General features: G+C 63.2%; 55 protein-coding genes and 1 pseudogene (1 of these 56 running past the window's edge). 28 read left to right on the top strand and 28 right to left on the bottom strand.

Features of this window, described 5'->3' with window-relative positions; all coding sequences use genetic code 11:
* The 8 genes from ppa to exaC form a co-directional block, all read right to left on the bottom strand.
* On the bottom strand, positions 1-191 hold the start of the coding sequence (ppa, locus tag L6D80_RS15375; RefSeq protein ID WP_016484715.1) for an inorganic diphosphatase. The gene continues 337 nt to the left of window position 1, outside the view; 191 of the gene's 528 nt are visible here — the first part of the coding sequence; the start codon lies at positions 189-191; its stop codon lies beyond the left edge, outside the window.
* 93 nt (positions 192-284) lie between these two features.
* Entirely contained in the window at positions 285-1,100 is an 816-nt protein-coding gene (locus L6D80_RS15370; RefSeq protein WP_176516108.1) for a M90 family metallopeptidase, read from the bottom strand.
* 9 nt (positions 1,101-1,109) lie between these two features.
* Complete coding sequence (locus L6D80_RS15365; protein WP_054900836.1) at positions 1,110-1,757, bottom strand: DedA family protein; 648 nt, start codon at positions 1,755-1,757, stop codon at positions 1,110-1,112.
* Positions 1,758-1,949: 192 nt separating this feature from the next.
* Positions 1,950-2,408: a GNAT family N-acetyltransferase gene (locus L6D80_RS15360; protein WP_054900837.1), complete on the bottom strand. Its 459-nt coding sequence runs from the start codon at positions 2,406-2,408 to the stop codon at positions 1,950-1,952.
* 106 nt (positions 2,409-2,514) lie between these two features.
* Positions 2,515-3,333 carry an ethanolamine ammonia-lyase subunit EutC gene (gene eutC / locus L6D80_RS15355; protein ID WP_176516110.1) on the bottom strand — a complete coding sequence of 273 codons (819 nt, stop codon included), beginning with the start codon at positions 3,331-3,333 and terminating at the stop codon, positions 2,515-2,517.
* 8 nt (positions 3,334-3,341) lie between these two features.
* Positions 3,342-4,736, bottom strand: a complete 1,395-nt coding sequence (locus tag L6D80_RS15350; RefSeq protein ID WP_176516112.1) for an ethanolamine ammonia-lyase subunit EutB — start codon at positions 4,734-4,736, stop codon at positions 3,342-3,344.
* A gap of 49 nt (positions 4,737-4,785) precedes the next feature.
* Positions 4,786-6,234 carry an ethanolamine permease gene (gene eat, locus L6D80_RS15345; protein ID WP_054900840.1) on the bottom strand — a complete coding sequence of 483 codons (1,449 nt, stop codon included), beginning with the start codon at positions 6,232-6,234 and terminating at the stop codon, positions 4,786-4,788.
* A 166-nt stretch (positions 6,235-6,400) separates the two neighbouring features.
* Positions 6,401-7,921 carry an acetaldehyde dehydrogenase ExaC gene (exaC, locus tag L6D80_RS15340; RefSeq protein WP_012312535.1) on the bottom strand — a complete coding sequence of 507 codons (1,521 nt, stop codon included), beginning with the start codon at positions 7,919-7,921 and terminating at the stop codon, positions 6,401-6,403.
* Between the two features lie 256 nt (positions 7,922-8,177).
* Here exaC and L6D80_RS15335 point away from each other — a divergent pair, with 256 nt between their 5' ends.
* The 4 genes from L6D80_RS15335 (at position 8,178) to L6D80_RS15320 (ending at position 12,489) form a co-directional block, all read left to right on the top strand.
* Positions 8,178-10,163 carry a sigma-54-dependent Fis family transcriptional regulator gene (locus tag L6D80_RS15335; protein WP_176516114.1) on the top strand — a complete coding sequence of 662 codons (1,986 nt, stop codon included), beginning with the start codon at positions 8,178-8,180 and terminating at the stop codon, positions 10,161-10,163.
* 66 nt (positions 10,164-10,229) lie between these two features.
* Positions 10,230-11,579 (top strand): UDP-N-acetylmuramate:L-alanyl-gamma-D-glutamyl-meso-diaminopimelate ligase, encoded by a 1,350-nt coding sequence (gene mpl / locus L6D80_RS15330; RefSeq protein WP_054900842.1) that lies wholly within the window; start codon positions 10,230-10,232, stop codon positions 11,577-11,579.
* On the top strand, positions 11,576-12,205 hold the full coding sequence (ubiX, locus tag L6D80_RS15325) for a flavin prenyltransferase UbiX (protein WP_054900843.1): 630 nt from the start codon (positions 11,576-11,578) through the stop codon (positions 12,203-12,205). The genes mpl and ubiX overlap by 4 nt, the downstream gene beginning before the upstream one ends.
* A complete protein-coding gene (locus tag L6D80_RS15320) occupies positions 12,202-12,489 on the top strand; it encodes a YceK/YidQ family lipoprotein (RefSeq protein ID WP_176516116.1) in 288 nt (95 codons plus the stop codon). The genes ubiX and L6D80_RS15320 overlap by 4 nt, the downstream gene beginning before the upstream one ends.
* Before the next feature lie 41 nt (positions 12,490-12,530).
* On the opposite strand, the gene L6D80_RS15315 is transcribed toward L6D80_RS15320, so the two are convergent.
* The 3 genes from L6D80_RS15315 to L6D80_RS15305 form a co-directional block, all read right to left on the bottom strand.
* Complete coding sequence (locus L6D80_RS15315; RefSeq protein WP_054900845.1) at positions 12,531-13,175, bottom strand: oxidoreductase; 645 nt, start codon at positions 13,173-13,175, stop codon at positions 12,531-12,533.
* A 27-nt stretch (positions 13,176-13,202) separates the two neighbouring features.
* Positions 13,203-14,936 carry a C13 family peptidase gene (locus L6D80_RS15310; RefSeq protein WP_054900846.1) on the bottom strand — a complete coding sequence of 578 codons (1,734 nt, stop codon included), beginning with the start codon at positions 14,934-14,936 and terminating at the stop codon, positions 13,203-13,205.
* A gap of 94 nt (positions 14,937-15,030) precedes the next feature.
* Complete coding sequence (locus L6D80_RS15305; protein WP_054900847.1) at positions 15,031-15,486, bottom strand: MaoC family dehydratase; 456 nt, start codon at positions 15,484-15,486, stop codon at positions 15,031-15,033.
* A gap of 143 nt (positions 15,487-15,629) precedes the next feature.
* On the opposite strand from L6D80_RS15305, the gene L6D80_RS15300 reads away from it, so the two are divergent.
* From L6D80_RS15300 to L6D80_RS15290, 3 genes are read left to right on the top strand one after another with little or no spacing between them, the layout of a single operon-like run.
* Complete coding sequence (locus L6D80_RS15300) at positions 15,630-15,992, top strand: CidA/LrgA family protein (protein ID WP_054900848.1); 363 nt, start codon at positions 15,630-15,632, stop codon at positions 15,990-15,992.
* Positions 15,989-16,705, top strand: a complete 717-nt coding sequence (locus tag L6D80_RS15295) for an LrgB family protein (RefSeq protein WP_054900849.1) — start codon at positions 15,989-15,991, stop codon at positions 16,703-16,705. Before L6D80_RS15300 ends, L6D80_RS15295 begins: the two co-directional genes overlap by 4 nt.
* A gap of 9 nt (positions 16,706-16,714) precedes the next feature.
* Positions 16,715-17,305: an LON peptidase substrate-binding domain-containing protein gene (locus L6D80_RS15290; protein WP_054900850.1), complete on the top strand. Its 591-nt coding sequence runs from the start codon at positions 16,715-16,717 to the stop codon at positions 17,303-17,305.
* Between the two features lie 64 nt (positions 17,306-17,369).
* Here L6D80_RS15290 and L6D80_RS15285 read toward each other — a convergent pair whose 3' ends face one another.
* Entirely contained in the window at positions 17,370-18,686 is a 1,317-nt protein-coding gene (locus L6D80_RS15285; RefSeq protein WP_054900851.1) for a bifunctional DedA family/phosphatase PAP2 family protein, read from the bottom strand.
* Positions 18,687-18,689: 3 nt separating this feature from the next.
* A complete protein-coding gene (locus L6D80_RS15280; protein ID WP_176516118.1) occupies positions 18,690-19,397 on the bottom strand; it encodes a DNA-3-methyladenine glycosylase in 708 nt (235 codons plus the stop codon).
* Between the two features lie 204 nt (positions 19,398-19,601).
* Between L6D80_RS15280 and L6D80_RS15275 the strand changes: the two genes are divergently transcribed.
* The 13 genes from L6D80_RS15275 to L6D80_RS15215 all read left to right on the top strand — a co-directional run bounded on the left by L6D80_RS15275 (position 19,602) and on the right by L6D80_RS15215 (position 32,030).
* Entirely contained in the window at positions 19,602-20,873 is a 1,272-nt protein-coding gene (locus L6D80_RS15275) for a glutamate-5-semialdehyde dehydrogenase (protein WP_176516121.1), read from the top strand.
* Position 20,874: 1 nt separating this feature from the next.
* On the top strand, positions 20,875-21,534 hold the full coding sequence (gene nadD, locus L6D80_RS15270; RefSeq protein ID WP_054900854.1) for a nicotinate-nucleotide adenylyltransferase: 660 nt from the start codon (positions 20,875-20,877) through the stop codon (positions 21,532-21,534).
* A gap of 45 nt (positions 21,535-21,579) precedes the next feature.
* Entirely contained in the window at positions 21,580-22,002 is a 423-nt protein-coding gene (gene rsfS / locus L6D80_RS15265) for a ribosome silencing factor (RefSeq protein WP_176516129.1), read from the top strand.
* A 9-nt stretch (positions 22,003-22,011) separates the two neighbouring features.
* A complete protein-coding gene (gene rlmH / locus L6D80_RS15260; protein ID WP_008090421.1) occupies positions 22,012-22,479 on the top strand; it encodes a 23S rRNA (pseudouridine(1915)-N(3))-methyltransferase RlmH in 468 nt (155 codons plus the stop codon).
* Positions 22,480-22,495: 16 nt separating this feature from the next.
* The gene (gene mrdA / locus L6D80_RS15255) at positions 22,496-24,385 is read left to right on the top strand and encodes a penicillin-binding protein 2 (RefSeq protein WP_054900855.1); all 1,890 of its coding nucleotides are present in this window, start codon (positions 22,496-22,498) and stop codon (positions 24,383-24,385) included.
* Positions 24,386-24,423: 38 nt separating this feature from the next.
* Positions 24,424-25,527, top strand: a complete 1,104-nt coding sequence (rodA, locus tag L6D80_RS15250; protein ID WP_054900963.1) for a rod shape-determining protein RodA — start codon at positions 24,424-24,426, stop codon at positions 25,525-25,527.
* 17 nt (positions 25,528-25,544) lie between these two features.
* On the top strand, positions 25,545-26,555 hold the full coding sequence (gene mltB, locus L6D80_RS15245; protein ID WP_054900856.1) for a lytic murein transglycosylase B: 1,011 nt from the start codon (positions 25,545-25,547) through the stop codon (positions 26,553-26,555).
* On the top strand, positions 26,556-27,557 hold the full coding sequence (locus L6D80_RS15240; RefSeq protein WP_054900857.1) for a septal ring lytic transglycosylase RlpA family protein: 1,002 nt from the start codon (positions 26,556-26,558) through the stop codon (positions 27,555-27,557).
* A 272-nt stretch (positions 27,558-27,829) separates the two neighbouring features.
* Positions 27,830-28,990: a D-alanyl-D-alanine carboxypeptidase family protein gene (locus L6D80_RS15235; protein ID WP_054900858.1), complete on the top strand. Its 1,161-nt coding sequence runs from the start codon at positions 27,830-27,832 to the stop codon at positions 28,988-28,990.
* A gap of 73 nt (positions 28,991-29,063) precedes the next feature.
* Positions 29,064-29,339, top strand: a complete 276-nt coding sequence (locus tag L6D80_RS15230; RefSeq protein WP_054900859.1) for a DUF493 domain-containing protein — start codon at positions 29,064-29,066, stop codon at positions 29,337-29,339.
* Complete coding sequence (gene lipB, locus L6D80_RS15225) at positions 29,339-29,986, top strand: lipoyl(octanoyl) transferase LipB (protein WP_054900860.1); 648 nt, start codon at positions 29,339-29,341, stop codon at positions 29,984-29,986. The genes L6D80_RS15230 and lipB overlap by 1 nt, the downstream gene beginning before the upstream one ends.
* Before the next feature lie 2 nt (positions 29,987-29,988).
* Positions 29,989-31,005: a lipoyl synthase gene (gene lipA, locus L6D80_RS15220; protein ID WP_054900861.1), complete on the top strand. Its 1,017-nt coding sequence runs from the start codon at positions 29,989-29,991 to the stop codon at positions 31,003-31,005.
* Between the two features lie 86 nt (positions 31,006-31,091).
* Positions 31,092-32,030, top strand: a complete 939-nt coding sequence (locus L6D80_RS15215) for a S66 peptidase family protein (protein WP_176516131.1) — start codon at positions 31,092-31,094, stop codon at positions 32,028-32,030.
* 85 nt (positions 32,031-32,115) lie between these two features.
* Here the strand turns inward: L6D80_RS15215 and L6D80_RS15210 are convergent, their stop codons facing one another.
* From L6D80_RS15210 to leuS, 5 genes are all read right to left on the bottom strand, one after another.
* Positions 32,116-33,432 carry a lytic murein transglycosylase gene (locus L6D80_RS15210; RefSeq protein WP_176516133.1) on the bottom strand — a complete coding sequence of 439 codons (1,317 nt, stop codon included), beginning with the start codon at positions 33,430-33,432 and terminating at the stop codon, positions 32,116-32,118.
* A gap of 60 nt (positions 33,433-33,492) precedes the next feature.
* Positions 33,493-33,657 (bottom strand): alternative ribosome rescue factor ArfA, encoded by a 165-nt coding sequence (gene arfA, locus L6D80_RS15205; RefSeq protein ID WP_003257578.1) that lies wholly within the window; start codon positions 33,655-33,657, stop codon positions 33,493-33,495.
* Between the two features lie 103 nt (positions 33,658-33,760).
* On the bottom strand, positions 33,761-34,798 hold the full coding sequence (gene holA, locus L6D80_RS15200) for a DNA polymerase III subunit delta (RefSeq protein ID WP_054900864.1): 1,038 nt from the start codon (positions 34,796-34,798) through the stop codon (positions 33,761-33,763).
* 37 nt (positions 34,799-34,835) lie between these two features.
* On the bottom strand, positions 34,836-35,441 hold the full coding sequence (locus L6D80_RS15195; protein ID WP_054900865.1) for an LPS-assembly lipoprotein LptE: 606 nt from the start codon (positions 35,439-35,441) through the stop codon (positions 34,836-34,838).
* 61 nt (positions 35,442-35,502) lie between these two features.
* Positions 35,503-38,109, bottom strand: coding sequence for a leucine--tRNA ligase (leuS, locus tag L6D80_RS15190; RefSeq protein WP_176516135.1), 2,607 nt, complete (start codon positions 38,107-38,109; stop codon positions 35,503-35,505).
* A gap of 226 nt (positions 38,110-38,335) precedes the next feature.
* Here leuS and L6D80_RS15185 point away from each other — a divergent pair, with 226 nt between their 5' ends.
* Together L6D80_RS15185 and L6D80_RS15180 are read left to right on the top strand one after the other, a co-directional pair.
* Positions 38,336-38,650 (top strand): hypothetical protein, encoded by a 315-nt coding sequence (locus tag L6D80_RS15185; protein WP_176516136.1) that lies wholly within the window; start codon positions 38,336-38,338, stop codon positions 38,648-38,650.
* Between the two features lie 133 nt (positions 38,651-38,783).
* Positions 38,784-39,545, top strand: a complete 762-nt coding sequence (locus L6D80_RS15180) for a YdcF family protein (protein WP_054900868.1) — start codon at positions 38,784-38,786, stop codon at positions 39,543-39,545.
* A 109-nt stretch (positions 39,546-39,654) separates the two neighbouring features.
* On the opposite strand, the gene lnt is transcribed toward L6D80_RS15180, so the two are convergent.
* From lnt to L6D80_RS15160, 4 genes are read right to left on the bottom strand one after another with little or no spacing between them, the layout of a single operon-like run.
* A complete protein-coding gene (lnt, locus tag L6D80_RS15175) occupies positions 39,655-41,172 on the bottom strand; it encodes an apolipoprotein N-acyltransferase (RefSeq protein WP_054900869.1) in 1,518 nt (505 codons plus the stop codon).
* A gap of 8 nt (positions 41,173-41,180) precedes the next feature.
* A complete protein-coding gene (locus L6D80_RS15170; RefSeq protein WP_054900870.1) occupies positions 41,181-42,020 on the bottom strand; it encodes an HlyC/CorC family transporter in 840 nt (279 codons plus the stop codon).
* 26 nt (positions 42,021-42,046) lie between these two features.
* On the bottom strand, positions 42,047-42,520 hold the full coding sequence (gene ybeY, locus L6D80_RS15165) for an rRNA maturation RNase YbeY (RefSeq protein ID WP_054900871.1): 474 nt from the start codon (positions 42,518-42,520) through the stop codon (positions 42,047-42,049).
* Positions 42,513-43,511, bottom strand: a complete 999-nt coding sequence (locus tag L6D80_RS15160) for a PhoH family protein (protein WP_054900872.1) — start codon at positions 43,509-43,511, stop codon at positions 42,513-42,515. Before L6D80_RS15160 ends, ybeY begins: the two co-directional genes overlap by 8 nt.
* A gap of 163 nt (positions 43,512-43,674) precedes the next feature.
* Between L6D80_RS15160 and L6D80_RS15155 the strand changes: the two genes are divergently transcribed.
* A complete protein-coding gene (locus L6D80_RS15155) occupies positions 43,675-44,001 on the top strand; it encodes a DUF1820 family protein (protein WP_016393488.1) in 327 nt (108 codons plus the stop codon).
* Positions 44,002-44,006: 5 nt separating this feature from the next.
* Here the strand turns inward: L6D80_RS15155 and L6D80_RS15150 are convergent, their stop codons facing one another.
* The 4 genes from L6D80_RS15150 to L6D80_RS15135 form a co-directional block, all read right to left on the bottom strand.
* Positions 44,007-44,552, bottom strand: coding sequence for a tetratricopeptide repeat protein (locus L6D80_RS15150; RefSeq protein WP_054900873.1), 546 nt, complete (start codon positions 44,550-44,552; stop codon positions 44,007-44,009).
* A gap of 247 nt (positions 44,553-44,799) precedes the next feature.
* A complete protein-coding gene (gene hemL, locus L6D80_RS15145) occupies positions 44,800-46,083 on the bottom strand; it encodes a glutamate-1-semialdehyde 2,1-aminomutase (protein WP_176516139.1) in 1,284 nt (427 codons plus the stop codon).
* Positions 46,084-46,100: 17 nt separating this feature from the next.
* Complete coding sequence (gene thiE, locus L6D80_RS15140) at positions 46,101-46,724, bottom strand: thiamine phosphate synthase (RefSeq protein ID WP_176516140.1); 624 nt, start codon at positions 46,722-46,724, stop codon at positions 46,101-46,103.
* A 14-nt stretch (positions 46,725-46,738) separates the two neighbouring features.
* Positions 46,739-47,536, bottom strand: a complete 798-nt coding sequence (locus L6D80_RS15135) for a hydroxymethylpyrimidine/phosphomethylpyrimidine kinase (RefSeq protein ID WP_054900964.1) — start codon at positions 47,534-47,536, stop codon at positions 46,739-46,741.
* A 265-nt stretch (positions 47,537-47,801) separates the two neighbouring features.
* Here L6D80_RS15135 and L6D80_RS15130 point away from each other — a divergent pair, with 265 nt between their 5' ends.
* The 4 genes from L6D80_RS15130 (at position 47,802) to L6D80_RS15115 (ending at position 53,720) form a co-directional block, all read left to right on the top strand.
* The gene (locus L6D80_RS15130; RefSeq protein ID WP_176516142.1) at positions 47,802-49,793 is read left to right on the top strand and encodes a sensor histidine kinase; all 1,992 of its coding nucleotides are present in this window, start codon (positions 47,802-47,804) and stop codon (positions 49,791-49,793) included.
* Between the two features lie 106 nt (positions 49,794-49,899).
* Positions 49,900-51,552, top strand: coding sequence for an acyl-CoA dehydrogenase family protein (locus tag L6D80_RS15125; protein ID WP_054900877.1), 1,653 nt, complete (start codon positions 49,900-49,902; stop codon positions 51,550-51,552).
* Positions 51,553-51,620: 68 nt separating this feature from the next.
* Positions 51,621-53,084 (top strand): AMP nucleosidase, encoded by a 1,464-nt coding sequence (gene amn / locus L6D80_RS15120; protein ID WP_054900878.1) that lies wholly within the window; start codon positions 51,621-51,623, stop codon positions 53,082-53,084.
* A 6-nt stretch (positions 53,085-53,090) separates the two neighbouring features.
* Entirely contained in the window at positions 53,091-53,720 is a 630-nt protein-coding gene (locus tag L6D80_RS15115) for a pseudouridine synthase (RefSeq protein WP_223849191.1), read from the top strand.
* A 161-nt stretch (positions 53,721-53,881) separates the two neighbouring features.
* On the opposite strand, the gene L6D80_RS15110 is transcribed toward L6D80_RS15115, so the two are convergent.
* Entirely contained in the window at positions 53,882-54,085 is a 204-nt protein-coding gene (locus L6D80_RS15110; RefSeq protein ID WP_008092861.1) for a DUF2788 domain-containing protein, read from the bottom strand.
* Positions 54,086-54,139: 54 nt separating this feature from the next.
* A complete protein-coding gene (locus L6D80_RS15105; RefSeq protein WP_003249795.1) occupies positions 54,140-54,616 on the bottom strand; it encodes an Lrp/AsnC family transcriptional regulator in 477 nt (158 codons plus the stop codon).
* 376 nt (positions 54,617-54,992) lie between these two features.
* On the opposite strand from L6D80_RS15105, the pseudogene L6D80_RS15100 reads away from it, so the two are divergent.
* A pseudogene (locus tag L6D80_RS15100) lies at positions 54,993-55,673 on the top strand (transposase family protein); the annotation flags it as partial.

Genomic DNA, 55,673 nt, shown 5'->3' with positions numbered 1-55,673 from the left:
GCCAGGGTGTTCGGGATGAAGCCATAGTTGGCCGGGTAGAACATAGGGGTAGCCATGAAACGGTCGACGAACAGGGTGTCGCTGTCCTTGTCGATCTCGTATTTGATCGGCGCGTGGTTGGCCGGGATCTCGATGGCGACGTAGATGTCGTTCGGCAGGTCTTTGCCTGCCGGAATCTTGCTGTAGCTCATTGGGCAGTGCCCCCGTGTTTGATCAAAAAAGTGGCGGCGATTATAGGCACATTCCGCCAGGGCATGCCACGCCCGACCAGATGCGCGGGCGCATCAGGCGTGGCTTTCGCGGTAGTCCGGGTGCTCGGCCTGCAGCTTGGCAAGGCGGGCCAGCGGGTCTTGCCGGTAGAACAGCGACAACTGCCGGTACACCTGTGGATAAGCCTGGTGCAGCAGGTCCGGGGCGCTGAAGAAGTACTCGCTGGTGACGGCAAAGAATTCCGCCGGGTTTTCGGCCGCGTAAGGGTCGATGGCGGTTTCGCTGTCAGGGTTGGCGTCAAGCTGACGGTTGAGGTCGTCATAGGCCTGCTGCATGGCGCTGGCCCACTCCTCCACGTGCATGCCACTGTGCAGCGGAGGCAGGCCATTGGCATCGCCATTGAGCATGTCGAGCTTATGCGCCAGTTCGTGGATCACCAGGTTGTAGGCTTCCCAACCGCCGCTGTGCAGCACCCCGGCCCAGGCCATGATCACCGGCCCTTGCTGCCAGGCTTCGCCACTGTGCTCGCCGTCCCATACATGTTCCACGCCACTGGCGTCGCGGTGGCGCTGGGGGCTTTTGAAGTCGTCGGGGTAGAGGATGATCTCGTGAAAGCCCTGGTACCAGTTCAGCTCGCCCAGGTGCAGCAGTGGCAGCTGGGCCTGGGCGGCGAGGAACAGGCGTTGCTCGTCGTCCAGCTCCACGCCGGGCAGCGTGGTCAGGTGCTTGTCGAGCAGGAACAGGATGCAGGCTTCGCGCAGCCAGCGGTCTTCATCGTCGCTGATGCCATCGAGCATTGGCAGGCGTTGGCGAACCGCCTGCCATTGCTGTGCATCGACCGGATAGCGCGCCAGGGTGCGCTTGCGCCGCCAGGCGCTCAAGGACCACATGCCCTTGGGTCAGTGCGCCTTGGCCGCGCGGCTCAGGCGGCCCCGCAGCAGGCCGAGGATCATCGGTACCAGCGACAGGAAGATGATGCCGAGCACCATCAGGGAGAGGTGCTGCTTGATGAAGGGCACATTGCCGAAGAAGTAGCCGAGGGTGACCAGCCCGCCTACCCAGAGCAGCGTACCGGCGACGCTGAACGCCAGGAAGCGTGGGTAATGCATGTGGGCGATGCCGGCAACGAACGGCGCGAAGGTGCGCAGGATCGGCAGGAAGCGCGCCAGGGTCACGGTCTTGCCGCCATGGCGTTCATAGAACTCGTGGGTGCGCTGCAGGTAGTCGCGGCGGAAGATTTTCGAATTGGGGTTGTTGAACAGCCGTTCGCCCGCCGTTCGCCCGATCACGTAGTTGGTACTGTCGCCCAGGATCGCCGCGACCATCAGCAGGCCTGCCAGCAGCACCGGGTCCATGCCGCCACCGGCAGCCACGGCGCCGGCGATGAACAGCAGGGAATCACCAGGCAGGAACGGCATTACCACCAGGCCGGTTTCACAGAAGATCACGGTAAACAGGATGGCGTAGATCCAGGGGCCGTAGTTGGCGACCAGCAGATCGAGGTAAGCATCGAGATGCAGGATAAGGTCCAGCGGGTTGAAATCCATGTACAGCACCTGTGTTCTTGACCCGCAGCTACGGGCTCGGGGACCTGCGGGAGGGTAAATTTTCACACATGTCAGGAGCAGGCATTATACGACTAAGTCGGAATCATGCCCGGGGAGTTTGTAGCGGGGGGTTACCGGAAGCTGCCGGTGCTGGCCCCTTCGCGGCGTTTTGTGCGAAGAGGCCGGCCCAAGTCAGTCCTGGCTGATCGGCAGGATGTAGCTCTCGAATTCGGTGTCCTTGCGAAAGCCGATGGATTCATAGGTCTTCTGCGCCACCTCATTGTTGGCACTGGTTGAAACCCGCATCCTTACGGCATTGGTGTCCCGGGCCATTTTCTTGGCTTCGCGCATCAGGTGGTCGGCCACCAGCATGCGCCGCGAGTCTTCGGCCACGTAGATGTCATTGAGGATCCATACCCGCTTGAGCGACAGCGACGAAAAACTTGGATACAACTGGCAGAAGCCCAGCAACTTGTTGTCGTCATCATCCGGCAGCGCCAGGTAGATGACGGACTCGTCGCGTTTCAAGCGCTTTTCCAGAAAGCTGCGCGAGCTGTCCGGGTAGGGCAACTGCCCGTAGAACTCCCGGTATCTGACGAACAGCGGGGTGAGCAGGTCGAGGTGTTGCAGGCTTGCCTTGATGATGCGCATGTGCGGTCCTCAGAGTCCATTTGGGGAAACAGCGGAATGCCAGCAGCGTTCAGGGCATGCTGCCCAAAGCCGGCCTGAAGCGCAATCCGCCTTCCGTGACATGTGCTTAACCTTCACCGAGCAGGAAGTTTCCTTTCTGATTTGGCGTGTGCTCACTGTCGATGGCGTGGACTTCTGCTTCGTCCTTCAGGTTCACGCCCGACAGCTGCCGGCGGCAGGCCTCGCGCATCAGGTAGAGCAGGCGATGGGCCGCCATGCCGTAGCTGAGGCCTTCCAAGCGGACGTTGGAAATGCAGTTGCGGTAGGCGTCCGTCAGGCCGACCCGTGGCCCGTAGGTGAAATACAGGCCCAGGCTGTCAGGGGAGCTCAACCCCGGGCGTTCGCCAATCAACATCACGGTCATGCGCGCGCCAAGCAGTTGGCCCACTTCGTCGGCCACGGCCACTCGGCCCTGCTCCACCAACACCACCGGTGCGCTGCTCCAGCCATCGGCGGCGGCTTGCTCATCGAAACGGGCCAGGAACGGCAGGGTATGGCGATGTACGGCCAGGGCCGAAAGGCCATCGGCAACGACGATGGCCAGGTCGACTCCGCCCGGGTTGGCCTGGGCGTGTTGGCGCAACTGCTCGGCCGAGTCTTCGTTCAGGCGCCTGCCCAAGTCAGGGCGTTGCAGATATTGATGACGGTCGCTGGCGGCGCTGTGCAGCACCAGGCTGTCGCGCCCGCGGCCCTTCAATTGCTCGGCCAGGGCAGTGTGGTCGAAGGCCAGGTGTACGGCGTCGCGGGCCTGGGCATGGGCGAACTGAAAATCCAGCTGCGCGCCGGTCGGCAGGCTGATCCCGCTGCGGCCCAGGGCGATGCGGGCCGGGGTCAGGCTGCGCAGGGCCAGCCAGGGGTTCTCGGGGGTGGGCGTGCGATGGTCCATGGTCACCTCTAAGCCAGTTGCGCCAAGGCTTGGCGGAACGCGTGCGGCAGGTTGTCGCCGAAGCGCACTCGGCCATCGGCCTGGGTGAAGATGCCTGTGCGCTCCAGCCATGCCTCGAACTCCGGCCCGGGCTTGAGGCCCAGGGTCTGGCGCGCGTACAGCGCATCATGGAACGAGGTGGTCTGGTAGTTGAGCATGATGTCGTCGGAGCCGGGGATGCCCATGATGAAGTTGATCCCGGCCACACCCAGCAGGGTCAGCAGGGTGTCCATGTCATCCTGGTCAGCCTCGGCGTGGTTGGTGTAGCAGATATCGCAACCCATCGGCACGCCCAGCAGCTTGCCGCAGAAGTGGTCTTCCAGGCCTGCGCGGATGATCTGCTTGCCGTTGTACAGGTACTCGGGGCCGATGAACCCGACCACCGTGTTGACCAAGAACGGCTTGAAATGGCGTGCCATGGCATAGGCGCGGGTTTCGCAGGTCTGCTGGTCGACGCCGTGGTGGGCATTGGCCGACAGGGCGCTGCCCTGGCCGGTCTCGAAGTACATGAGGTTCTGCCCCAGGGTGCCGCGCTTGAGCGACAAGCCCGCCTCATAGCCTTCCTGCAGCACGTTCAGGTTGATACCGAAGCCGGCGTTGGCGGCCTCGGTTCCGGCGATCGACTGGAACACCAGGTCCAGCGGCACGCCACGGTTGATGGCCTCGATCGACGTGGTGACGTGGGTCAGCACGCAGGCCTGGGTAGGGATGTCATAGCGTTGGATAATGGCGTCGAGCATCTCCAGCAGGGCGCAGATCGAGGCGATGCTGTCGGTGGCCGGGTTGATGCCGATCATGGCATCGCCGTTACCGTACAGCAGGCCGTCGAGGATGCTGGCGGCAATCCCGGCCGGTTCATCCGTGGGGTGGTTGGGCTGCAGGCGTGTCGACAGGCGCCCACGCAGCCCCATGGTGCCGCGAAAACGGGTCACTACACGGATTTTCTGCGCGACCAGCACCAGGTCCTGCACGCGCATGATCTTCGACACGGCGGCGGCCATTTCCGGGGTGAGCCCCGGCGCCAGGGCGCGCAGGCTGGCCTCGGTGGCTTCATCGCTGAGCAGCCAGTCGCGCAGGCCGCCGACGGTGAGGTGGCTGACCGGGGCAAAGGCCTGGGCGTCGTGGGTGTCGATGATCAGGCGGGTGACCTCGTCCTGCTCGTAAGGGATCAGCGCTTCACTGAGAAAATGGCTGAGCGGAATGTTGGCCAGGGCCATTTGCGCGGCGACCCGTTCCCCGTCGTTGGCGGCAGCAACCCCTGCCAGGTAATCCCCTGAACGCGCGGGGCTGGCCTTGGCCAGCACGTCCTTGAGGCTGTCGAAGCGGTAGACCAGGTGGCCAACCGTGTGTACGAAACTTGCCATACAGAATCTCCAGAGCGCCGCAGGCCTGGCCCGCGGCGGGTGTCGGCAATCAGTGCAAGGCCTCTTCGGCCTGCTGGATCGCAGCGAATTCCTCTTCCGGTGTGCCTGCCACCAGATGGTGGCGGCTGTAGAACGCAAAGTAGGCAATCAATACGGCATAGATCACGGCGGCGCCAATGACCACCCGTGGGTCGACCAGGAAGCCTGCGACCACGGCGATGCAGGCGAGCACCAGAGCAACGCCCGAGGTGAAGATACCGCCTGGCGTGCGGTATGGGCGTTCCATTTTAGGCCGACGGATGCGCAGGGTGATGTGAGCAGCCATCATCAGCACGTAGGACAGGGTGGCGCCGAACACGGCTACTAGGATCAGCAGGTCACCTTGGCCGGTCAACGACAGCGCAAAGCCGATGATGCCGGGGATGACCAGCGCCAGCACGGGGGCTTTGCTCTTGTTGGTTTCGGACAACTTGCGCGGCAGGTAGCCGGCACGCGAAAGGGCGAAGATTTGCCGCGAGTAGGCATAGATGATCGAGAAAAAGCTGGCGATAAGCCCGGCCAGGCCCACCAGGTTGACGAAGCTGCCCATCCAGGTGGAGCCGCCGTAGGCCTTGGCCAGCGCTTCGACCAGCGGGTTGCCCGAGGCCTTGAGTGCTTCAGAGCCTGCGCCGCCGGGGCCGACCACCAGAATCAGCAAGGCGAAGGCGAGCAGCACCAGCATTGCGCCGATCAGGCCGCGCGGCAGGTCGCGCTTGGGGTTCTTGGTTTCCTCGGCCGCCAGGGGCACGCCTTCGACCGCCAGGAAGAACCAGATCGCATAGGGGATTGCCGCCCACACGCCGACGTAGCCGAATGGCAGGAAACTGCTGGCGCCGACCGCGTCGGTCTTGGCAATGTCGAACAGGTTGGCTGCATCAAAATGGGGCACCATGCTCACCAGGAACACAGCCAGGGCAATGGCAGCGATGGCGGTGATGATGAACATCAGTTTCAACGCCTCACCGACCCCGAAGATGTGGATACCGATGAACACGATGTAGAACGCCAGGTAGATCATCCAGCCGCCGATGCCGAACAATGACTGGCAGTAGGCACCGATGAACACCGCGATGGCCGCGGGTGCGATGGCGTATTCAATGAGGATCGCCGTGCCGGTGAGAAAGCCGCCCCAGGGGCCGAAAGCGCTGCGGGCAAAGCCATAGCCGCCGCCGGCGGTCGGGATCATCGACGACAGTTCGGCCAGCGAGAAGCACATGCACAGGTACATGGTGGCCATCAGTAGCGTGGCGAGGAACATGCCGCCCCAACCGCCCTGGGCCAGGCCGAAGTTCCAGCCGGCGTAGTCGCCGGAAATCACGTAGGCCACGCCCAGACCCACCAGCAGCACCCAGCCTGCGGCGCCTTTTTTCAATTCACGTTGCTGGAAGTAGTCCGAGCCGACCTTTTCGAAATCGACGGAAGAACCTGCCGGCGCGCCGGCGGATTGATCGCTTGGCATAGTTTCACCTGTTCTTTTTCTTGGTGGCCGGAAGGGTTCCGGCCAATGGTGATGGGTACTGCAGGAAGCGAGCCAGGGCGCTTCAAGCCGCAAGCTCCAAGCTTCAAGAAAAAGCGCGTCGGCGTTGTTTCTCGCAGCTTGAAGCTGGCAACTTGAAGCGATTGGCTTAGAAGAAGCCCAGCGGGTTGATGTCGTAGCTCACCAGCAGGTTCTTGGTCTGCTGGTAGTGGTCGAGCATCATCTTGTGGGTTTCACGGCCAACACCGGACTTCTTGTAGCCACCGAAAGCGGCATGCGCCGGGTACAGGTGGTAGCAGTTGGTCCACACGCGGCCCGCCTTGATGCCGCGGCCCATGCGGTAGGCGCGGTTGATGTCGCGGGTCCACACGCCGGCGCCGAGGCCGAACTCGGTGTCGTTGGCGATGGCCAGGGCTTCGGCTTCGTCCTTGAAAGTGGTGACGCTGACCACCGGGCCAAAGATTTCTTCCTGGAACACGCGCATCTTGTTGTTGCCCTTGAGCAGGGTCGGCTGAATGTAGTAACCGGTGGCCAGTGCGCCCTCCAGCTTCTCAACCTTGCCGCCGGTCAGCAGCTCGGCACCTTCATCCTGGGCAATCTGCAGGTACGAGAGGATCTTCTCGAACTGCTGCTGCGAGGCCTGGGCGCCGACCATGGTGTCGGTGTCGAGCGGGTCGCCGCGCTTGATCTGCAGCACCTTCTTCATCACCACTTCCATGAACTGCGGGTAGATCGACTCCTGCACCAGCGCCCGTGATGGGCAGGTGCACACTTCGCCCTGGTTGAAGAAGGCCAGCACCATGCCTTCGGCGGCCTTGTCGATGAAGCTCGGCTCGGCCTGCATGATGTCTTCGAAATACACGTTCGGCGACTTGCCGCCCAGTTCGACGGTAGACGGGATGATGTTCTCGGCAGCGCATTTCATGATGTGCGAGCCAACCGGCGTGGAGCCGGTGAACGCGATCTTGGCGATGCGCTTGCTGGTGGCCAGCGCTTCACCTGCCTCGCGGCCATAACCCTGGACCACATTGAGCACGCCAGGCGGCAGGAGGTCGCCGATCAGCTCGACCAGCACGGTGATGCCCAGCGGAGTCTGCTCGGCCGGCTTGAGCACCACGCAGTTGCCGGCGGCCAGGGCCGGGGCGAGCTTCCAGGCGGCCATCAGGATTGGGAAGTTCCACGGAATGATTTGCCCGACCACGCCCAGTGGCTCGTGGATGTGGTAGGCCACGGTGTTTTCATTGATTTCAGCGGCGCCGCCTTCCTGGGCGCGGATGCAGCCGGCGAAGTAGCGGAAGTGATCGACCGCCAGCGGGATATCGGCGTTGAGGGTTTCGCGTACTGGCTTGCCGTTGTCCCAGGTTTCGGTAATAGCCAGGACCTCGAGGTTCTGCTCGATACGGTCGGCGATCTTGAGCAACACGTTGGAGCGGTCCTGCACCGAGGTGCGGCCCCAGGCGTCAGCGGCAGCGTGGGCGGCGTCGAGCGCCTTGTCGATGTCTTCGGCAGTGGAACGGGGGAATTCGGCGATCAGTTTGCCATTCACCGGGGAGGTATTGTCGAAGTACTGCCCCTTGACCGGAGCTACGAACTCACCACCGATGTAGTTGCCGTAGCGGCTCTTGAAGGAAACCTTCGCGCCCTCGGTACCGGGATGTGCATAACGCATGGTGTGTCTCCTGGTTAATTGTGTTTGTTGAGGAGTTGAAAAGCGTAGAGCAAAGGTTGGGCCAGCGTGGGGAGGCTCAGGCGAATCAATGGCTTGCAGCACCGACCTGGCGCGTCCGGCGCCGCACTGTGTCGGGCCTGGCACGGCTGAAGTGACACTTTGTACCGTTTGCGACACGTTGGGTGACGGTGCATTGCAAAGCCTGACGTGGAAGAGGATGCTGAGGTGAATCTCTATCTGCGGAGAACAACAACTAATGCAGAACAATCACTTCAGTCGTCATGCCCAGCAGGTCCTTACCGTTGCCCGCGGCGGGGCTGGCGGAGCGGGCAGTGACCCCTCCATCGCCCGCTCCTGGTTGCGCTGCCTGGAGGACTACCACCTCGATCCGTCAGTTATCCAGGCGCCGGTTGTGCTTGAACATGGCCGTCTGCTGGAAAGCCGCGAGCGCTTGCATCAGGTGCTGCAAATCGCCGATAGCGAAATGAACAGCCTGCACCAGCAGCTGTCCGGTGCCGGGCATGCGGTCCTGCTGACCGATGCCCGTGGGGTGATCCTCAACTGCGTGACCGCGCCCAGTGAGCGGCGCATCTTCGAGCGTGCTGGGCTGTGGCTGGGGGCGGACTGGAGCGAGGCCCGTGAGGGCACCAATGGCATCGGGACCTGCCTGGTCGAGCGCCAGGCGCTGACGATCCATCAGAACGAGCATTTTCGTGGCCGCCACACCGGCCTGACATGCTCCGCCAGCCCGGTGTTCGACCCGCATGGCGAACTGCTGGCTGTGCTCGATGTGTCATCTGCACGCCCGGATGTCTCGCGCCAGAGCCAGTTCCACACCATGGCGCTGGTCAACCTCTCGGCGAAGATGATCGAGAGTTGCTATTTCCTGCGGCATTTTGAACAACACTGGCTGCTGCGCTTTCATCTGCAGGCCGAGTCGGTGGGCCTGTTCAGCGAAGGCTTGCTGGCCTTTGACGGCGACGGCCGCATTTGCGCGGCCAACCAGAGCGCTCTCAACCTGCTGGGGACCGTTCGTGGCGGTGTGCTGGGCAAGCCATTGGACCGGTTCTTCAACTGCAGCCATGACGAGCTGTTCAGCCGGGCCATGCCCAACGGCAGCACGGCCTGGCCGCTGCATACCCGCGATGGCCGCCAGGTCTATGCCAGCCTGCGAGGGCAGACGCGCAAACCCGTGTGGGCAATGCCCGCCAGCCCTCCCGAGGCCCAGCCCCCGGCTGCTCCCGGTATTTGCCTGCTCGACCCTGCGCTGCAGCACGACTTCCATCGCGCCGTGCGGGTGTTCGAACGGGATGTGCCGCTGCTGCTGCGGGGCGAGACGGGCTGTGGCAAGGAGGCTTTTGCCCAGGCCGTGCACCAGGCCAGCCAGCGCCGGGGCAAGCCTTTCGTGGCGGTCAACTGTGCCTCGATCCCGGAAAGCCTGATCGAGAGCGAGTTGTTTGGTTATCGCGGCGGCAGTTTTACGGGCGCGCGCAAGGAGGGCATGCGCGGCAAGCTGCTGCAGGCCGATGGCGGCACACTGCTGCTGGACGAGATCGGTGACATGCCGCTGGCCCTGCAGACCCGCCTGCTGCGGGTACTGGAAGACCGCCAGGTGGTGCCGATTGGCGGCGATGCGCAGGCGGTGGATGTGCGCATCGTCAGCGCCACCCACCGCGACTTGCTGGAGCGAGTGGCGCAGGGCACCTTCCGCGAAGATTTGTATTACCGCCTGAACGGCCTGGAGGTGGCGCTGCCAGCGGTGCGCGAGCGCAGAGACAAGGCTCAGCTGCTGGATTTCCTGCTGCAGCAGGAGGCGCAAGGGCAGGGGATGGACATCGAGCCACGCGCGCGGCAGGCGCTGCTGGATTTTGCCTGGCCGGGCAACGTGCGGCAGATGCGCAACGTGCTGCGCACGTTGGTGGCGCTTTGTGAGCATGACCACATAGCGCTTGCCGATCTTCCGGCAATCATCTCCAACACTGCTGGCCAGGGTGTTGCCCTTGACCGGCGACAAGCCAGCGCCAACGGCAATGGTGCACTAGGTGAAGGTGTCGCGGCACCTGTGCAAGCAGCCTTGCCGGTAACAGGGCCAGCACTGCTGGCGGATGCTGAATGCCAGGCGCTGTTGTCAGTACTGGAGGCAAATCGCTGGCACCTGACCCGGGTCGCCGAGCAGTTGGGCATCAGCCGCAACACCTTGTATCGAAAACTGCGCAAACACGGCATTGCCAGAGGCGCCTGAGCGAAACAGCGGGTGCGATTTTACGCGCCCTGGGCTACCCTGCCTCGACGTTTTGCGAGGTCGACCATGCATATTCATATTCTCGGTATTTGCGGCACTTTCATGGGTTCGCTGGCGGTGCTGGCCAAAGAGCTGGGCCACCATGTCACAGGGTCGGACGCCAATGTCTACCCCCCTATGAGTACCCAGCTCGAAGCCCAGGGCATCGAGCTGACCCAAGGCTACGACCCGGCCCAGCTGGACCCGGCGCCAGACCTTGTGGTCATTGGCAATGCCATGTCGCGGGGCAACCCGGCGGTCGAGTATGTGCTCAACAAGGGCTTGCCCTACGTGTCCGGCCCGCAGTGGTTGGCAGACCATGTGTTGCAGGGCCGCTGGGTGCTGGCCGTGGCCGGCACCCACGGCAAGACCACGACCAGCAGCATGCTGGCCTGGGTATTGGAGCACGCGGGCATGAGCCCTGGTTTCCTGATCGGTGGTGTACCGCAGAATTTCTCGGTGTCGGCCCGCTTGGGTGGTACCCCGTTCTTCGTGGTGGAGGCGGATGAATACGACAGTGCCTTCTTCGACAAACGATCCAAGTTCGTTCACTACCACCCGCGTACTGCGATCCTGAACAATCTCGAGTTCGATCATGCGGACATCTTCCCTGATCTGGCTGCCATCGAGCGGCAGTTCCACCACCTGGTGCGTACCATTCCGAGCGAAGGCCTGGTGATCCACCCAACCACCGAGCAGGCGCTTGACCGGGTGATCGGCATGGGCTGCTGGACCCCGGTGCAGACCACCGGTGAAGGTGGCCAATGGCAGGCACGCTTGCTGAGCGCCGACGGCTCGCGCTTCGAAGTGCTGTTCGAGGGTGAAGCCCAGGGTGTGGTGGACTGGCCTCTGACCGGCCAGCACAACGTGGCCAATGCCCTGGCCACGTTGGCGGCGGCACGCCATGTAGGGGTAGTGCCTGCCATGGCGATCGAGGGTTTGAGCGCGTTCAAAAGCGTCAAACGGCGCATGGAGAAGGTCGCTGAAGTGCAGGGCGTGACCCTCTATGACGACTTCGCCCACCACCCGACGGCGATCGCCACCACCCTCGACGGCCTGCGCAAGCGGGTAGGCGAGGCGCCAGTAATCGCCATCATCGAGCCGCGCTCCAACTCGATGAAGCTGGGGGCGCACCGTGATGGCCTGCCGGAAAGCGTCAATGATGCCGACCAGGTCATCTGGTATGCGCCGGCCAACCTGGGCTGGGACTTGGCTGCCACGGCCGCGCAGTGCACCGTGCCGAGCGTCGTCGCCGACAGCCTCGAAGCGATCATCGAGCGGGTCAAGGGCCAGGCGCGGCCGGGGACGCACGTGGTGATCATGAGCAACGGCGGCTTTGGTGGCCTGCACAGCAAGTTGGCCGAGGCATTGAAGTGAACGGGCCGGAACGCATCACCCTGGCCATGACCGGTGCCTCCGGGGCGCAGTATGGCCTGCGCCTGCTCGATTGCCTGGTGCGTGAGGACCGTGAGGTGCATTTCCTCATCTCCAAGGCTGCGCAACTGGTAATGGCCACCGAGACGGACGTGGTGCTACCGGCCAAGCCCCAGGCCATGCAGGCGTTTCTGACCGAATACACGGGCGCTGCCGACGGGCAGGTCCGCGTGTATGGCAAGGAAGACTGGATGTCGCCGGTGGCCTCGGGCTCCGGTGCGCCGGCGGCGATGGTGGTGGTGCCCTGTTCCACCGGGACGCTGTCGGCCATCGCCACCGGTGCGTGCAACAACCTGATTGAGCGCGCCGCCGACGTGACACTCAAGGAGCGTCGCCAGTTGATCCTGGTGCCGCGCGAGGCACCCCTGTCCACCATCCACCTGGAAAACATGCTCAAGCTGTCGCAGATGGGGGCGGTCATTCTTCCTGCGGCACCCGGTTTTTACCATCAGCCGCAGACAATCGATGATCTGGTCGATTTCGTGGTGGCGCGCATCCTCAATCTGTTGGATATCCCGCAGGACATGTTGCCGCGCTGGGGTGAGCATCACTTTGGGGTCGATGATTGAAGCGCGTGTTGGGTGGGGTGCTGGCGATGACATTGTTCAGTGGCTGCGCCACTGTGCGCACGCTGGATGCCAACAGCCCGGGTGCGCCGGTGGTGTATGCCGGGACCAGGCTGGATCTGTATGTGATCAATGGCGGATGTTGCCCAAAATATCGTTTCGGGGCCGAGGCCCCGGCCTTCCCGCGGCTGGACCTGCCGGGGAGCATGCTGCTCGATACCCTGATGTTGCCACTGTCTTTGCTGACCGCAGCCGGTATCACGTTTCAGGCCAGCGGGGGCCTGTAAAGGCCGCCCGCCGGGGGCTGGGAGTGGTTTGCAGCCAAGCGCTAGATTTTCCCGAGGCGGCGCAGCTCATCGGACTCGACAATGCGAAGCCCGTCTTCTTCTTCCAGAGCCAGCCGCCACAGCGCGCGTGCCAAGGTGCAGGCTTCGATGCCGCGGTACTTGCCAGGGATCAGCCGTGCAAAAGGTGAGGCCAGACGTTCGCCAAGCCGTGGCTCGATGCGGTCCCCCAGCAGCAGCGACGGCCTGACGATCGTCAGCTGCGGCCAGTCCTGAGCCTTGAGTGCCTCTTCCATTTCGCCCTTGACCCGATTGTAGAAAATCGACGAGTTGGGATCGGCACCGATGGCGCTGACCACCAACAGGTGGCGTGCCCCCATTTCCCGGGCGCGCTTGCTGAAAGCCACGACCATGTCCAGGTCCACGGCGCGAAATGCCTGTTCGGAGCCCGCTTGCTTGAGCGTGGTGCCCAGGCAGCAATAGGCAATATCGACACGGCCAGCCAGTTGCGGGAGAAATACCGCCGGATCGCCTACCGGGTTTTCCAGGTGCGGGTGCTTGGCCAGCGGCCGCCGGGTCGGTGCCAGGACACGGCTGATGGTCGGCTCGTTGAGCAGGCGGTCAAGCAGGTGTTCACCGGTCAGCCCAGTGGCTCCGGCAAGCAGGACATGCTGAGGCGTCAAGTACATGATGTCTCTCCCTTGTTACACACAAGCTTAGTGGTTGCCGGGCTTTTTTGCCTGTCGCTGCGTGTGCGCTTGTGCGGCATTACGCAAGGCCTCCTCGGCCTGTTGCTGGCGCAGTCGATGCCAATGGTCCAGTACTGCGGGCGGTGCCCAGAGTTGTGGCTCGGAGGCTTCGAACCCGTCCCTTCGTTCCCTTTCGGCAACACTGGTACGCGCCAGTTCAAACGCCTGTTTCAGGTCGTCGGTCTGGTTCAGCGCCTGGGCGAACAGGGCGTCACCGAAATAGGTGAAATCCGCTTCTTCCGAGCAGCCGAAGGACACCCGGTCCGCACGTGCGGCGGTCATGATCACCGTGCGCTCGTCTTTTAGGGGTGCAATATACCCCCCGGAATAGCAGGCGGAGATGACAATCACCTTGTCGCGCTCCTTGAGCGGCGCCAGGGCGCTGGCCAGCTGGTCGGCGGACAGGTCGGCCAGTTGCAGGCGCGGTTGGTCCAGCACCAGCTGGTGGTCCTGGCTACCGTGGCTGGTGAGGTAAATGAACACCAGGTCTTGCGGGCCAGTGCGCTCGGCCAGGGTGCGGGCGGCCCGGGTCAGGTTCTCGCGGGTGGCCATGGGCCGCGTCGCCAACTGGTCGCGGTGGTTGACCAGGGTGATCTGGCCGCGGGCGCCGAAGCGCACCTTGAGCATGTTGCTCACGTAATCGGCCTCGCGCATGAACACGCTCTGCTGGCCGTCGCCTGCCAGTACCAGGCTGTAGAGTTGGATCGGCGCAACGGAGCGTGGCACTCGGGCCAGGGCTTCATCCAGCAGCCGGCCCTGATTGAGCAGGCCCAGGTCGAGCGGGTCGGGCAGTAACTTGCCTGTTTGGTCGCGCACGCGTACCCCATTGACCCAGGTGCCGCTTTCAACCTTGCCATTGGCCAGGGTCAGTTTGCCTTGGCCGTGATAAGCATCGTTTTCGAAACCGCCTATGTAGGTGCTGCCGTCGGGCAATCGCAGATTGCCCTGGCCGGACAGCCGCCAATCGATGAAGCTGCCCTTGTAGTGGCTGCCGTCACTGCCCAACAGTTCGCCTTGGCCAGTGAGCGAGCCATCCTTGAATTCGCCGATCCACACATCGCCGTCGGCATTTTCGTAGCGGCCGCGACCTTCCAGGCGGTTGTCCTTGAATTCGCCGATGTATTGCTCGCCATCGACGCTGTCGTAGGTGCCGCTGCCTTGCAACTGGCCATCGACGAAGCGGCCACTGAACTGGTTGCCGCTGGCATCGCTGCGCACGCCGGCCCCGTTGGGTTTGCCCTTGGCGAACAGCCCCTGGTAACGGCTGCCGTCGGCCAGTTCGAGCTGCCCCGCGCCTTCGTACTGGTCGTCCTTGAACTGGCCACGGTAGGTCTGGTCGGCCTGCTTGAGCGTGCCCTCGCCATCGCGCCGGCCATGACTGAAGGTGCCAGCGTAGTGGCTGCCCGGCGTGGTCAGGTCGCCCAGGCCATCGAACAGGCCAGCAGCGAACTGCCCGCGATAGACCTCGCCATTGCTGCCGTGCCATTGGCCCTGGCCATGCCACTGACCATCCTTGAAGCCCCCGGCGTACCAGCTGCCATTGGGGTAATCGATGCGCCCTTCGCCCTGCAGCAGGCCGTCCACCACCTGGCCCCGATAGCGGCCGCCGTCGGGCAGTCGGGCGTCCGGTGGCGACAGCGCTTCGCCATCGCCGCAGGCAGCGAGCATCAGTGTCAGGGCAAGGGGGAGCAGAGGACGCATGGCGGAATCCAGGCAAAAGATCTGCCGAGTATGCCGCACAATGGGGGCAATGAGACAGCCATGGCACGGGGCCGCGCGGCGGCCCCGAAGGCCGTCAGACGAAGCAGAGCGAAAGCGGTTGGGCAATATAGGCGGGCTTCTCTTCCCCCTCGATTTCAAGGGTCGCGGTCGCTTTGAGCAGCCACTGCCCAGGCTTTTTCTCCGTCACCTCGCCCAGCTCCACCTTCAGCCGCACCTTGCTGTCGACTTTCACCGGCTGAATGAAGCGCACGCTATCCAGGCCGTAGTTGACCACCATCTTCAACCCTTCAGGCAGCACGAGAATGTCTTCCATCAGCGTGGGGATCAACGACAGCGTCAGAAAGCCGTGCGCAATGGTGCCGCCGAACGGGGTTTTAGCCGCCTTTTCCGGGTCGACATGGATGAATTGAAAATCGCCGGTGGCCTCGGCGAACAGGTTGATGCGCTGCTGATCGATCTTCAGCCAGTCGGAGCGTCCCAGCTCCTTTCCAACGTACTGCGAAAGTTCGTTAACCGGTACATGGGGCATCGCGACTCTCCAGGTTGTCATTTGGTACGAAAGTGCAAGATCAGCACGGCGAACCGTTTCAGTCAAGTTGCCTGCTTTTCGGCGAATATCGGCATATAGGCAGGGCATGCTTATAATGGCCGGCATGCTCGAAGGAGATCCTTATGCTGTTGCGTGGTTTGACCTGGCTGGTGTTTTTTCAACTGCTGGGTACGGCGATCAATCATCTGCTCGTGCCGATTCTGCCGGGGCCGATCATCGGCCTGTTGCTATTGTTGTTCTTCCTGATGGCCCGTGGCGAAGTCGGCAAGCCGCTGAACGAAGCGGCCAGCAGCCTGTTGCGCTATCTGCCGTTGCTGTTGGTACCGCCAGCGGTCGGGGTGATGGTTTACGCCAAGGACATCGCGGCTGACTTCTGGGCCATCGCTGGGGCCTTGCTGATCTCTTGCCTGGTCACCCTGGTCTTCGTCGGTGTGCTGATGCAAACGCTGATGCATCGCCAACGCAAGCGCGAGGAGTTGCCATGAACCTCGACTGGCAAGGGGCGCTCGATGCTGTCGTCCACCACCCGCTGTTTGGTATCGGCGTTACATTGGGGGCTTACCAGATCGTGCTGGCGGCTTACGAAAAAACCCGCTGGATCTTCCTGCAGCCGGTGCTGGTGTCGATGCTGCTGGTCATTGGCGTATTGCTGGCCTGTGGCATCGACTACCGTGAATACCGCAAAAGCACCGAAATCATGAACATTCTTCTGGGGCCTGCTACGGTGGCCTTGGCCGTGCCGCTGTACCTCAACCTGCGGCGTATCCGTCAGCTGTTCTGGCCGACATTTACTACGCTGGTACTCGGGGGCCTGTTCGCCACGGTGTGCTGCCTGCTGCTGGGCTGGTGGTTCGGTGCCGAGCACATGATCCTGATGACCATGGCGCCCAAGTCGGTTACTTCGCCGATTGCCATGCTGGTGGCCGAACAGATTGGCGGCGTCGCGGCGCTGGCAGCGGTGTTCGTGCTGATCACTGGCGTGATCGGGGCCATTTTCGGCCCGGCGCTGTTGAGCCGTTTTGGTGTGAACAGCCCCGAGGCCCGTGGTATGTCGCTGGGTGTGACGGCGCATGCCGTAGGCACTTCGGTGGCCCTGCAGGAAAGTGACGAGTGCGGCGCGTTTGCCGCGCTGGCGATGAGCCTGATGGGGGTGGCCACGGCGGTTTTCCTGCCGCTGGCGGTCAGCCTGGTGGCTTGAGGAGTTGTGATGACGCTACCGCTGTTTCCCCTCAATACCGTGCTGTTTCCCGGTTGCCTGCTCGACCTGCAGATCTTCGAGGCGCGCTACCTGGACATGATCGGCCGCTGCATGAAACAGGGCACGGGCTTTGGCGTGGTGTGCATCCTCGAAGGTGAGCAGGTCGGCAAGGCGCCACCTGTGGTCGCGTCGATCGGCTGCGAAGCGATGGTCCGGGATTTCGTCCAGCAGGAAAACGGCTTGTTGGGCATCCGCGTGGAGGGGGTGCGGCGCTTCGAACTGAACCAAAGCGAGGTGCAGAAGGACCAGTTGCTGGTGGGTGACGTGCACTGGTTGCCCGAGCAGGCGGACAGCCCCTTGACCGAGCAGGATGATGACTTGCTCGCCCTGCTGGTGGCGCTGGGCGAGCATCCGATGGTCGAGGCCCTGGACATGCCCCGAGCGATCGATGGGCGCCAGGCGCTGGCCAATCAGCTGGCCTATCTGCTGCCGTTCATGGAGGAAGACAAGCTGGACCTGCTGGTGATCGACTCCCCATCAGAGCGGCTGGCAGAGATTCAGAGGCTGCTGGAGCGGATTCAAGGTGAATTGTTTGCCTGATTGATCAGGGCTGTCTGCATGGCCTCTTTGTGTTTTAGCTGCGAAGAGGCCACCACAGGCACCCTCAGTACTGGTAACGCGCCAGCGCATGCGGCAATGCATGCATGGCAAAAAACGCCAGCAGCGCGATACAGGCCGGCAACACCAGCCACCACACCCGCTGTGGTAGTGCATTGAGCGGTTGACGGTACTGCACCAGCGTCAGGCTCGCTGCACATACGCAGCATGCCAGCAGGGCCCCGGCCAGCACGTCGGTCGGCCAGTGCGCCCCCAGGTATACCCGCGACAGGGCGATTGCCAGTGCCGGAATACAGCCCAGCATTACCCAGGTCAGGCGCATGCGCGGCGGTTGCGCGCGCCCGGCCAGCACCGCCAGCACCAGAAAGAACGCAAACGATGCCGAACTGTGCCCGCTGGGCATGCTGTAGCTGGTCAGCGGGTCGGTCAGCACTTCCGGGCGCGCCCGGGCGAACAGCCATTTCAACGAGCCATTGGCGATGGCCGTGCCCAGCAGTGTGGCGCCGGCGAACACGGCATGGCGCCATTGGCGGGCGAGCAGCAGCAAGGCGGTGAGCAGCCCGCCGAGGAACAGCTGGGTGCGGAAATCACCCAGGCGGGTCACCAGCACCACGGTACCGTCGATGGCGCGGCTGCGGTGTTCCTGGACCAGGGTCATCACCCCTTGGTCGAACGCCTGAAGGTATGGCCAGCCCAGAAACACCCCGGCCAACGCCAGGAAGCTCAAGCCAGCGATCAGCCGGGTGCCGTGGCGCTGGTCGCGAATGCTGCTGTTCAGGCTCAGGCCGATCAACACTGCCAAAGTGCCTGCGACAATGCCGGCGTCCAGCCAGAAACCTTCCGGCAGCGGCAGGCGCATGGCCGCCCCAGTGGCCCAGCCCGGCAACAGGTAGGCCACCGACCAGCCGGCGCCCGCCACCAGGCTGACCGCGATGAACCGCGGTAATGGCATGTCGAACATGCCGGCGACCATCGGCAGCATCGGTCGCAACGGGCCGATGAACCGGCCTACCAGCAGGCTGGCGATGCCGTACCGTTGGAAATAGGCCTCGGCACTGCCGATCCATTCCGGGTGGTGACGCAGCAGCGGCAGGCGGCGGATGTTCTGGTGGAAGTATTTACCTATCGCGTAGGACAAGGCGTCACCGAGCACGCCACCGAGAAACCCCAGCAGCAATGTTTCACCCAGGCTGAAGGTGCCGCTGCCGGCCAGCACCGCCACCGCGAACAGTAATACCGTGCCTGGCACGATGATGCCGGCGATGGCCAGGCACTCGATGCAAGCCACCAGGAAGATGGCCAGGCCAAGCCACTGTGGGTTTGCACTGAGCCAGCCAGTCAAGCTGTCGAGCCATTGGCCCATGTTTCAGCTTCCTTCTTGAGTGAGGGGGCGTTCGATTATGGAGAAGTCCCGCCCTTCGACCTGGCCACGGCGCAGCGGGTTCCGGGTGCAGAAACGGGCAAATTCGGCGTCGACGAAGCGGTAGGGCAAATGCTCGTCGCGGCCATGGGGGATGCCCAGGCGTGCTGCCTGGATAACCTTCGGTACGGTGATGCCGCAATCTTCGACGTACAGGCGCTCGGCGTCGAAACGCTGGGCGTCCCAATCCGGCACTTTCAGGCCCAGGGCGCGACACAGCAGGGTCTGGCCGGCACACAGGCGCTCGGCGGGCCGCAGGTTGCCACTGGCATCGGGGTTGTTCAACTGCATCTGGGCCAGGCTGTTGGCATCGGAAATGGCGTCCACCCAGGGGTAGGCGGACTTTATCAATACCGCGTTGCCAGGGCCGTGGGCGCTGAAGTTCAGCGAGTCGCCGCCGCGGGCGTAATACATATAGATGTGCCCACCGTCGAGGAACAGCGCCTTGCGTTTCTCGGTATAGCCAAGCGAGGCGTGGCTACCCTTGTCGGTGAGGTAGTAGGCCTCGGTCTCGATGATTCGCGCTGCCAGCCACAGGTCGCCATGGCGATGGCGGATGACCTTGCCCAGCAGGGCCTTGGCCAAGGTTTGGGCGTCGCGATCGAAGAAGCTGTCGGGCAGGGCGCGGGCAGGGCAGGGGGTGGTGTCTGGCATGCTGGCGGTTCGTCGTGGTGAAGGCGCGGATGATAGCAATGAATGGCTTAATCGAGGCTGAATCAGGACAACTCGTTAAGACCGGTTACATCTTTCCTACCTCTTTCGATCAGCCATTTTCTACCATCCGCCACCCGCCGCTGGGCGTATACCTGTACGACAGTTATAATCAGCCGATTTCCCCTTCGCCAAGACACCGAACCCATGACTGAGTCCGTTCTTGACTATATGACCCGTTTGGGTCGCTCCGCTCGCCAGGCGTCCCGGGTGATCGCGCGTGCCAGCACCGCGCAGAAGAACCGCGCCCTGCAGGCCGCCGCCGATGCGCTGGACGCCGCCCGTGCCGAGCTCGCCGCAGCCAACGAACTGGACCTGGCCGCCGGCCGTGCCAATGGCCTGGAGCCGGCGCTGCTGGACCGCCTGGCACTGACTCCGGCGCGCATCGACGGCATGATCACCGGCCTGCGTCAGGTGGCCAGCCTGCCGGACCCGGTCGGCGCCATCCGTGACATGAGCTATCGCCCGTCGGGCATTCAGGTCGGCAAGATGCGTGTACCGCTGGGGGTGATCGGGATCATCTACGAGTCGCGTCCCAATGTGACTATCGATGCCGCCAGCCTGTGCCTGAAGTCGGGCAACGCCACCATCCTGCGTGGGGGCTCCGAGGCCATCCACTCCAACCGCGCGATCGCCACCTGCATCCAGCGCGGCCTGGCCGAAGCCGACCTGCCGGCGGCCGTGGTGCAAGTGGTCGAGACCACCGACCGGGAAGCCGTCGGCGCGCTGATCAGCATGCCGGAGTTCGTCGATGTCATCGTCCCCCGCGGTGGCCGTGGCCTGATCGAGCGCATCAGCCGTGATGCCCGGGTGCCGGTGATCAAGCACCTGGACGGTATCTGCCATGTCTATGTGGCTGAGCATGCCGATCTGGACAAGGCCTGGCGCGTTGCCTTCAATGCCAAGACCTACCGTTATGGCATTTGCGGTGCGATGGAAACCCTGTTGGTCGATCAGCGCGTGGCGCAAGGCTTCCTGCCAGAAATGGCCCGTCGCTTCCAGGAAAAAGGCGTCGAGCTGCGTGGCTGCGAACGTACCCGTGCACTGATCGAGGCCAAGCCGGCCACAGAAGACGATTGGCACACCGAGTACCTCGACGCCATTCTGTCGGTCCGTGTGGTCGACGGCCTGGACCAGGCCATCGAGCACATCAACCACTATGGCTCGCACCACACCGACTCGATCATCACCGAACACCAGGGCCAGGCTCGCCAGTTCCTGGCTGAGGTCGACTCGGCGTCGGTGATGCTCAATACCCCGACGTGCTTCGCCGATGGTTTCGAATACGGCCTGGGTGCAGAAATCGGCATCTCCACCGACAAGCTGCACGCCCGTGGCCCGGTCGGCCTGGAAGGGCTGACCTGCGAGAAGTATGTCGTGATCGGCGACGGCCAGCTACGCGGCCAGGAGTCCTGCTGAGTTGAGCAAGGCCCAGGCAGTCCGGCGTATCGGCATTCTCGGTGGTACTTTCGACCCCGTGCACATCGGCCACCTGCGCAGCGCGCTGGAGGTGGCCGAGTTCATGGCGCTGGATGAACTGCGCCTGCTGCCCAACGCCCGTCCGCCGCACCGCGACACCCCGCAAGTGGCAGCCGAAGATCGCCTGGCCATGGTGCGCAGCGCCGTGCAGGGCGTCGAGTGCCTGAGCGTGGATGCCCGTGAGCTTGAGCGTGACAAGCCGTCGTACACCATCGATACGCTGGAATCGATCCGTGCTGAACTGGGCGCCGACGACCAGCTGTTCCTGGTGCTCGGTTGGGACGCCTTCTGCGGCTTGCCGGGCTGGCACCGCTGGGAAGAACTACTGCAACACTGTCACATCCTGGTGCTGCAACGCCCGGATGCCGACGTTGAACCCCCTGACGAGCTGCGCAACCTGCTGGCTGCGCGCTCCGAGAGCGATCCCACCGCCATGTCCGGCCCGGCGGGGAATATTTCGTTCGTCTGGCAGACGCCGCTCGCGGTGTCGGCTACACAGATCCGACAGCTGCTGGCCAGCGGCAAATCGGTGAGGTTCCTGGTGCCGGACGCCGTACTGGCCTACATCGAGGCGCACGAACTGTATCGTGTGCCTAACTGACGGTGCCCTGCGGGCGCCTCATCCTACGAGTTGAACGAGTTTTATATGAGCAAGCAAAAAATCAATGGCGAAGAACTGGTCAAACTGACCATTAGCGCTCTGGAAGACGTCAAGGCCCAGGATATCCAGGTCATCGACGTGCGCGAGAAGCACAGCCTGACCGACTACATGATCATTGCCACCGGTACCTCCAACCGCCAGATCAACGCAATGCTGGAAAAGGTCCGTGAAACGGTCAAGAAAGAAGGCGCGCAGCCGCTGGGCGAAGAAGGCAAGGGCGACAGCGACTGGGTGTTGCTGGACCTCAACGACGTCATCGTGCACATGATGACCGCCGCTGCCCGCCAGTTCTACGACCTGGAGCGCCTGTGGCTGGGTGCCGAGCAAAGCCGTGCGGCCGATGCCAAGCACCACAGCCCGGAAAACGCCAGCGACTACTTCACCGACAAGCTCAAAGACCGGGAATAAGGAAGCGTCGTGCGTCTGCGCCTGATCGCGGTCGGCTCGCGCATGCCCAAGTGGGTCGAGGAAGGCTGGCATGAATATGCCAAGCGCCTGCCCCAAGAGCTGTCGCTAGAGCTGGTGGAAATCCCGCTGAACACCCGTGGCAAGAATGCCGACGTCGCCCGCCTGATCCGACAGGAGGGCGAGGCCATGCTGAGCAAGGTTCAACCCGGGGAACGCATTGTCACCCTCGAGGTCCATGGCAAGCCCTGGAGTACCGAGCAGCTGGCGACCGAGCTGGACCGCTGGCGCCTGGACTCGCGTACGGTGAACCTGATGGTGGGCGGCCCGGAAGGGCTGGCACCGGAGGTCTGTGCGCGGGCCGAGCAACGCTGGTCGTTGTCGCCGCTGACGTTGCCGCACCCGTTGGTAAGGATACTCATCGGCGAGCAGATCTATCGCGCCTGGACAGTGTTGTCCGGGCACCCTTACCACAAATGAGCCTGTAAGCAGTCAGATGTCGCAGCCGATCCGTCTCAAGGACCACGAGAAAGACGCCCGCCTGGTGCGTAACCGCGTCGTGGTCGGCGCGGTGGCGATCATCCTGCTCATTTGCGTGCTGATTGCGCGGCTTTACTACCTGCAGATCATCCAGTACGACTATCACTCGACGCTGTCGGAGAACAACCGGGTGCATGTGCAGCCGATCCCGCCGACCCGCGGGCTGATCTTCGACCGCAACGGCGTGGTCGTTGCCGACAACCGGCCTAGTTTCAGCTTGTCGATGACTCGCGAGCGTGCCGGTGATTGGCAGGCAGTACTGGACAGCATTGTTGAAGTGCTGGAGCTGACGCCCGATGACCGTGCGCTGTTCGAAAAACGCATGAAGCAGGGGCGACGGCCCTTCGAGCCGGTGCCCATTCTGTTCGAGTTGAACGAAGAGCAGATCGCCCGTGTGGCGGTCAACCAGTTCCGTCTGCCGGGTGTGGAAGTGGTCGCCCAGTTGGTGCGGCATTACCCGCAGGGGGCGCATTTTGCGCACTCGGTCGGCTACGTGGGGCGGATCAACGAGAAAGAGCTCAAGACCCTTGATCCGGTCAACTACAGTGGCACCCACCACATCGGCAAGACCGGCATCGAACGGTTCTACGAAGACGACCTGCACGGCCAGGTCGGCTACGAAGAAGTCGAGACCAACGCCCGTGGCCGGGTGCTGCGGGTGCTCAAGCGCACCGACCCTAAGCCGGGCAAAGACATTGTGCTGAGCCTGGACATCAAGTTGCAGGAAGCCGCCGAAGCAGCCCTGGGCGGCCGCCGGGGGGCCGTGGTGGCGCTCGACCCACGCACTGGCGAAGTGCTGGCGATGGTCAGTCAACCGAGCTTCGACCCCAACCTGTTCGTCACCGGCATCAGTTTCAAAGCCTACGCCGAATTGCGCGATTCGATCGATCGCCCGTTGTTCAACCGTGTGTTGCGTGGCCTGTATCCGCCGGGCTCGACCATCAAGCCGGCGGTGGCCATCGCTGGCCTGGACAGTGGTGTGGTCAACGCCAGCAGCCGGGTGTTCGACCCCGGTTACTACCAGTTGCCCAACTACGATCACAAATACCGTAACTGGAACCGCACCGGCGACGGTTGGGTCGACCTGGATACCGCCATCATGCGATCCAATGACACCTACTTCTACGATCTTGCCCACAAAATGGGCATTGATCGGCTATCCACTTATATGAACAAGTTCGGCATCGGCCAGAGGGTCGCCCTCGACATGTTCGAGGAGTCGTCCGGCCTGATGCCATCGCGTGAGTGGAAGCGCGCCACCCGCCGGCAAGCCTGGTTCCCGGGGGAAACCCTGATCCTGGGGATCGGCCAGGGCTACATGCAGGCCACGCCGCTGCAACTGGCGCAAGCCACTGCGCTGATCGCCAACAAGGGTGTGTGGAATCGCCCGCACCTGGCCAAGACCATCGAAGGCCAGCAGCCGGTGGACCCTAACCCCATGGATGACATCGTCCTGCGTGACAAATCCGATTGGGCCAAGGTCACCCACGGCATGGAGCAGGTGATGCACAACGCCCGTGGCACGGCACGCAAGGCAGCGGCCGGTGCGCAATACCGCATTGCCGGCAAGAGCGGTACCGCCCAGGTGGTGGCCATCAAGCAAGGCGAAAAATACGACCGCAACAAACTTCAGGAGCGTCACCGTGACCACGCGTTGTTCGTCGCCTTCGCCCCGGCCGATGCGCCGAAGATCGTGGTGTCGGTGATGGTCGAGAACGGCGAGTCCGGCTCCGGTGTCGCCGCGCCCGTGGTGCGGCAGATCATGGATGCCTGGTTGCTCGATGAAAGCGGCCGGCTCAAGCCTGAGTACGCTCCTGCCACCGTCGCCCAGGAAAAGGCCCTGTGAAGAACAATTTCGATCGCATGCTCTCCAGCGAGGACGTGATGCGTCGACGCGCCAGCTTCCTGCAGCGCATCCACATCGACGGCCCCCTGCTGGTCATTCTGCTGACCCTCGCGGCTGGCAGCCTGTTCGTGCTGTATTCGGCCAGTGGCAAGAACTGGGACCTGCTGCTCAAGCAGGCTACCTCGTTCGGCATCGGCCTGGTGTCGATGTTCGTCATCGCCCAGCTCGAGCCCCGTTTCATGGCCCGCTGGGTGCCGCTGGCCTACCTGGCCGGGGTGTTCCTGCTGATCGTGGTGGATGTGATGGGGCACAACGCCATGGGTGCCACGCGCTGGATCAACATCCCCGGGGTGATCCGCTTCCAGCCCTCGGAATTCATGAAGATCATCATGCCGGCGACCATCGCCTGGTACCTGTCCAAGCGCACCTTGCCGCCGCACCTCAAGCATGTGGCCATCAGCCTGGTGCTGATCGGCATGCCGTTCATCCTCATCGTGCGCCAGCCTGACCTGGGGACTGCGCTGCTGATTCTGGCCTCTGGTGCATTCGTGCTGTTCATGGGGGGCCTGCGCTGGCGCTGGATCCTAAGTGTGGTCACAGCAGCGGTGCCGGTGGCCGTGGCGATGTGGTTCTTTGTCATGCACGACTACCAGAAGCAGCGGGTACTGACCTTCCTCGACCCGGAAAGCGACCCGCTGGGCACTGGCTGGAACATCATCCAGTCCAAGGCGGCGATCGGCTCTGGCGGGGTGTTTGGCAAGGGTTGGCTGTTAGGCACCCAGTCGCACCTGGACTTCCTGCCGGAGAGCCACACCGACTTCATCATTGCGGTGCTGGGTGAGGAGTTCGGCCTGGTCGGCATTTGCCTGCTGCTGATTGTCTACCTGTTGCTGATCGGCCGCGGGCTGATGATCACTGCGCAGGCGCAGACCTTGTTCGGCAAGCTGCTGGCGGGCAGCCTGACCATGACTTTCTTTGTGTATGTGTTCGTCAATATCGGTATGGTCAGCGGCCTTCTGCCCGTGGTGGGCGTGCCGCTGCCCTTCATTAGCTATGGCGGAACTTCGTTGGTGACGCTGCTGTCAGCGTTTGGCGTTCTGATGTCGATCCATACGCACCGCAAATGGATCGCACAGGTTTGAATAAGGTGAAGAATTTAATGCAAGCAGTGCGTAACTGGGCTGCCCGTTGTGCGCCGTGGATTGGCGCGGTGGGCCTGTTCGGCGCTGTCCAGCAGGCTCACGCCGGCGATTACGACGGTTCGCCGCAGGTGGCCGAGTTCGTCGGCGAGATGGCCCGCGACTACGGCTTTGCCAGCGAGCAACTGATGGGCGTGTTCCGTGAGGTGCAGCGCAAGCAATCGATCCTCGACGCCATTTCGCGTCCGGCCGAACGGGTCAAGCCGTGGAAGGAGTATCGCCCGATGTTCATCACCGACGCGCGCATCGCGCGAGGGGTGGACTTCTGGCGCCAGCACGAAGCCGTGCTGGCCCGCGCCGAGCAGGAATATGGCGTGCCGGCGCAATACATCGTGGCGATCATCGGTGTGGAAACCTTCTTTGGTCGCAACACCGGCAACTACCGGGTGATCGATGCGCTGTCCACCTTGGGTTTCGACTACCCGCCGCGTGCCGAATTCTTCCGCAAGGAGCTGCGTGAATACCTGCTGCTGGCCCGTGAAGAACAGCTCGACCCGCTGACGCTCAAGGGCTCCTATGCCGGCGCCATGGGCCTGCCGCAGTTCATGCCGAGCAGTTTCCGCAATTACGCCGTGGACTTCGATGGCGACGGCCACATCAATATCTGGAACAACCCGGACGACGCCATCGGCAGCGTCGCCAGCTACTTCAAGCGCCATGGCTGGGTCGCCGGCCAGGGTGTGGTCAGCCGCGCCCAGGTCAGTGGCGAGCGGGCCGACGAGGGCCTGACCACCGGCATTGAGCCGGTGAAAACGGTTGCACAGTTGCGGGCGCTGGGCTGGTCGAGTCATGATGCGCTGCGCGATGATCTGCCAGTTACCGCCTTCCGCCTGGAAGGTGAAAACGGTCCCGAGTACTGGATGGGCCTGAAGAACTTCTACGCGATCACTCGCTACAACCGCAGCGTGATGTATGCCATGGCCGTGCATCAGCTTTCGGAACAGCTGGTCCTAGCACGGGGCGTCAAGTAAATGCGCGCAATATTCTCTGCCAACACCTTCAAGCTGCTGACCTGCATGACCGTCGGCATGCTGCTGGTCAGCTGTTCCTCCAGCCGCCCGACCACGCAGCAAAGCGGTAACACCGTGCGCTCGCAGCCCGGCCTGGACATCAATCGGGCCCACAAGGACGGTGCGCCGTGGTGGGACGTGGATGTGAACAAGATCCCCGACGCGACGCCGACCGTGCACACCGGTGCCTACAAGGCCAACCCTTACACTGTACTGGGCAAGACCTATTACCCGATGCAGGACGCGCGCAACTACCGCGCTGAAGGGACCGCGTCGTGGTATGGCACCAAGTTCCACGGGCAGAACACCGCCAACGGCGAGCTGTACGACCTCTATGGCATGAGCGCGGCGCACAAGACACTGCCGCTGCCGGCCTACGTACGGGTGACCAACCTGGCCAACGGGCGCAGCGTGATCCTGCGGGTCAATGACCGTGGCCCGTTCTATTCCGACCGCATCATCGACTTGTCGTACGCGGCGGCGAAGAAGCTTGGCTATGCCGAAATCGGCACTGCGCATGTGCGCGTAGAAGGCATTGACCCGCAGCAATGGTGGGCCCAGCGTGGCCAGCAACCGCCACTGGTGCTCAAGGAACCCCAGGTGGCCCAGACCCAGGCGATCCCGGCCAGCACCGGGCGTGTCGAACAATGGACGCCGCCACCGCAGCAACATGCGGCGCCGGTGGTGCCGGTGCAAGTGGGTGGCAACAATGTGCCGGGCAACAACGGCGGCAGCTTCCTGCAGGTTGGCGCCTTCGCCAACCCGGACGCCGCCGAGCTGCTGCGCTCGAAGCTCAGCACCATGGTCAGCGCGCCAGTGTTCATCAGCTCCATCGTGCGTAACCAGCAGACCCTGCACCGCGTGCGCCTGGGGCCGATCGGCAGCCAGGGCGAGATCCAGCAGGCACAGGACAGCATCCGCCTGGCGAACCTTGGGCAAGCCAAGCTGGTCACAGCTGACTGACCGTGTTGCTTTCTTCGCCGGTAAAGCCGCTCCCGCAGGGTGTTGCACTGCCTTGCGGGCGCGGCTTTACCGGCGAAGAAGGCAACGTCAAACTGTCGGTTTTGTCATGAATTGCGGGGCGCGGATATGTACAATGTCCGCTTTTGCCCGCGGCGACACGCAGCCGCATTTTGCGGGCCTGGCCGAAGGCCACAAAAACTAGACTGACTGGCGCTGGGCACACGATGTGGCCCAGGGAACATCTCAGACCATTAGCGATTTTCGAGAGACGGATGAACATCACCAACCTTGCCAAACGACTTTGCCTGCCCGTACTGCTGATGATCACGCCGGTTGCCTTCGCAGCCGAGCAGATGATGCCATCGCCACCGCAGCTGGCCGCCAAGTCCTACGTACTCATGGACGCGTCCAGCGGCAACGTGCTGGTCGAGAACAACGGTGACGAGCGCCTGCCGCCAGCCAGCCTGACCAAGCTGATGACTGCCTACATCGCCACCCTGGACATCCGCCGCGGCCAGATCGGTGAGAACGACCCGGTCACCGTCAGCGAAAATGCCTGGCGCACCGGTGGTTCGCGCATGTTCATCAAGGTGGGCAGCCAGGTCACCGTCAGCGACCTGCTGCACGGCATCATCATCCAGTCGGGTAACGACGCTTCGGTCGCCCTGTCCGAGCACATCGCCGGCAGCGAAGACGCTTTCGCCGACATGATGAACAAGACTGCCGCCGACCTGGGCATGTCCAACAGCCACTTCATGAACCCGACTGGCCTGCCGAACCCGGAGCACTACTCCTCGGCCCACGACATGGCCCTGCTGGCCCGTGCGATCATCGACGAAGACCCGGCGCACTACGCGATCTACTCGCAGAAAGAGTTCTTCTGGAACAACATCAAGCAGCCGAACCGCAACCTGCTGCTGTGGCGTGACAAGACCGTCGACGGCCTGAAGACCGGCCACACCGACGAAGCGGGCTACTGCATGGTCGCCTCCGCCGTACGTGACGGCCAGCGCCTGATCGCCGTGGTGTTCGGTACCAACAGCGAGCAGGCGCGTGCCGCCGAGACCCAGAAGCTGCTGACTTACGGTTTCCGCTTCTTCGAAACCCAGACCTTCTACCAGAAGGGCACCGAGCTGACTCAGGCGCCAGTCTGGAAGGGCGCCACCAGCCAGGTGAAGGCTGGTCTGGCCAACGACCTGACCATGACTATGCCTAAAGGCCAATTGAAGCGCCTGCAGGCTTCGATGACCATGAACCCGCAGCTCACCGCGCCGATCGCCAAAGGTGACGTGATCGGCAAAGTGGAAGTCAAACTGGACGAGAACGTGGTTCACAGCGCCGACCTGATCGCCCTCGATGGCGTCGAGGAAGGTGGTTTCTTCCGTCGTATGTGGGATAGCATCCGTCTATTCTTCTACGGGTTGTTCAACTGATACGTGACCTGCATGCCCCCGCTCATCTTGCGGGGGCGTTGTTGTTGCCACGGCTTACGAGGCCGTTTCCGCCATGAGCGAACCTGACGTCAAGTCACACAAAATCGAATTCCCCTGCGTCGATTACCCGATCAAGGTCATCGGCGACACCGTTGTCGGCTTCAAGGACATGGTGATCGAAGTCCTGAGCAAGCACGCCAAGGTCGACCTTTCCACCCTGGCCGAGCGCCAGAGCAAGGAAGGCAAGTACACCACGGTGCAATTGCACATCGTTGCCGAAAGCGAGAACCAGCTACACGACATCAACAGTGCCTTGCGCGCGACTGGCATCGTGAAAATGGTGCTCTGATGCCCGCTTGTCTCGGCTTTCGCGACCTTGGCCTGCAGCGCTATGAACCCGTGCTGGAGGCCATGCGTCGCTTTACCGAGCAGCGTAGCCCGGACAGCCAGGACGAAGTCTGGCTGGTCGAGCACCCCGCGGTCTTCACCCAGGGCCAGGCCGGCAAGGCCGAGCACCTGTTGGTGCCGGGCGATATCCCGGTGGTGCAGACAGACCGCGGCGGCCAGGTGACCTACCATGGCCCCGGGCAACTGGTGGCCTACCTGTTGCTGGACGTGCGCCGCCTGGGCTTTGGCGTGCGCGAACTGGTCAGCCGCATCGAGCAGACGCTGATCGAGCTACTGGCCAGCTACGGTATCAGCGCCGCTGCCAAGCCCGATGCGCCGGGTGTCTATGTCGATGGAGCGAAGATCGCCTCCCTCGGCCTGCGAATCCGCAACGGCCGTTCTTTTCACGGCCTTGCTCTGAACGTGGATATGGACCTTGCGCCATTCCGCCGAATCAACCCCTGTGGGTATGCGGGGCTGGCCATGACCCAGTTGCGCGACCTGGCAGGTCCGATCGAACTCGACGAGGTCAGGACAAGGCTGCGCGGACAGCTGGTCAAGCACCTCGACTATGCTGAGCAGACGACCCTGACGGGCGGAATCGACTGAATATGACAACTGTGCAAGAAGCCGTGCCGAACCTGATACCTACCCAGGATGCCACCGCGCGCCCAGCGCCGAAGAAAGTGGAAGCTGGGGTCAAGCTGCGGGGAGCCGATAAGGTCGCGCGCATCCCGGTGAAGATCATCCCCACTGACGAGCTGCCGAAAAAGCCCGACTGGATCCGTGTGCGCATCCCGGTTTCCCCCGAGGTAGACCGCATCAAGCAGCTGCTGCGCAAGCACAAGCTGCACAGTGTCTGCGAAGAGGCATCCTGCCCGAACCTGGGCGAGTGCTTCTCTGGCGGCACCGCGACTTTCATGATCATGGGTGACATCTGTACCCGTCGCTGCCCGTTCTGTGACGTCGGCCACGGCCGGCCCAAGCCATTGGATGTGGACGAGCCGAAGAACCTGGCCGTCGCCATCGCCGACCTGCGCCTGAAGTACGTGGTGATTACCTCGGTGGACCGCGACGACCTGCGTGACGGCGGTGCCCAGCACTTCGCCGATTGCATCCGTGAGATCCGCGCGTTGTCGCCGGGCGTGCAACTTGAGACGCTGGTGCCGGACTACCGTGGCCGTATGGACGTGGCCCTGGAGATCACCGCGCAAGAGCCGCCGGATGTCTTCAACCACAACCTCGAAACCGTCCCGCGCCTGTACAAGGCCGCCCGCCCAGGTTCGGACTACGACTGGTCGCTGGACCTGCTGCAGAAGTTCAAGCAGATGGTGCCGCATGTGCCGACCAAGTCGGGCCTGATGCTCGGCCTGGGCGAAACCGACGAGGAAGTGATCGAGGTGATGCACCGCATGCGCGAGCATGACATCGACATGCTGACCCTCGGCCAGTACCTGCAGCCTTCGCGCAGCCACTTGCCGGTGCAGCGCTTCGTTCACCCGGACACCTTCGCCTGGTTCGCCGAGGAAGGCTACAAGATGGGCTTCAAGAACGTCGCGTCGGGCCCGCTGGTGCGTTCGTCCTACCACGCCGACCAGCAGGCTCACGAAGCCAAGATCAAGCTCTGATCCTGGTTTGAGCCCTACATGCCGATGCGCGCCGAAAGGCGGCATCGGCATTGTTGTTTTGGCGTCATGCACTGCAAGGAGTCGCAATGATTTGCACTGAGACCTTTGATCCTCGCTTGCCCGCCGCGCTGCCGGGTAACGCCTGCTTTGCCATCGTCGCGCCGGCCGGACCGACTCGGCTGGATGCGCAGAAGGCCAGCCAGTGGTTTGCCAGCCGCGGCTACAGGTGCCGTATCTATCCGGGGGTCGATCAAGCTGAAGGTTATCTGGCTGGCGCGGACCAGCAACGCCTGCAGGATCTGCACGATGCCTTTGCCGACCCGGCCATCGATGCCATTTTGTGCATGCGTGGTGGCTACGGCAGCATGCGCCTGCTCGATCAGCTCGACTTTGAGCTGATCCGCCGTAACCCCAAGCCGTTGATCGGCTATAGCGATATCACAGCGCTGCACCTGGCCATCTTCCGGCATACCGGCTTGCTGGCCTTCCATGGGGCGATGCTCAATGCTGACCTGCTGGGGGCCAAGCGGGAGCCGACCGAGTCCTCGCTACTGGCACAACTGAGCGGGCAACTGGGGGAGGGCGATGCCATTGCGCATCCGGCCGATTTTGCCTTGAGTTGCATCGTACCGGGTGTTGCCAGCGGGCGTTTGCTGGGCGGTAACCTGTCGATACTGGGCGCAACCCTGGGGACGATGGCCGAGATCGATACGCAGGGCAGCATCCTGTTCATCGAGGACGTCAATGAGCCCCTGTACCGGGTCGACCGTTTGCTGACTCAGTTGCGCCTGGCTGGCAAGCTGGAGGGGGTGAAGGGTGTGCTGGTGGGGGATTTCGCCGGGATCACCGTGGCGGCTTTGACACCGCTGTTGCAGGACATCTTTGGCCCGCTGGGTGTGCCGGTACTGGCCGGCTGGCGCAGTGGGCATTGTGATCCGAATGTGTGTTTGCCGCTGGGGGGCGAGGTGGTGCTCGACAGCGAGAAGCTGAGCCTGGTGTTGGCGCAAGACCTGTTCAGGGGTTGAATATTTGGGGCCGCTCGGCGGCCCACCGCTGGCATGCCAGCTCCGACAAGGCTGTACCTGTGGGAGCCGGCTGCACGCCTGGGTTTCAGCGCTGGCGCAGGCTATCGAGCAGCTTGTGCGTCGGATAGCCGTCTGCCGGCCACCCAAGCGCCTGCTGGGCATTACGAATGGCCTTGCGGGTGTTGGCACCGATGATGCCGTCCGGGTTGCCTGCCTCGTGCCCGCTGGCATTGAGCAGGTTCTGCAGCTCCATGCGTTCGCTGCGGCTCAACGGCAGGTCCTCCTTCGGCCAACTGCCGGCAATGAAGCCCCACCCCGAGAAACGATCGCCCAGCAGGCTCACCGCCAGTGCGTAGGACGATGAGTTGTTGTACCTGAGGATCGCGCGGAAATTGTCCAGCACCAAGAAGGCCGGGCCTCGAGCGCCAGCCGGCAGCAGCAGGGCGGCAGACAACTCGTTGCTGCCCGCCGGCAATTGCGTGCCCGCCGGCAGTTTCACACCCATTTGCAGCCATTCGCTGACCGGCTTGCGCAGCGAGCCGTCGGCCAGCCAGTAGTCGAACCCTGCCGGTACTTGCACCTCGAAGCCCCAGGGCTGGCCGCGCTTCCAGCCCGAGCTTTGCAGATAGTGGGCCGTCGAGGCCAGGGCGTCGGGGGTGCTGTTCCAGATATCCCGGCGGCCATCACCGTCGAAGTCCACGGCGTGGGTGTTGTACGTGGTCGGAATGAACTGGGTCTGGCCCATGGCGCCGGCCCACGAGCCGCGCATGGCCTCGGGCTGGATGTCGCCATGCTGGATGATCTGCAGCGCGGCGATCAGCTGGTCCTGGGCAAACTGTGGGCGGCGGCCCTCGTAGGCAAGGGTGGCCAGTGAGCGAATCACTGACTTGCTGCCCTGGAACTGGCCGAAGTTACTCTCCATGCCCCATACCGAGACCAGCACCTGGCGGTCAACGCCATAGCGCTGTTCGATTCGGCTCAGCAGTTCGGCATTCTGCTCCAGCAGCTTCTTGCCGTTTCGTACCCGCAGGGGCGACAGTGCGCCTTCGAGGTACTCCCACACCGGGCGGGTGAATTCGGGCTGGCTGCGATCGGCCTTGATCACGTCCATGTCGGGTGTCACGCCGATGAACGCACGGTCAAAGGTGCTTGCCGAAATACCCGCTTGCAGCGCCTGCTGACGGAAGCCGGCCTGCCATTGGGCAAAGGTCTGCAGCGGCTGGATGTCAGTGCTGACGTCGGGCGTGGCGCTGGGCAGGGTCACTACCGGCGCGGGCTGGGCAGGTGCCAGCGGCAGGGCGTCGGCGGCGGTGGGTTTTTCCGCACAGGCGACGAGCAGGATGAAGCTGGAGACCGCGAGCAGTTGGCGGGATTTCCAACGGGGGAGAAGGCTGAAGGGCATGCACAGATCCAGAATTTCAGGTCAGGTGCCGACCATACCATGCCTGCGCTTTCGATGCTTTCATGCGGCCAAAAAGTAAGAAGCCTCCCAATCTCTCGATTGGAAGGCTTCGCGGCGGTAGCTGCCTTTGCCTTTGTTCGGTTGTTCCTGGCGGCAGCGGAACAGTGGCTGGGCGATGATCGACTTGGCCTTGTTGGGGCCGTGCTTTTTCGGCTTTTTACTCATGGCGATAATCCCGTTTGGGGTGGATTGCGGGGCGGACTGTAGGCCCGAAGAGAGGGCAGGGCCAATTGATTGTGTATATGGAAAGGGGGCGGGGATGCCTGGCTCACTCGGGCGGCAGTACCAGGCGCTGCCCGGCCATGAGCAGCGACAAGCGTGACAGCCCGGTCCAGGGCGAACCCTCGGCCTGCCCTTTGATCTGGGCATCGATGCGCTGGGCATCCTGCAGCAACTGCGCCCAACGCTGCGCCGAAAGACGCTGCAGGGCTTTGCTGACCAGTGGGCGACGTTTGTCCCACACCGGTGGCCTGGCCTGGCTGAAGGCCTTGTCCAGCGGCACGCCCTGGCTGAACTGCTGGGCCAACCCAGCCAGCAGGCGCAGCTCACGGGCCAGTGCCCAGAGAATCACCGGGGGCTCCACGCCTTCGCCACGCAGGCCTTCGAGCATGCGCAGGGCATGCGCGGCCTCGCCATTGAGGATGGCATCGACCAGGCCAAACACATCGAAGCGCGCGCTGTCGGCCACGGCAGATTGCACCGTTTCGACGGTGATCTGGTTGCCTTCGGCGAGCAGTTTGAGCTTTTCGATTTCCTGGGCCGCAGCCAGCAGGTTGCCTTCGACCCGCGCAGCGATCAGGTCGACCGCATCGCGCTGCGCCGAGAGCCCGGCCTGGGCCAGGCGTTGGTTGATCCATTGTGGCAACTGTTGGGCGTCCACCGGCCAGATCTGGATGAACTGGCAGTGGGCGCCTTCGATCAGCGCCTTGCCCCATTTGGTCTTCTGCGCGCTGCCATCGAGCTTGGGCAGGCTGACCAGCAGCAAGGTGTCTTCAGCGGGGTTGGCGCAGTATTCCATCAACGCCGCAGCGCCTTTGTCGCCAGGCTTGCCGGAGGGCAGGCGCAGCTCCAGCAGGCGGCGTTGAGCGAACAGGGAGAGGCTGGCGCCCGCCTGAAGCAATGTGCCCCAGTCGAAGTTGGCGTCGGCGCTGAACACCTGGCGTTCGTCGAAACCTTGCTGGCGCGCCGCGTTGCGGATGGCATCGGCGGCTTCCTGGCACAGCAGCGGGTCATCGCCACTGACCACATAGACAGGGGCCAAGGCGCCTTGCAGGTGCTTGTTGAGTTGGGCGGGTGCGAGTTTCATGGGAAACAGGCGGGGCACCGAGGTGCCCCGCTCGGGCTCACTGGCCCGGGATTTCCAGCGGCGATTGCTGCGGCGTCTCCGCCTGCTGACGGCGCGCAGCTTCCAGCGCGTCGGCTTCGGCCTTGGCGCGGTCGTCGGCCTTGCGCTGCAGTTCGTCCAGCTGAGCCGGCGTCAGGTTCTGCAGGCGTGCGATCAACGACTGTACCAGGTCACGGCGCATTTCCGCGCGGGCCTGGGTGGCCTCCTGGTCGGAGCCGGTGACGTTCGAGCCGTCACGTACATACACCTTGCGCACTTCGACCTTGTCGCTGAGCAGCTCAAGGTTGTTCAACCCCAGGATGCTGTAGTTGAGCACGGTGTTGAGTTCGTACTCGGCCGTGCGGCTACCGCCGTTGTAACTCGCCGCGCGCTGGTTTTCCTGCTCGTTGGTGAGCACCAGGCGATACGGCGCGCCGGTATGGATGTTGACACCGCTACGCTGGAGAATCTGACGCAGCTCGTTTACGGTCTGGCCGTAGGCGTTGCGTGCGCTGACGTCCATCTCCTTGATGCTGAGCTCGTTGGTGCCGGTACCGCGCAACTGGAAACCGCAGGCGCTGAGCATGACGGCCAGGCCCATTACCAGCAGATTGCGTTTGATCATGTTGTTGCTCCCTTGTGGGCCGATACCGCCCACCCGCACTGACTGCGGGTGGGCGTTGCCATCAGTTGGCGACGATGTTGACCAGCTTGCCCGGTACCACGATGACCTTGCGGATGGTCAGGCCATCGATGAAGCGCAGGACATTTTCGTTATTGCGGGCTGCGGCTTCGATGTCTTCGCGGCTGGCGGCAGCAGGCATTTCAACCTGGCCACGCAGCTTGCCGTTGACCTGCACCACCAGCGTGACGGTGTCTTGCACCAGGGCGCTTTCGTCGACGGCAGGCCAGCTTGCATCGATCACCGCTTGCTCGTGGCCCAGCGCCTTCCACAGTTCGTGGGAGATGTGCGGGGTGATCGGCGCCAGCAGCAGGGTAACGGCTTCCAGGCCTTCGTGAAGCAGGGCGCGGTCCTGTTCGCTGGCTTGCGGTGCCTTCTCCAGTACGTTCATCACGGTCATCACCTGGGCGATGGCGGTGTTGAACTTGTGGAACTGGCCTACATCGTTGCTGGCCTGCTTGATTGCAGCGTGGATCGCGCGGCGGATGACCTTCTGCTCGTCGCTCAGGGCGGCAGTGTCCAGCTTGCCCGGCAGGCCTTGGCCTACATGCGCTTGAGCCAGGCGCCAGACACGGCGCAGGAAGCGGCTTGCACCTTCGACGCCGGAGTCCGACCACTCCAGGCTCATGTCGGGCGGCGAAGCGAACATCATGAACAGACGGCAGGTGTCGGCACCGTAGGCTTCGATCATCGATTGCGGGTCGACGCCGTTGTTCTTGGACTTCGACATCTTCTCGGTGCCACCGATTTCTACCGGCAGGCCATCGGTCTTCAGGCGCGCGCCAACGATCTTGGCCTTAGCATCACGTTCGACTTCGACGTCGGCAGGGTTGAACCATTCGCGGCCACCATTGCTGGCGGTACGGAAGTAGGTTTCGGCGACGACCATGCCCTGGGTCAGCAGGTTCTTGAATGGCTCGTTCGAGGTCACCAGGCCTTCGTCACGCATCAGCTTGTGGAAGAAGCGCGCGTACAGCAGGTGCAGGATCGCGTGTTCGATACCCCCGATGTACTGGTCCACCGGCAGCCAGTGGTTGGCCGCTTTAGGGTCGACCAGGCCCTGGTCGTAGTTCGGCGAGGCGTAGCGAGCGAAGTACCAGGACGACTCGACGAAGGTGTCCATGGTGTCGGTTTCGCGCTTGGCTGCGGTGCCGCATTTAGGGCAGGTGCACTCATAGAACTCAGGCATGCGTGCCAGTGGCGAACCGGCGCCGTCGGGTACCACGTTCTCAGGCAGGGTGACCGGCAGTTGGTCTTCCGGCACCGGTACGTCGCCGCAGGAGGGGCAGTGGATGATCGGGATCGGGCAGCCCCAGTAGCGCTGGCGGCTGATGCCCCAGTCGCGCAGGCGGAACTGGGTACGCGACTTGCCCAGCTCTTTGCGGATCAGGGCCGCTTCGATGGCGTCGAAGGCACCGGCGAAGTCCAGGCCGTCGAACTCGCCGGAGTTGATCAGCTGGCCATGCTCGCCGTAGGCGGCCTGCCACTCGCTGCTGACTTCATCGCCAGCGCTGGTACGCACCACGGCCTTGACCGGCAGGTTGTACTTGTGGGCGAACTCGAAATCACGCTCGTCATGGGCTGGGACGGCCATCACGGCGCCGTCGCCGTAGTGCATGAGCACGTAGTTGGCGACCCATACCGGCAGTTTCTCGCCAGTCAGCGGGTGTTCGACCAGCAGAGAAGTGGCCATGCCCTTCTTCTCCTGGGTGGCCATGTCGGCTTCGGCAACGCTGCCGCTCTTGCACTCGTCGATGAACGCCTGCAGCGCCGGGTTGCCCTGGGCAGCCTGGGTGGCCAGCGGGTGCTCGGCGGCGACGGCAACGTAGGTGGCACCCATGAGGGTGTCCGGGCGAGTGGTGAAGACCTTCAGCGTGCCTTCGTGGCCGATGCTCGCCTGGTCGTACGGAAACTGCACTTCCATCCCACGCGACTTGCCGATCCAGTTGCGCTGCATGGTCTTGACCTGTTCAGGCCAGCCCGGCAGCTCATCGAGGCTTTCCAGCAGCTCGTCGGCGTAGTCGGTGATGCGGAAGTAGTACATCGGGATTTCGCGCTTTTCGATCAGCGCGCCCGAACGCCAGCCGCGACCGTCGATGACCTGCTCGTTGGCGAGTACGGTCTGGTCGGCCGGGTCCCAGTTCACGGTACCGTTCTTGCGGTAGATGATGCCTTTTTCGAACAGGCGGGTGAACAGCCACTGTTCCCAGCGGTAGTAGTCCGGCTTGCAAGTGGTGACTTCACGTGCCCAGTCGATGGCCAGGCCCAGGCTCTTGAGCTGGGTCTTCATGTAGTCGATGTTTTCGTAGGTCCACTTGGCCGGCGCGACGTTGTTCTTCATCGCCGCGTTTTCTGCGGGCATGCCGAAGGCGTCCCAGCCCATCGGCTGCAGGACGTTCTTGCCCAGCATGCGCTGGTAGCGGGCAATCACGTCGCCGATGGTGTAGTTGCGAACGTGGCCCATGTGTAGCTTGCCGCTCGGGTACGGGAACATCGATAGGCAATAGTAGGTGTCTTTGCCTGGCTGTTCGGTAACAGCGAACGATTGTTGCTCGTCCCAGAACTTCTGGGCGGCGGCTTCGATATCACGGGGCGTGTATTGTTCGTGCATGGCTACTTTTGGCTGAGAGAAATGAGACCTTGTTCCAGGCAGCGGAACCTCGCTGCGTCCGGCACTCCGGTGTCGTAAGGGTGAACGCCGTAGCATACAGCAGCGCCGCGCGTCGTGGGAAACCTTGATTGCGAATGGCCGCTGGTCGCTGCGCTCTGCTGCTTTTTGCAGTGCCGCTAAGCTCATGTGTGGGGGGAGATATTCTTATCTTCAATGAGGTGAACGGATGGGAGAGACGCAGCTAACCGCAATCAAACCGGAGCTTTACGAACGCCTGATCGACCGTTTGGGCCTGGCGCTGGAAGTCGCCAGAACCTCGGTGCGGTTGCGCGACGAGATGCCAGCCGAGCTGGAGTTGCGCGGCCTTAGCCACGCAGAGTTCGAAGTGATCAAGGCCTACCTGGAGTCCCTCCCGGAACGCCGCAATGCCTGCGCCGGTGCCTACGCAAAAGCGGAACCGACGTCGGCAAAGATCATCTGGCTAAAGGACAAGAAACGCCCCGCCAATAAGGCGAGTTCCAGGACGCTGCCGCATCGCTAGCCGTTCAGGACGCCAGGCGCAGGCCATTGCGCGCCGGTTCTTCAATACACTGCTCATGATCGGCGCCGGTCGCACCCCTTGTTGACCGGCGCCGATCCTCTTAGGCTGCACGCCTTCCATGGAGGTGTGGCCGATGCCGATTCGATTCTTCATCAAGCAATGGTTGATGCCGCCAGGCGTCCTGTTCCTGCTGCTGCTCGCTGCCTGGTGGTTACGCACCCGGCGCCCGCGGCTGGCGGCATTGTGCTTTGTGCTGGGGCTGGGTGGGCTGTGGCTGATGAGCCTGCCGCTGGTGGTGCAGCAGGGGGCGCGTGTGCTGGAGACCGAGTCGCCGCTGGCGGTGAGCGAGTGGGCAGGGCTGGCGAAGCGGGCCGATGCCATCGTGGTGCTGGGAGCAGGGCGCGAGCGCGGCGACCCGGCGTGGGGCGGCGATGACCAGCCTGCGGCCACCGCCCTTGAGCGTATGCGCTTTGCTGCGCGCCTGGCCAAGGCCTCCGGTTTGCCCCTATTGACCAGCGGTGGCTTGCACTACGGCACGCCGCCGAGCGAGGCACAGTTGATGGCCGATCGCTTGCGCGAAGACTTTTCGGTCGAGGTCAAATGGCAGGAAGGGGGCAGCCGCACCACTTGGGAAAACGCCCAGTTCAGTGCCGACATTCTGCAGCCGTTGGGGATTCGCCGGGTGGTCGTGGTAACCCAGGCCTGGCACATGCAGCGTTCGCGCTGGAGCTTCGAGCGTGCCGGGTTCGAGGTGGTGCCGGCGCCGATGGGGTTCCTTGGGCGCGACCATGCGCGGCCATTCGCTGGCTTGCTGCCCGAGAGCCGGGCGATGTGGCAGAGCGGGCAACTGTTGAATGAAGCGGTAGGGTTGCTAGGGTATCGGCTGTTCTACTGAGCCTTGCCCTGGCATTACCGGCCACAAGGCCGGTAATGGAGCTGTCGCCCACTGCTGGATGTTAACGCGACCTTCCTGTGCCCGCCGGGCAAACCCGCTCCAGGCCGCGTCACACGGTCTTGGCGATACGCCCGGCCAGCAACGCCCAGCCCAGCAACAACACACAGACAATCGCCAGCGGCCACGACCGCCACTGCAGGTACGGCGTCAGCTGCTGCATCGGTACCACCTCGCCATACAGGATCGCCCGCTGGAACTGAGGAATCTGCGCAGTGATCTTGCCATGGGGGTCGATCAGTGCGGTGACGCCGTTGTTGGTGGCGCGGATCATCCAGCGGCCCGCTTCAAGCGCGCGCATCTGCGCCATCTGCAGGTGCTGCAGCGGGCCGATCGAGGTGCCGAACCAGGTATCGTTGCTGATGGTCAGCAACAGGTCGCTGCGCGCCGCCAGGCTTGCGGCGAATTCGGGGTAGACCACCTCGTAGCAGATGTACGGGGCAATCTGGTAACCCTTGGCCTGCAGCAGCGGCTGGTCTTCAGGGCCGCGGGCAAAGTCCGACATCGGCAGGTTGAAGAACTCGATCAGGCCGCGAAGCATGTCCTGCAGAGGCACATACTCGCCGAACGGCACCAGCTTCTGCTTGAGGTAGGTACCGTCGCCTTCACCGGTGACGGTGATGCCGTTGTAATAGCGGCGCTGGTGATGCACCACTTCACGTACCGGTACGCCGGTGATCAGCGCCGAATGCCGCTCGGCGGCAAAGCGGCCCATCACATCGATGTAGCCCTGGGCCTGGTCCTTGAGGATGGGTACGGCCGTTTCCGGCCAGACCAGCAGGTCCACGGGCTTGGCGCTGAAGCTCATGTCGCGGTACAGCGCCAACTGTGCATCGATGTGCGCCGGGTCCCATTTGAGCTCTTGCTCGACGTTGCCTTGCAGGGCCGCGACCTTGAGCGGGTCGCCAGCGGGCTTGGTCCAGGCGTGGCCTTTGAGTGCCATGCCGACCACCCACGGGGCCAACAGCAAGACCACGCCGGCGACGAGGAAGGACGGGCGCGCGCGCAACCGGTGCAGGTTGCACAGCAATGCGGCGCTCAGCGCCAGGGTAAAGGAGATCAGCCACACGCCGCCCAGTGGGGCCAGGCCTGCCAGCGGGCCATCCAGTTGGCTGTAACCGGCATACAGCCAGGGGAACCCGGTGAGGAACCAGCCACGGAAGGCCTCCTGCATCAGCCACAGTGCGGCAAAGCACAGGGCATCGGCCAATGGCGCTTCATTACGCCGCAGCCAGCGTGCCCACAGCCAGGTGGGCAGGGCAAAGAACCAGGCAAGCGCAGCGAAGAAGGCCAGCAGCAGCAGGATCGCCAGCAACGGCGAGGCGCCGCCATAGGTGTTCATGCTGACGTAGATCCACCAGGTGCCGGCACCGTACAAGCCGAACCCGAAGCACCAGCCGCGCCACATGGCCTGACGCGGGGTGAGCTCGCGCAGGCCCAGGTAGAGCACGGCAATGGACAGCAAGGCCAGCGGCCAGATGTCGAATGGCGCCAGGGCCAGCAGGGTGGAAGCGCCGGCCGCCAAGGCCAGCAGGTTACCGGGCCAGCCGGGGCGGGTGATCCAACGCATGATTGTCCTTAGCGGGTGATCGGTGTAAGGCGCAGCAAGTGTATCCGCCGGCTGTCGGCGTTGAGAATACGGAACTTATAAGGCCCGATCTCGGTGGTCTCGTTGCGCTTGGGCAGGTGGCCGAAGGCGCTCATCACCAGGCCGCCAACCGTGTCGAACTCATCGTCGGAAAAATCACTGTCGAAGAATTCGTTGAAGTTTTCGATTGGTGTCAGCGCCTTGACCAGGAAGTCGCCGCTGGGCAGTGGCTTGATATAGCTGTCTTCCTCGACGTCGTGTTCGTCTTCGATGTCACCGACGATCTGTTCGAGCACGTCCTCGATGGTCACCAGGCCCGCCACACCACCATATTCATCGATGACGATGGCCATGTGGTTGTGGTTGGCCCGGAACTCGCGCAGCAGCACGTTCAGGCGCTTGGACTCCGGCACGAACGTGGCCGGGCGCAGCAGGTCCTTGATGTTGAAGCTGTCGCCGTTCTCTTTGAGGATCAGCGGCAGCAGGTCCTTGGCCAGCAGGATCCCGAGCACATCGTCATGGCTTTCGCCGATCACCGGGTAGCGCGAGTGTGCGGCATCGATGATGGCCGGCAGAAATTCGCGGGGTGATTGGGTGGCCTTGATGCTGATCATCTGCGAACGCGGCACCATGATGTCGCGTACCTGCAGGTCGGCGACCTGAATGGCACCTTCGACGATGGTCAGTGCTTCGCTGTCGAGCAGCTTGTTCTGATGGGCTTCGCGCAGCAGCTCAAGGAGCTCCTGGCGGTTTTTCGGCTCATGGGCAAAAGCCTGGGTCAGTTTACCCAGCCAGGACTTCTGCCCGTTGCTCGATCGATCTTCGCTCATGGCGGTTTCTCGTGATCCTTGCAGTATCAGTGTGTGATTGAATCGGTCTGGTCATCGGCATAAGGGTCCGGGTGACCCAGTTCTGCCAGCAATTGGCGTTCCAATGCTTCCATCTCTTCGGCCTCATCGTCTTCGATGTGGTCGTAGCCGAGCAGGTGCAGGCAGCCGTGGATGACCAGATGCGCCCAATGGGCTTGCAGCGACTTGCCCTGTTCGACCGCCTCGCGCTCGACCACGGGGACGCAGATCACCAGGTCGCCGAGCAGTGGGATGTCGAGCAGTTCATCGGGTACGTCGGCCGGGAACGACAGCACGTTGGTCGCGTAGTCCTTGTGCCGATAGGTGTGGTTGAGCTCGCGGCCTTCGGCCTCGTCCACCAGGCGGATGGTCATTTCCGAATCGGCCGTGCGCTGGCGCAGGGCCAGCTCGCACCAGCGGCGGAAAGCGACATCGTCGGGGGCGGCGGCGTCCGTGGCCCGTTGCAGGTCGAGTTCAAGCATCTTTGCCGGCTGCCTCGGGCTTGGCCTGGCGTGCATCGAAACGGTCATAGGCTTCGACGATACGCTGCACCAGTGGGTGGCGAACCACATCCTTGGGCTGGAAGTGGGTAAAGCTGATACCGGGGACGTCCCTGAGCACTTCGATCACGTGAGCCAGGCCGGACTTGGTACCGCGTGGCAGGTCGACCTGGGTGATGTCGCCGGTGATCACGGCGGTAGAGCCGAAGCCGATGCGGGTAAGGAACATCTTCATCTGCTCGAGCGTGGTGTTCTGGCTCTCGTCGAGAATGATGAAGCTGTTGTTCAGGGTGCGGCCACGCATGTAGGCCAGCGGGGCGATCTCGATCACCTGGCGCTCGATCAACTTGGCCACGTGCTCGAACCCCAGCATTTCGTACAGGGCGTCATACAGCGGGCGCAGGTACGGGTCGATCTTCTGCGCGAGGTCGCCAGGCAGGAAGCCGAGCTTCTCGCCGGCCTCCACCGCTGGGCGCACCAACAGGATGCGGCGCACTTGCTCGCGTTCCAGGGCATCCACGGCGCAGGCCACGGCCAGGTACGTCTTGCCAGTACCCGCTGGGCCGATGCCGAAGTTGATGTCGTTGGCGAGGATTTCTTTGACGTAGCGCTGCTGGTTGACGCCGCGCGGGCGGATATTGCCCTTGCGCGTGCGCAGCGAGACGCTCACCTCGTTGACCGCTGGGTTGTCGATGTTCTCGACGGTCGACTCCTGCAGGTACAGGTGTACGGTTTCCGGCGACAGCTCGGTGGCCTTGGCCTCGCGATAGAGGCGGCGCAGCAGTTGCTCGGCAGCGGAGGTGGTCTTGGGTTCGCCGATCAGCTCGAATTGATTGCCGCGGTTGCGGATCTCGATAGCCAGGCGTTGTTCGATCAGGCGCAGGTGCTCGTCGAACTGGCCGCACAGGTTGGCGAAACGGTGGGCCTCGAAAGGTTCGAGGATGAAGCGATGGGGTTCTATGGGTGCGTTCAAGGTTTTTTTTGGCCGCTCGACGGCAATAAGGGTGAACTCAAGAATAACCCTTGAACGGCAGGGGCGAAAGCACTGAAACGTTCAACGGTACGAGCAGCACAGATCAACAGGCCTGTCTGCTATGATGCGCGACTTTTCTTACACATGTGTTATCCCGCCCAACATGAGCAAGCGCGAACCCGCCATCTATAAAGTGATCTTCCTCAACCAGGGGCAGGTCTTCGAGATGTATGCCAAACAGATCTATCAAAGCGACCTGTGGGGCTTCCTTGAAATCGAGGAATTCGTTTTCGGCGAGCGCACCCAGGTGGTGGTCGACCCGAGCGAGGAGAAACTCAAGAACCAGTTCGAGGGTGTGATCCGCAGCTTCGTGCCGATGCACTCGATCGTGCGTATCGACGAGGTGGAACGCCTGGGCACAGCCAAGATCAGCGAAGCCAAGGGTGGTGGCAACGTGATGCCGTTCCCCATGCCGATGCCTGAAAAGTAAACGAATCAGGGAAGCGGCGAGAACGGCGTGCGCCCTTCGGCGTTCTGCAGTTCCAGCAGGTATTTGCGGAAGATCTGGCCAAGCACCTGGGTAGCGTGCTCCAGCTCGTCGCGGGGCATCTGCTCGGTCACTTCGTCGGCCATGTCCAGCGCATCTTCAGCGCCGTTGACCGCGGCCATCTTCAACAGGATGTAGGCCTGCACGTTATTGGCCTTGACCCCTTCGCCATGGAAGAACATGGCACCGAGGCGATACTGGGCTTCGGCATGGCCTTGCAGCGAGGCTTTTTCGAACCAGTCCAGGGCCCTTTTCAAGTCCTTGGGCGTTTGCGTGTAGTAGTACTCACCCAACTCATACTGCGCCTGGGCGTCCCCGGTCGCCGCCGTCTGCTCGCAAGCCTTGAGAGCGTTCTGCAGGTCTTCTGGCTGGACATTGAGCGTGCAGCGCCCCGTTGCCGGAATCAGCAACGAGTTACCACCCTCCGCCAGGGCCAGCAGGGGCTGAAGAAGCAACAGGCAGCCCAAGGTCAGGGCGCGGCCGGTGCGGTTCATGGGGATCGACTTACCTCTGCAAAGCTGCGGCCAATGTCTCTGGTGGCACATTATGGGATAAGCAGCGCCAACCTTACAAAGTTTTACTCGAATTTCTGTAGGGGTTGGGGAACTGGCTGATTGTGGCTGCTCCGATATTGCCTGGGCGGGCCAACCCGCTCCCCTGCATGCACCCCGGTTTTCAACGTCCGTGGCGGTATCGGTGGGGGACGGGTCTGCTTGCGAACAGCCTGCCCAGGCAATGCATTTACTTCAGTGCCGCAAACGCCCGCTCAGCCGCATCCAGGGTGATCTGAAGCTCTTTTTCGCCGTGAGCAATCGAGGTAAAGCCCGCCTCGAACGCACTGGGCGCCAGGTACACGCCACCTTCGAGCATCAGATGGAAGAAGCGCTTGAAACGTTCCGCGTCGCTGGCCATCACGTCATCGAAGGTGACGATGTCGTCGGCACCGCTGAAGTACAGGCCGAACATGGCACCTGCCTGGGTGGTGACGAATGGCACGCCAGCGGCATCGGCACGTTGTTGCAGGCCGTCGAGCATACGGCTGGTGAAGTCGGTCAGTTCGGCATGGAAGCCCGGGCGGCTGATCAGTTTCAGGGTGGTCAGGCCGGCCGCCATGGCCAGTGGGTTGCCCGACAGGGTACCGGCCTGGTAGACCGGGCCGAGCGGGGCGATGCAGCCCATGATCTCGCGCTTGCCGCCGAAGCAACCGACCGGCATGCCGCCGCCGACGATCTTGCCGAAGGTCGACAGGTCCGGGGTGATGCCGTAGTGACCCTGGGCGCCGCCCAGCGAGACGCGGAACCCGGTCATCACTTCGTCGAAGATCAGCACGACGCCATGCTTGTCGCACTGCTCGCGCAGCCCTTCGAGGAAACCGGGTGCCGGCGGTACGCAGTTCATGTTGCCAGCCACCGGTTCAACGATGATGCAGGCCACGGTCTGGCCGACGTCGGCCAGGGTCTTCTCGACGGCGGCGATATCGTTGAACGGCAGGGTCAGGGTATGTTTGGCGAAATCAGCCGGGACACCCGCCGAGCTTGGCACGCCTTGGGTCAGCAGGCCGGAACCGGCCTTGACCAGCAGGCTGTCGGAGTGGCCGTGGTAGCAGCCTTCGAACTTGATGATGGCATCGCGGCCTGTATAGCCACGCGCCAGGCGGATCGCGCTCATGGTGGCTTCGGTGCCGGAGCTGACCATGCGCACCATCTCCATGGACGGCACCAACGAGCAGACCAGGTCGGCCATCTCGGTTTCCATGGCGGTCGGGGCGCCGTAGGACAGGCCGTGCTGCAATTGGTTGCGCACCGCATCAAGCACGTCCGGGTGGCCGTGGCCAAGGATCATTGGGCCCCAGGAACCGACGTAGTCAACGTAGCGCTTGTCGTCCTCGTCGACGACATAGGCGCCTTCAGCGTGCTTGAAAAACAGCGGGGTGCCGCCAACGCTCTTGAAGGCGCGCACCGGCGAGTTGACGCCACCGGGGATGTGCTTCTGGGCTTGGGCGAACAGGGATTCGGAACGGGACATGGGATCTTCTCTCGAAATCAGGAAGCGAACAGGGCGTTGAAGGCGCGGGCGCGGCGGGTAACTTCCTGCGCGCTGTCGGCACCGAACAGGCCATGGATCACCGCCAGCAGGTCGGCACCGTGGGCGACCAGTGGGGCGGCGTTGTCGAGGGTGATGCCGCCGATCACGGCGATCGGCAGTTTGACCTGGGCACGGGCCTGCTCCAGCAGGTCGACGTTGGCGGCAGGCGCCCCCGGCTTGGTCACGGAATTGAAAAAGCGGCCAAAGGCGACATAGCTGGCGCCTTCGCTGGCCGCTTGCTTGGCCAGCTCGAGTTGCGCGTGGCAGGTCGAGCCGATGATCGCCTGGCGGCCAAGCAAGGCACGGGCCGGGGTCAGCGGGCCGTCTGTCTGCCCCAGGTGCACGCCGACCCCCAGGCGCGCGGCCAGTTCGGCGTCATCGTTAATGATCAGCTGCGTGCCGTAGCGCTCGCAGAGTTTCATCAGCCCTTCGGCTTCGCGCAGGCGACGGGCCGCGTCGTCACTCTTGTCGCGGTACTGCAGCAGGCACACGCCGCCTTCCAGCGCTGCCTCGACATGGGGCAGGAAACGGCCGGCGAGCAGCTGGCTGTCGGTGATTGCATACAGACCGCGGAGCTTCATCTGAGAGCCTCGTATCAGGAGCAGTAGTCCAGGGGCAGGCGGCGCGGGACGAACTGGCCCTTGCCCAACTGCTCGGCGTCACGCAGGGTGCGCCAGGTGTAGTCGAGTGCACTGCGGACCGCGCTCTGCAGTTGCTCGCCCAGGGCCAGGCGGCCAGCCAGGGCGCTGGCCAGGGTGCACCCCGAGCCATGGTAGCTGCCGGGCAGGCGCTGGCAGGTCCAGGTGTGGCGCTGGCCATCACGGCTGTACAGGCGGTTGTGGATTTCGTCTTCGTCGCCGTGACCGCCGGTAATCAGCAGGTGTCTACAGAACGGCAACAGCTTTTGCGCACATTCATCTGCGGTGCCTTCCGGTAGCTCGGCGAGGATACGGGCCTCGGGCAAGTTTGGCGTGGCGATGGTCGCCAGCGGCAGCAGGCGCTCGCGCAGGGCATAGCCCACTTCGTCCTTGCCCAGGCGGCCGCCACCACCGGCACGTAGCACGGGGTCGCAGACCAGCGGCAGGTGAGGGTGGGCGCCAAGCAGTTCGGCGACGGTATCGACCATCTCCAGCGAGCCGAGCATCCCCAGCTTGACGGCGGCTACCGTGGAGTCGGCCAGCACGGCGTTGGCCTGGGCCAGCACCCACTCGCGATCGAGCACGCGGAAGTCGGAAACATTGACGGTATCCTGCACGGTCAAGGCGGTTACCGCAGGCGCGGCATGACAGCCTTGGGCGATCAGGGCTTCGATATCTGCCTGCAAGCCGGCACCGCCACTTGGGTCGTGGCCGGAGAGACAGAGGACAACAGGGCGGGAGCTGTAGGTATTCATGGTCGGCGAGCTTACCACCAAACCCATTTGTGCGGATCGTCCTACAAATGGGTTTTGTTGATCGGATGGTCAGATTTGTCCTTTGATATGCTCTGAAAGCATTGTTTTAGAGCCTTTTCTTTCAAGGTTGGAGTGGCTCGTTACCCGCAGGGAAAGCTATGCTAGAGTGCTCGAATAACTCGATAAACGGGTGCTGCCGGATTTCGTCGTCTCAAAAGGATAGGGGGCCATCGCGACGCAACTGGACAGGCCATGCTGGGGCTGTATGCGCTATTTGGTAATTGTGCTTCTGGGCTTGTTGCCCGTGCTGGCCCGTGCGGTCGATTTCGACGATACCACCCGGCATCTTCCGCTGGGCAGGGTCATGCAGGTGTATGAAGACCGCGAGGGCAGCGCCAGCATTGCCCAGGTCTCGGCGCCCCTGTTCGCCAACCGCTTCCGCACACACCATGAAGACGTGCTGAACGCCGGCTATTCGACTTCGGTGTTCTGGCTCAAGGTCGACCTGCATTACCTGGCCCCGGCCCGCAGCGCTCCTCGCCAATGGTTGCTGGAACTGGCCTATCCGCCACTGGACCATCTCGAGCTGTACCTGCCTGACAGCGATGGCGTCTACCGCCTGGTGCAGCGCACCGGTGATGCCCTGCCCTATGACAGCCGGCAGATCCGCCAGAACAACTACCTGTTCACGCTACCCTTGCTACCCGGCCAGGCGACCACGGTCTATCTGCGCTTGCACAGCGAGGGATCGGTGCAGGCGCCGCTGGCGCTGTGGTCGAGCGAAGCCTACATGGAAGAGCAGCCCACTCGGCTGTATGTACTGGGGATGATCTACGGCGTGTTGCTGGTGATGCTGGTGTACAACCTGTTCATCTACCTCAGCGTGCGAGATGTCAGTTACCTCTATTACATCCTCTACATCGCCTCATTCGGCCTTTACCAGGTGTCGGTTAACGGCGCCGGGGTGGCTTACTTCTGGCCCAACAGCCCATGGTGGGCCAATGCTGCGACGCCCCTGTTCATCGGTGCGGCCGGTTTGTTCGGTTGCCAGTTCGCCCGCTACTTCCTGCGCCTGGGCAAGCTCAGCCGGGGCCTGGACCGGCTTCTGCAGCTACTGATGCTCGGTGGAGGGGGGGTGATGCTGCTGGCGGTGACCATGCCCTACGGCATTGCTTTGCGCATGGCCACGGTACTGGCCCTGCTGTTCACCGTCAGCATTTTCACTGCCGGGCTGTACGCCTGGTCGCGCGGCCTGCGCGTGGCGCGCTGGTTCATCATCGCCTGGACGGCGTTTCTGCTCGGCGGGCTGGTGAACACCCTGATGGTACTGGGGTATCTGCCCAACGTGTTCATCACCATGTACGCCAGCCAGCTGGGTTCGGCCTTGGAGGTGGCGTTGTTGTCCCTGGCGCTGGCCGACCGTATCAACAGCATGCGCAACCAGCAGGCGCAGACCCTGCGTGATACCGGGCGTACTCTGGAGCAACTGAACCAGCAACTGGCCAGGAGCAATCTGCTCAAGGACGAATTCCTCGCCACCGTCACCCACGAGTTGCGCACGCCAATGAATGGCGTGATCGGCTCGCTGGAGTTGATGCAGACGCTGCCCATGAGCGCCGAGATGGCCCAGTACCAGCGTACTGCGGCGGGCTCTGCCCAGGACATGATGGGCATGGTTGACGATATCCTGACCCTCACCGAACTGCAGGCCGGTCGGGCGCGGGTGCAGGCCGCGCCATTCAGCCTGCGCCGCATGCTTCAGGAACTGCGCGCCGGTTACGCCGGAATGGCCCTGAGCAAGGGGTTGTACCTGAGCCTGGATGTTCCCGCCGACCTGCCGGACGAATTGCTTGGCGATGCGCACAAGTTGGCCCGTTGCCTGGGCTGTCTGGTAGATAACGGCCTGAAGTTCACCCACCAGGGCGGGGTGATGATCCAGGCCCGCGGGCGCCGTCAGGGGCCGGGCAGCCTGGTGCTGACGTTCACCGTGAGCGACAGCGGCATCGGTTTCGATGACCTTGACCAGGCGCTGCTCTACCAGCGCTTCTTCCAGGTCGATGGTTCGATGACCCGGCGCTATGGCGGGCTGGGGATTGGCCTGTCTATCTGCCGGCAGATGGGTGAGGTGCTGGGCGGCAGGTTGTCCCACGAGTCGACGCGCGGGCTGGGCAGCCGGTTCGAGTTTACCTTGCAGGTGGCGATTGCCCAGTTGCAGAGGCCGCCGGGCAGGGCGGTTTCGGCGGGCAACGGGTTCTAGGTTAGCGGGCTGCGACTACACGTTTAGTCATTTTTGTCACTTTGACTGCCCGGCAGGGAGTGCTTCACTGGGGCTTTCAGGCATACCCGGCCTCCAGGAGCTCGCGATGAACCTGCACCAGTACGCTGAAACCCACGAAGTCACCAACCAGCCGCCGTCGCTCGACGGTGCCAACCTGTACCGCCTGGACCTGCCGTTGCAGGCGTGGTCGCGGCGTTTCGGGGCCGGATGGGCCGAGTCGCGGATCGACGCCTACGGTGCCTTGGCGGGCGGGCCGCTGATGGCTGCCGGTTTTTTGGCCAATGCACACAAGCCCGAATTCAGCAGCCACGACCGCTATGGCCACCGCATCGACCTGGTGGAATTTCATCCCGCCTACCATGAACTGATGCGCACAGCCGTGGAGCACGGCCTGCCCTCGTTGCCCTGGGCCGAGCCCCGCGCCGGCGCCCATGTGGCCCGGGCCGCTATGACCTACCTGCACAGCCAGGCAGAAGCCGGCACGGGCTGCCCGCTGACCATGACCTTCGCCGCTGTGCCTGCGCTCAGGTTGCAGCCCGAACTGGCTGAATACTGGCTGCCGAAGATCCTCGCCCGCGAGTATGACCCACGCAATGTCGGCGATCGCCACAAGGCCGGCGTAACCATCGGCATGGCCATGACCGAAAAGCAGGGCGGTACCGATGTGCGTGCCAACACCACCCGCGCCTACCCAGTCGGCAGCCCCGGCCCGGGCCAGCCCTACGAACTGGTCGGGCACAAGTGGTTCTGCTCGGCACCGATGTGCGACGCCTTCCTGACCCTGGCGCAGACCGACAAGGGCCTGAGCTGCTTCCTGCTGCCGCGCCACCGCCCGGACGACAACCGCAACCAGTTCTACATTCAGCGCCTGAAGAACAAGCTGGGCAACAGCTCCAATGCCTCCAGCGAGGTGGAGTTCCGTGGCGCCCTGGCCTGGATGGTGGGCGAGGAGGGGCGGGGTGTGCCGACCATCATCGAGATGGTGGCCATGACTCGTTTCGACTGCATGGTCGGCTCCAGTGCTTTGATGCGCCAGGCCCTGACCCAGGCCACCCACCATTGCGCGCACCGCAAGGTCGGTGGCCGGGTGCTGAGCGAGCAGCCCCTGATGCAGAACGTGCTCGCCGACCTGGCCTTGGAAAGCGAAGCGGCGCTGGCATTGAGCCTGCGCATGGGGCAAGCCCTGGAGCAACTCGATGACCCGCACCAGGCGCACTTCGCCCGGTTGGTCACGGCAGTGGGCAAGTACTGGATCTGCAAACGCGCGCCAGGGATGATCAACGAGGCCGCCGAATGCCTGGGCGGTGCCGGTTATGTCGAGGACAGCATCCTGCCGCGCCTTTATCGCGAGGCGCCGGTCAATTCCACCTGGGAAGGCTCGGGCAATGTGCAGTGCCTGGACGTGCTGCGGGCGTTGTCCAAGGAGCCGGGCGTGCTCGATGCGCTGTTCGCCGAACTGGGCGATGGGCACGGCGACCCGCGGCTGGCTGCGCACATCGGCAACCTCAAGGGCGCCTTCGCCGACACCAGTGACATTCAGTACCGTGCGCGGCAGTTGACCGAGGACATTGCCTTGGCCCTGCAGGCTAAGCTGTTGCTGGAGGCCGGAAATGCGGCGGTCAGCGATGCCTTCATCGGCAGCCGACTGGCAACGGGCGGCCGGGCTTATGGGGCCTTGCCCCGGGGCGCCGACGTCCAGGCGCTGGTGGCGCGGGCTACGCCTGTCTGGCCGAGCTGACAGGGGGTGTTTTTAGCGACGAAGGTAGGCAAGATGGCTGACATGCATGTCCAGACAGGAAGCACAGTGTGAGCCACGCCTTTGTAGTCGTTGATACCCCCGAACAGGCCGTCGATCGTCTGGCGGCCCTGCATGAACAGGCCACCGGGGCCCTCAGCCAGGCCCTCAAGCGTTACCTGAAGGATCGTACCGAGCCGGACGCCGACGAGCGCGCCGTGTACCGGTACCCGGCGCTGCGCCTGACCTACTACAGCCACGGCGAGGTTGCCGCCACCACCCGCGCCTATGCCAAGGTCCAGGTCGCTGGCACCTACAGCGTCACCGTCACCCAGCCTGCGGCCTTTCGCGGTTACCTGCTCGAGCAGTTGCGCCCGTTGATGCACGACTACACCGTGACCGTGGAAGTCGGCATCAGTGAACAGAACATCCCGTACCCGTATGTGGTCGACCAGGGCGATGAACTGGCTGGCAGCGGTATCACCGCCGCCGAACTGGCGCGGGTATTCCCCAGCACCGACCTGTCCGCCGCCACCGACAACATTGCCGATGGCCTGTGCGACTGGGGCAGCGCCGAGACCCTGCCTTTGGCACTGTTCGACGCCGCCCGCGTCGATTTCTCCCTGCGCCGCCTGGTGCATTACACCGGCAGCGACTGGCGCCATGTGCAACCGTGGATCCTGCTGACCAACTATCACCGCTATGTCGACCAGTTCATCAGCCATGGCCTCGAGCAACTGCGGGATGACCCGCGCTTCGTGCGCATGGTGCTGCCGGGTAACGTGTCGATCGAAAAAGGCATGGACCACGGTGAGGCGCAGGCGCTGGTGGCCAGCGTGGTCTGGCACCGCTACCAGATGCCGGCCTACCACCTGATCGCGGCCGACGGCGATGGCGTCACCCTGGTCAACATTGGCGTCGGCCCGTCCAACGCCAAGAACATCACCGACCACCTGGCCGTGCTGCGGCCGCACTGCTGGCTGATGATCGGCCACTGTGGCGGCCTGCGGCAGTCGCAGACCATTGGCGACTATGTGCTGGCCCACGCCTACATGCGCCGCGACGGCATCCTCGACCGGGTCGTGCCGCCGAACATCCCGATTCCCGCGCTGGCAGAAGTGCAGCTGGCGCTGCAGGAGGCGGCAGCGCAGGTCACCGGCGAACGTGGCGAAGAGCTGAAAAAGCGCCTGCGCACCGGCACCGTGCTGACCTACGACGACCGTAACTGGGAACTGCGCTGGGCCCAGGAACGGCCGCTGATCAACCTGTCGCGGGCCGTGGCGGTAGACATGGAAAGCGGCACCATCGCCGCCCAGGGTTATCGCCTGCGGGTGCCCTACGGCACGTTGCTGTGTGTGTCCGACAAGCCGTTGCACAGTGAAATCAAGCTGCCGGGTTCGGCCAACGCTTTCTACAACCGTGCGGTCAGCCAGCACCTGAAGATCGGCATTGCTGCACTCGACCTGTTGCGCACCGAGCTCAATTCGCTGCACTCGCGTAAACTGCGCAGCTTCGATGAGCCGCCGTTCCGCTGAGGGTCCATGCCACTTCCACCCCGTTCCAAGCCGCGCCGCCCGCAGGCGCGGCCTGCCGGCCCGCGACGCCAGCCCAAGGCGCCGCCGGCCGAGCCGCGCCTGATCCTGTTCAACAAACCGTTCGATGTACTGACCCAGTTCAGCGACGGCGAAGGGCGTGCGACGCTCAAGGACTACATCGATATCCCTGGCGTCTACCCGGCCGGGCGGTTGGACCGGGACAGTGAAGGCCTGTTGCTGCTGACCAACGATGGGGGGCTGCAGGCGCGCATTGCCGATCCCAGGCACAAGCTGGCCAAGACCTACTGGGTGCAGGTCGAAGGCGAGCCAAGTGACGAACAGTTACAGCGGCTGCGTGAGGGTGTCGAGCTCAATGATGGCCCGACGCTGCCGGCTCAAGCACGGCGCCTGGATGAGCCTGACCTGTGGCCACGCAACCCGCCGGTACGCTATCGCAAGAGCGTGCCGACAAGCTGGCTGGAGCTGGTGATTCGCGAGGGGCGTAACCGCCAGGTGCGGCGCATGACAGCGGCGGTGGGCTTGCCGACCTTGCGCCTGGTGCGGGTGCGAATTGGGGATTGGGCACTGGATGGGTTGGAGCAGGGCTGCTGGCGCGAGGTGCCGGCAAGGCTGTAGCGCTCGCGGGTGCCTGGACTGCCCTTGGAACGTTGACGCAGTTCCTGTGGCTGCAAGCATGCCCCGCCACCACCGCGTTGCCTGTTTCGTGGGGCAAGCCCCCATGACCTTAGGCGCTGGCAAGCCTACATTCCGTCATCGCCTACCCGTTCGAGAGGCCGCTAGACCCCTTCCAGAAACCCCACCACCACGCTCTTGATGATGAAGGCCAGCACCCCCAAGCCCAGTACGAAGAACAGGATCATCGTGCCAAACCGCCCAGCCTTGGACTTTTTCGCCAGGTCCCAGACGATGAAACCCATGAAACCGATCAACACGGTGACCAGGATGATCATCATCCATTCTTCGAATACGGCGGGATCCATTGTTGTTCTCCAGGCTGGCTGAGCGGCTGATTATACGCCGGGCGGTGCGAGCATTTAACGAAGGTGGGTCAAGGGTAGCTCGGTGCTCGCCAGCACCTGGTTGAGCACGAAGCTGGAGCGCACGCTGGTGACGCCTTCAATACGGGTCAGGCTGCCTAGTAGTAATTTCTGGTAGTGATCCATGTCCGGCACCACGACCTTGAGCTGATAGTCGGCATCCATACCGGTGACCAGGCTGCATTCGAGCACCTGGGGCAAGTTGCGAATCGCTGCTTCGAACGTCTCGAAGCGCTCTGGGGTATGGCGGTCCATGCCGATCAGCACATAGGCGGTCAGGCTCAGGCCGAGTTTCTTGCGATCGAGCAGGGCAACCTGGCGCGAGATGTAGCCGTCGTCCTCCAACTGCTTGACCCGACGCGAGCACGGCGAGGGCGACAGGCCGATGCGTTCGGCCAACTCCTGGTTGGAGATGCGGGCGTCGCGTTGCAATTCGGCGAGGATGCTCAGGTCGTAGCGGTCAAGCTTGCTCATGGAAAAGGCCTTTTCTGTTCGGATTGCTGTGAATTATCGATCCAGGGTTAAAAATTGCGCAAGTGCTATTTATATGAGCAATATTCGCAATCTCCTGCCCCAGGCACTCCCGTATCTTTATCCACAGAATCACTGCCCGGACATCAGTCCACGGCGACGCGCCCTAGGCGGGCGGTCGCGGCCCGCCATCCCATCGGATCTGCAGGCCCCCGGGCTACACACACTCCACAAGAGCGTGTGAGGTGAGCCGGCGCCACAAGCGCCGAGCACGGACGACAATTCTCGAAGGGAGGCCCCAGTGGCCTCCCTTTTTTCATGTCCGTGTCCCGTCCTGAATAAGGTTTACACCTCCCATCCCGAATTTCCGGAGAGTCAGATGGAGCAAGGTGTAAAGCGCACACAGCGAGATTACTCACTGTCTTTTAAATTGGCGGTGGTTGATCAGATTGAAAAAGGCGAGATGACCTACGGCCAGGCCCAGGAACGGTATGGCATTCAGGGCCGGTCGACGGTTCTGGTATGGTTGCGTAAGCACGGTCGGCAGGATTGGAGCCAAGGGGCATCGATCCGAGTCGAGAGGAGCTGCGCGATGTCTGACCCCAAACCGCTCACTCCAGAGCAGCGGATCAAAGAGCTTGAGCAGCAGCTTGAGCTGATGAGCCAGAAGGCCCAGTTCTTCGAGACGGTCGTTGATGTTCTGAAAAATGACTATGGTGTTTCGGTCGTAAAAAAGCGATCCGGCAAGTCCTCTCGCAAGGCCAAGTCGCAGGACTGAGCATTGCCAGGGCTTGTCAGTTTCTAGGCATCAGTCGACAGGCATACTACAAACGCAACCGAGCCGCTGATGGCAAAGAGCGCCAGGCAGATCGGGTGGTTCAGTTTGTTCAGCAAGTCCGGCTGCGCCAGCCGCGTCTGGGTACCCGCAAGCTGCACTATTTGCTGCATTGCCAACCTGACAAGCGATTCCAAGTCGGCCGAGATAGGCTGTTTCAGGTCTTGGGAGAGCGCCGTTTGCTGGTGCTGCCCAAGCGGGCATACCACAAGACAACACAGAGCT

It is taken from the genome of Pseudomonas ceruminis, assembly GCF_021602025.1.
GTDB lineage: Bacteria > Pseudomonadota > Gammaproteobacteria > Pseudomonadales > Pseudomonadaceae > Aquipseudomonas > Aquipseudomonas ceruminis.
This window is presented reverse-complemented; position numbering and strand designations above follow the sequence as displayed.

What these genes read in the sequence shown, in the direction of transcription:
- L6D80_RS15370 (WP_176516108.1), bottom strand. Translation starts at nt 1,100, where the DNA reads ATGTGGTCCTTGAGCGCCTGGCGGCGCAAGCGCACCCTGGCGCGCTAT.
- L6D80_RS15365 (WP_054900836.1), bottom strand. Translation starts at nt 1,757, where the DNA reads ATGGATTTCAACCCGCTGGACCTTATCCTGCATCTCGATGCTTACCTC.
- L6D80_RS15360 (WP_054900837.1), bottom strand. Translation starts at nt 2,408, where the DNA reads ATGCGCATCATCAAGGCAAGCCTGCAACACCTCGACCTGCTCACCCCG.
- eutC (WP_176516110.1), bottom strand. Translation starts at nt 3,333, where the DNA reads ATGGACCATCGCACGCCCACCCCCGAGAACCCCTGGCTGGCCCTGCGC.
- L6D80_RS15350 (WP_176516112.1), bottom strand. Translation starts at nt 4,736, where the DNA reads ATGGCAAGTTTCGTACACACGGTTGGCCACCTGGTCTACCGCTTCGAC.
- eat (WP_054900840.1), bottom strand. Translation starts at nt 6,234, where the DNA reads ATGCCAAGCGATCAATCCGCCGGCGCGCCGGCAGGTTCTTCCGTCGAT.
- exaC (WP_012312535.1), bottom strand. Translation starts at nt 7,921, where the DNA reads ATGCGTTATGCACATCCCGGTACCGAGGGCGCGAAGGTTTCCTTCAAG.
- L6D80_RS15335 (WP_176516114.1), top strand. Translation starts at nt 8,178, where the DNA reads ATGCAGAACAATCACTTCAGTCGTCATGCCCAGCAGGTCCTTACCGTT.
- mpl (WP_054900842.1), top strand. Translation starts at nt 10,230, where the DNA reads ATGCATATTCATATTCTCGGTATTTGCGGCACTTTCATGGGTTCGCTG.
- L6D80_RS15315 (WP_054900845.1), bottom strand. Translation starts at nt 13,175, where the DNA reads ATGTACTTGACGCCTCAGCATGTCCTGCTTGCCGGAGCCACTGGGCTG.
- L6D80_RS15310 (WP_054900846.1), bottom strand. Translation starts at nt 14,936, where the DNA reads ATGCGTCCTCTGCTCCCCCTTGCCCTGACACTGATGCTCGCTGCCTGC.
- L6D80_RS15305 (WP_054900847.1), bottom strand. Translation starts at nt 15,486, where the DNA reads ATGCCCCATGTACCGGTTAACGAACTTTCGCAGTACGTTGGAAAGGAG.
- L6D80_RS15300 (WP_054900848.1), top strand. Translation starts at nt 15,630, where the DNA reads ATGCTGTTGCGTGGTTTGACCTGGCTGGTGTTTTTTCAACTGCTGGGT.
- L6D80_RS15295 (WP_054900849.1), top strand. Translation starts at nt 15,989, where the DNA reads ATGAACCTCGACTGGCAAGGGGCGCTCGATGCTGTCGTCCACCACCCG.
- L6D80_RS15290 (WP_054900850.1), top strand. Translation starts at nt 16,715, where the DNA reads ATGACGCTACCGCTGTTTCCCCTCAATACCGTGCTGTTTCCCGGTTGC.
- L6D80_RS15285 (WP_054900851.1), bottom strand. Translation starts at nt 18,686, where the DNA reads ATGGGCCAATGGCTCGACAGCTTGACTGGCTGGCTCAGTGCAAACCCA.
- L6D80_RS15280 (WP_176516118.1), bottom strand. Translation starts at nt 19,397, where the DNA reads ATGCCAGACACCACCCCCTGCCCTGCCCGCGCCCTGCCCGACAGCTTC.
- L6D80_RS15275 (WP_176516121.1), top strand. Translation starts at nt 19,602, where the DNA reads ATGACTGAGTCCGTTCTTGACTATATGACCCGTTTGGGTCGCTCCGCT.
- rsfS (WP_176516129.1), top strand. Translation starts at nt 21,580, where the DNA reads ATGAGCAAGCAAAAAATCAATGGCGAAGAACTGGTCAAACTGACCATT.
- mrdA (WP_054900855.1), top strand. Translation starts at nt 22,496, where the DNA reads ATGTCGCAGCCGATCCGTCTCAAGGACCACGAGAAAGACGCCCGCCTG.
- rodA (WP_054900963.1), top strand. Translation starts at nt 24,424, where the DNA reads ATGCGTCGACGCGCCAGCTTCCTGCAGCGCATCCACATCGACGGCCCC.
- mltB (WP_054900856.1), top strand. Translation starts at nt 25,545, where the DNA reads ATGCAAGCAGTGCGTAACTGGGCTGCCCGTTGTGCGCCGTGGATTGGC.
- L6D80_RS15240 (WP_054900857.1), top strand. Translation starts at nt 26,556, where the DNA reads ATGCGCGCAATATTCTCTGCCAACACCTTCAAGCTGCTGACCTGCATG.
- L6D80_RS15235 (WP_054900858.1), top strand. Translation starts at nt 27,830, where the DNA reads ATGAACATCACCAACCTTGCCAAACGACTTTGCCTGCCCGTACTGCTG.
- L6D80_RS15230 (WP_054900859.1), top strand. Translation starts at nt 29,064, where the DNA reads ATGAGCGAACCTGACGTCAAGTCACACAAAATCGAATTCCCCTGCGTC.
- lipB (WP_054900860.1), top strand. Translation starts at nt 29,339, where the DNA reads ATGCCCGCTTGTCTCGGCTTTCGCGACCTTGGCCTGCAGCGCTATGAA.
- lipA (WP_054900861.1), top strand. Translation starts at nt 29,989, where the DNA reads ATGACAACTGTGCAAGAAGCCGTGCCGAACCTGATACCTACCCAGGAT.
- L6D80_RS15215 (WP_176516131.1), top strand. Translation starts at nt 31,092, where the DNA reads ATGATTTGCACTGAGACCTTTGATCCTCGCTTGCCCGCCGCGCTGCCG.
- L6D80_RS15210 (WP_176516133.1), bottom strand. Translation starts at nt 33,432, where the DNA reads ATGCCCTTCAGCCTTCTCCCCCGTTGGAAATCCCGCCAACTGCTCGCG.
- arfA (WP_003257578.1), bottom strand. Translation starts at nt 33,657, where the DNA reads ATGAGTAAAAAGCCGAAAAAGCACGGCCCCAACAAGGCCAAGTCGATC.
- holA (WP_054900864.1), bottom strand. Translation starts at nt 34,798, where the DNA reads ATGAAACTCGCACCCGCCCAACTCAACAAGCACCTGCAAGGCGCCTTG.
- L6D80_RS15195 (WP_054900865.1), bottom strand. Translation starts at nt 35,441, where the DNA reads ATGATCAAACGCAATCTGCTGGTAATGGGCCTGGCCGTCATGCTCAGC.
- leuS (WP_176516135.1), bottom strand. Translation starts at nt 38,109, where the DNA reads ATGCACGAACAATACACGCCCCGTGATATCGAAGCCGCCGCCCAGAAG.
- L6D80_RS15185 (WP_176516136.1), top strand. Translation starts at nt 38,336, where the DNA reads ATGGGAGAGACGCAGCTAACCGCAATCAAACCGGAGCTTTACGAACGC.
- L6D80_RS15180 (WP_054900868.1), top strand. Translation starts at nt 38,784, where the DNA reads ATGCCGATTCGATTCTTCATCAAGCAATGGTTGATGCCGCCAGGCGTC.
- lnt (WP_054900869.1), bottom strand. Translation starts at nt 41,172, where the DNA reads ATGCGTTGGATCACCCGCCCCGGCTGGCCCGGTAACCTGCTGGCCTTG.
- L6D80_RS15170 (WP_054900870.1), bottom strand. Translation starts at nt 42,020, where the DNA reads ATGAGCGAAGATCGATCGAGCAACGGGCAGAAGTCCTGGCTGGGTAAA.
- ybeY (WP_054900871.1), bottom strand. Translation starts at nt 42,520, where the DNA reads ATGCTTGAACTCGACCTGCAACGGGCCACGGACGCCGCCGCCCCCGAC.
- L6D80_RS15155 (WP_016393488.1), top strand. Translation starts at nt 43,675, where the DNA reads ATGAGCAAGCGCGAACCCGCCATCTATAAAGTGATCTTCCTCAACCAG.
- L6D80_RS15150 (WP_054900873.1), bottom strand. Translation starts at nt 44,552, where the DNA reads ATGAACCGCACCGGCCGCGCCCTGACCTTGGGCTGCCTGTTGCTTCTT.
- hemL (WP_176516139.1), bottom strand. Translation starts at nt 46,083, where the DNA reads ATGTCCCGTTCCGAATCCCTGTTCGCCCAAGCCCAGAAGCACATCCCC.
- thiE (WP_176516140.1), bottom strand. Translation starts at nt 46,724, where the DNA reads ATGAAGCTCCGCGGTCTGTATGCAATCACCGACAGCCAGCTGCTCGCC.
- L6D80_RS15135 (WP_054900964.1), bottom strand. Translation starts at nt 47,536, where the DNA reads ATGAATACCTACAGCTCCCGCCCTGTTGTCCTCTGTCTCTCCGGCCAC.
- L6D80_RS15130 (WP_176516142.1), top strand. Translation starts at nt 47,802, where the DNA reads ATGCGCTATTTGGTAATTGTGCTTCTGGGCTTGTTGCCCGTGCTGGCC.
- L6D80_RS15125 (WP_054900877.1), top strand. Translation starts at nt 49,900, where the DNA reads ATGAACCTGCACCAGTACGCTGAAACCCACGAAGTCACCAACCAGCCG.
- L6D80_RS15115 (WP_223849191.1), top strand. Translation starts at nt 53,091, where the DNA reads ATGCCACTTCCACCCCGTTCCAAGCCGCGCCGCCCGCAGGCGCGGCCT.
- L6D80_RS15110 (WP_008092861.1), bottom strand. Translation starts at nt 54,085, where the DNA reads ATGGATCCCGCCGTATTCGAAGAATGGATGATGATCATCCTGGTCACC.
- L6D80_RS15105 (WP_003249795.1), bottom strand. Translation starts at nt 54,616, where the DNA reads ATGAGCAAGCTTGACCGCTACGACCTGAGCATCCTCGCCGAATTGCAA.